A 57,671-nucleotide genomic window follows, 5' to 3' on the forward strand; every position below is an offset into this window, starting at 1 on the left:
TGGGCTGGAAAAACGGGAACCACAGGTGAATTTCGAGACTCTTGGTTTGTCGGATATAATCCTGAAGTTACCTTAGGAACTTGGATTGGTTACCCTCAAAACACCCAGATTTCAAGAAATGTGAATGGAATGGATTATAGCCCAAGAACTCAACAAATTTGGGCCAATCTCTTGAATGCAGCAAATGATGCGAATGTAGAGGCGATTGCAGCTGAGAGTTCCTTTGAACAGCCTGAAACAGTGGTCACACAATCCATTTGCGGAATTTCTGGCTTGCTCCCATCCAGCCGTTGTCAAGAAGCTGGGTTTGTGGAAACTGATCTTATGAACCAGGCATTTATCCCAACAGAAGTAGACAACAGTTTAGATAACATTGAATATGTAACGATCAATGATCAGCCGTATAGAGCTTATTCTTCTACTCCAGGGGAATTCACCCAATCTGGGGTAGGTATTGATGAACAATACTTTGATATTGACGATGTCGACGAGTATTTACCAGGAAATCTAACCGATAATGTAGTTCCTGACCGAGAAGCTCCTACCAATGACTGGACACCTAGCGAAGTGTCCGGCGTCAGCATCAATGGCGGGAACGTCACGTGGAATCAACACCCGGATAATGACATTATTGGTTATCGTATTTACCGAGCAGTGAGCGAAGGCAGTTCTTTTGCTGCTGTAGATACAGTCATAGGGAACACTGAAACGTCATATAGCGGCTCACCCGGATATGCGTATTACGTGACAGCTGTCGATAGCCAGGGACGGGAATCTAATTCTTCAGGTACTGCAGAACCTGGGCAGTGGGCAGACCCTTCTGCCCCTGAAGAGGAGGACGAGGAGGACGAAACGATCGAAGAACCATCCGAACCCCCAGTAGATGATTCTCCTGAAAATGAGGACGGAGAAGAGGCACCGCCTGAAGGCAACGGTCCTGACAATGGTGATGGCACAGAACCTGAAGAACCTGAAGAACCTGAAACACCTAACAACGGCGATGATAACGGCAACGGTGATGATAACAGTAATGACGAAGAGCCCGAGCCCGAAGAAGATAACGGTAATGAAGAAGAGGATTCCGACGAAGACGAGGGCGATGAGGGATAAAGAGTTTACGTGATCTTTTCTCGTAAACGATAAAGAAGTAAGTGTTGTGCTAAAATTAAGGCCACCAGCAGAGTTAAAGTGCTCTGCCGGTGGCCGTTTTGTTTGGCTAACAAATCTTGTAGAGCCATTAAAAAGAGCCACTTACATTATTAGTGAATGCAAGCGGCTCTTTTTTCTGATTAGCGTTGATGCTTAGTCCTCCATCGTTGATAAATCACCGGTAGGAAGGTCAAGCTCCCAGGCTTTTAGGACGCGGCGCATAATTTTACCGCTTCGTGTTTTTGGAAGCTTGTCCCGGAATTCGATTTCACGTGGCGCAGCATGGGCGGCCAATCCTTTTTTAACGAACGTACGGATATCCTCTTTCATGTCTTCTGTAACATCATATCCATCTCGAAGAGCCACAAACGCCTTAATGATCTCTCCGCGTACAGGATCAGGCTTGCCAATCACACCTGCTTCAGCTACAGCTGGATGTTCGACCAATTTACTTTCAACCTCAAACGGGCCGACACGTTCACCTGCTGTCATAATGACATCATCAATGCGTCCCTGGAACCAGAAATAGCCGTCTTCGTCCATGTACGCAGAATCACCTGATACATACCAGTCACCAAGCTCAAAGTAACTGTTATACTTTTCAGGATTGTTCCATACGGCGCGCATCATGGATGGCCAGCCTTTTTCAAGAGCAAGGTTCCCCATACGGTTCGGTGGCAGTTCATTACCTTGATCATCAATGATAGCTGCTTTCGTACCTGGAAGAGGTTTGCCCATTGAGCCTGGCTTGATTGTCATGCAAGGGTAATTACAGATCATCTGCGCGCCCGTTTCCGTCATCCACCATGTGTCATGGATGCGTAAATCAAAGACTTTCTCTCCCCACCGAACCACTTCAGGATTCAATGGCTCCCCAACACTTAAAATATGGCGAAGCGAAGATAAATCATATTCTTTTATAATTTCATCTCCTGCACTCATCAGCATTCTGAAGGCTGTAGGTGCACTATACCAAACGCTTACATTATACCGGTCAAGCGTTTCATACCAATCCTGGGGACTGAAACGCCCACCGCGCACAACGTTTGTTACGCCGGCTAACCACGGGCCAAAGATGCCATACGAAGTTCCTGTTACCCAGCCTGGGTCAGCAGTACACCAATAGACATCTCCTTCTTTAAGGTCGAGTACCCATTTGGCAGTTTGGTAATGCTGCAACATCGCATAATGGACGTGATAAACTCCTTTTGGCTTTCCAGTAGAACCTGAAGTATAGTGTAAAATTAATCCATCTTCTTTATCTACCCATTCTACCTCAAAGTCAGAGGAAGCTTTCTCCATATGGGCAGTAAAATCATAGTATGGCCCTTCTTCTTTAACCTTGTCCCCATATACAAATACCGTATCTAATGCTGGCAGATCATCCACAGGCACACGTTCAAGCAGCGCTGGCGTAGTAACCAAACCTTTGGCTTCACTGTCTTCAAGACGATCACGCACAGCACCTTCCATAAACGCCTCAAACAATGGCCCTACGATCGCCCCAACTTTAAGGGCGCCAAGCAGTGCAAAATAGAGTTCCGGAGATCTTGGCATAAAGATGAACACGCGATCACCTTTAGAAATGCCTGCTTCTTTCATCATATTGGCAGCTTTATTTGTTTGTTCTTTCATCTCTAGGAACGTATATGATTCATCTCGTGTTCCATCGCTATAATAAAGTGCTACCTGGTCTTTCTTATTAGGATTATCAGCGTGACGGTCGATGGCTTCATGCGCCATATTGATTTTGCCGGTTTGACTCCATGAAAATTCTTTTTCCACTTCAGCCCAGTCAAAATCCTTGGCCGCATCTTCATAACTTTTTAGGTTGAAATCTCCCGTTTTTGGCGGAAGCGCTTGCAACTTCATATATCCATCTCCCTCTCTGTTATGTAGTAGCTTACAATTGTATTATAATATATTATGAATTTTTGTTCAATTTATAATATTGTTTTTGTTTCATAACCGAGCCAATTTCATAATGACGTTTTATGAGCAATAAAACGAATGATATCTATTGATTTTTATTTATTATACAGAATTTAAAAAGTGGCTGACACGTAAGACGGCGACTCCGAGAGGATAAAGCGCAGTCTGAAGATACACTTTTCCGATGAGTTAGCTGAAGACAAGCCCTCGGGAAAGCGTCCGACTGAAGTGAGGGGCACCTTCGTTATTCGGAAGTTAACATCTTATTTTAATGATGAAATCCATTCAACCGGAAAACTTAGATGAGTTTGTCCATTTTAAAAGTGATCATGTATAATGAAGACATGCTTATATTTTCAGAAAATTAAAGGTGGTTCCCTATGATCCATAAAAAAACATATTTTTCGAGGGAAATTCCCTACAAGGATCGTTCATTACTTATTGAAGGACCTATTTCTGGCCAAAAAATTCATGAGTATGATTTCCATGAGGGGCTTGTTGCCTTCAGGCCGCCAAAAGAACAGAAAAAGGCTCTGATTGGAATTGCCGATCTTCCTGAAGGCCGCATCAATGCAGCGGTCGACGGTGATATGATTGTTGGGTACGTTACTTTTGTCTATCCTGACCCACTCGAAAGATGGTCAGAAGCAAACCTTGATAATTTACTTGAACTAGGGGCAATTGAAATTGCTCCAGAATACCGGGGGGCAAAGCTAGGGTCAAATTTGCTTGAACTCTCGATGTTAGATGATGCGATGGAAGACTACATTATTATTACTACTGAATATTACTGGCATTGGGATTTAAAAGGAAGCGGTTTATCAATCTGGGATTACCGAAAAGTAATGGAAAAGATGATGAATGCAGGTGGACTGGAATGGATGGCCACCGATGACCCTGAGATCTCTTCTCATCCTGCTAACTGCCTCATGGTTAGAATCGGAGAACGAGTGAGCCACAACAACGTCTTTGAATTTGATGCTGTCCGCTTTACGAACCGCTTTATGTTTTAACTGCTTTAGCCATCATTTTACAGGAGGAGAGGTTTTATGCTCGTAGAAGAAATTATGAACCAAAATGTCCAGTACTTAACAAAAACAGATACTATTGAAGATGCCATTCATACCATGAACCAATATCGTATACGCCATATTCCCATTGTAGATAAGGAAAAAAAGTTGATAGGAATTGTATCGGACCGAGACGTGCGTGATGCAAGTCCTTCTATTTTTCATGCTGAAGAACACCTTGAGGATTTTAAGAAACCTCTCAAAGAAATTATGGTTTATCCTGTAGTGACCGCTCATCCCCTTGATTTTGTAGAAGAAGTGGCTTCTGTCTTATATGAACATGATATTAGTGCTCTCCCTATTGCTGCAGATGACGACACCTTAGTTGGCATGATTACTGAAACCGATATCTTACATACGCTTGTAAAACTTACGGGTGCCCACCAGCCAAGTTCACAGATTGAAATCCAGGTGCATAATGTAGCTGGTCAATTAGCTGATGTAGCTGGCATCTTTAAAGAACGAGGTGTAAATGTAACAAGTGTCTTAGTTTATCCACATACAAATCCTGAGTACAAAATTCTCGTCTTCCGTCTCCAATTAATGGACCCGAGAGAAGTTATTAACGTACTTAAAGAAGAAGGTTATCACATTAAATGGCCGACAGGTCCGGAGGTTCATCCATGATTAACAATTCTGTCTTTATTTATTCTGAAGAGCAGCTAACGTATAAATTTAATGACGATCATCCATTTAATCATATTCGTCTTCAATTAACCAAGGACCTTCTTCAAGACATGAACGCGTTATCTTCTACTCAATTACTTGCACCACGAATTGCTACAGATGAGGAAATTGGCCTCATCCATGATCCTGGCTATATTGATGCGGTCAAAAAATGTGGCCATGGCGGTCTATCAATTGGAATTGCAAACAATTATGGTTTAGGGACTGAGGACGTCCCAATGTTTGCAAATATGCATGAAGCTTCAGCTTTGCTGGTAGGAGGAACTCTGCAAGCTGTTGAAGAAGTAATGGAAGGCCGTGCAGCACACGCCTTGAATTTAGGAGGAGGCTTGCATCACGGTTTTAGAGGCAAAGCTTCTGGATTTTGCATCTATAATGATAGCTCGATTGCTATTGAATATTTACGCAAAGTATATGGAATGCGCGTTCTTTACATTGATACAGATGCTCATCATGGGGATGGGGTACAATGGGCGTTTTATGAAGACCCGGACGTCTGCACCCTTTCAATCCATGAAACAGGGCGCTATCTCTTTCCGGGGACCGGTACTGTTAATGAAAAAGGACAAGGGAAAGGATTTGGTTTATCGATCAACGTACCTGTGGATGCCTTTTCAGAAGATGAATCTTTACTTGAGATGTATGAAACTGCTGTATGGGAAGTGGCTGACTTCTTTAAACCAGACATTATTGTAACTCAAAACGGGGCTGATGCTCACTATTACGACCCATTAACCCATTTATCTGCCTCTGTTCGTTTTTTCAAAGAAATTCCCCGCATTGCTCATGAAATTGCTCATGACTACTGTGATGGTAAATGGGTAGCAGTAGGAGGGGGAGGATATGATATTTGGCGAGTTGTCCCCAGAGCATGGTCTTTCATATGGTTAGAGATGGAAGAGAAACTTGAAGAAGCTACGGGCCCTTTGCCTACAAGCTGGCATAAGAAATGGCAGCCTCATGCTCCTGTTAAGCTTCCTGAAGCGTGGGAAGACCCTTCCTCCCTCTATCCGCCTATCCCAAGACGTGATGAAATTAATGAAAAGAACCATAAAACACTTGAAAAAGCTTTATTTCATATCCGCAACGAACGTAAGTAACTACCTTGCACCACTAAAAAGCTACCGCAGTAGAAGTTCCTGTTCACTGCGGCAGCTTTGTTTAAGTTATTCTTCTTCTACTTCTTCAGCCCGTAATTCTTCTTCATAAGAAGGGTCAGAAACGATGAGAACCACTCGTCTGTTTTGCCGAAGATTTTCCTCCGAATCATTCGGTGCCACCGGACGAGTATCTCCATAACCTGTGGCAACAAAACGGTCCCCAGGTAAACCTTCCTCTTCTGTTAAGTACCGAATCACACTGCTGGCACGAGCACCTGACAGTTCCCAATTAGACGGATATCGTTCAGTAGAGATCGGTCGGTCATCTGTATGACCTTCTACTTCTACCATATTGGAAACATTATTTAATAAAGTCGAGACTTTACTCAAGAAGGGTTCTGCTTCTGGTAATAGTTCTGCTTCTGCTGAATCAAACAGTAGCCTTTCTTGAAGTACAAGGACAATGCCACGGTCGTCCCTTGTGGCAGTTATAACTTCTTGAAGTTCTTCTTCTACTAAATATTCTTCGATTTCATCTTGTAAATCATCCAGCTCTTCACCTTCAGCAAGTTCATCTGTAGCTTCATCCTCGTCACTATCTTCATCTTCTAGTTCATTGAGGTCGTCCCTAGCCTCTTCAAATTCATCACTGTCCCGTTCAGGATTATCAAATTCAATAGCTGAAGGCATAAATTCCATGATTTGTCTGTCTTCAAAGGAGTCAGCTATCGCTCGAAACCGTTCCGCATCAATCTCTGACATGGAAAAAAGCATAACGAAAAAGACCAGGATGAGAAGAACCATATCAGAGAACGTCGTCATCCACTTTGGGGCTCCCTTATCTGGTTCTTGACGTCTACGCTTCATTCGCTAAGCCCTCCGAATCTTCAAGTTCTTCCTTATCCTTTTGCTCTCGGCGAACAAAGGCACTTAGCTTTTCTTCCAGAATCTTTGGATTTTGGCCAGATTGAACACCAATCACACCTTCTACAATCACTTGTTTAACAAAAACTTCTTGTTCTGTTTTGCTTTCCAATTTACTAGCTAATGGCAGAAAGAACAAATTAGCAAGAATTGTTCCGTACAGCGTCGTGAGCAGAGCGACTGCCATATTCGGTCCAAGTGTCGTCGGATCATCGAGTGATTGCAGCATAAGGACAAGCCCGATTAATGTCCCGATCATCCCCCAGGCAGGAGCATATTCGCCTGCTTTTTGGATAAGCATTCGTCCTCTTTTATGGCGTTCTTCCATAGCTACTACTTCCGCCATCATAATATCTTTGATGATATCCGGCTCGATACCATCTACTGACAGCAAAACTCCTTTGCGAATAAACGGGTCTTCTACATCTTCAATACCTGCTTCCAAAGCAAGCAATCCTTCTCGCCTGGCTTTAGTAGACAAATCTACGAACGTATCAATTAGTTCCCTTAAATCATGCTGATCATTTTGAAAACCTTCTTTGAGTACGCGAGGCAATAGTTTTAAATCTTCGGTCGAAAAGTTAACTAAGATAGCTGCCATAAGACCCCCGAATACAATCAAAAAGGCCGTAATCTGCACAAAAAAGACAACCATATTCAGCCCTTCATTTGTAAAAACAGCAAACAGAAGGGCTATTATTCCGACTAGAACGCCTATTGGCGTAAGAATATCAAATTTTTTCATAATCCTCTCCCTAACCTATCCCATGTTCCTCGCGCATCAGATCCTTTCGAGCTTCAAGCTGTTCATTTAAGAACGAGTAGAACCACGATATTCAATCCGGTGAGGCAATTCAACAATGTGTTCACCTACGTCTTCTTTACTCATATATTTTGTTAATAGACGCATAGAGACAGCTCCAATATCATACATTGGCTGCACCACTGTTGTTAATGTAGGACGCACCATAGTAGCGAGTCTTGTGTTGTCAAACCCAACGACTTCAATATCTTCTGGAACATTGAATCCTTTGTCCTGCAAACCATGAATAACACCTAAAGCCATCTCATCTGTAGAAGCAAAGAACGCAGTTGGCGGTTGTTCACTTTCCATCATCTGCTGAGCTGATTCAAGTCCTGTATCATACGTATATGTCTCAATTGAAACGTGCTCCTCACGAACGCTAAGTCCCGCTGACGAGAAGGCCTCTTTATATCCATTAAATTTCTTTAGGCCGCTCATTGGGTCTTCTAACGGTCCAGAAATGAATCCAATTTGTTGATGACCTTCTTTAATGAGTTCATGAATGGCGTCAAATGCAGCCTGCTGATAGTCAATATTAACTGAAGGTATATCGTGCCCTTCTCCTAACGTTGCAGCCAGTACAACTGGGACAGAAGCTTGTTTAAATTGTTCAGCATGCTCTTCAGTAATCTCTCCGCCCATAAACAAAATGCCGTCTACTTGTTTCTCAAGTAGAGTATTTATGAGATGAATTTCTTTTTCTTTATTTTGATCAGAGTTACAAAGAATCATGTTGTACTTATACATGGTGGCGATATCTTCGATTCCTCTTGCCAGCTCCGCAAAAAAGATGCTTGAGATATCTGGAATAATGACCCCAACTGTAGTGGTTTTTTTGCTTGCCAGCCCTCTGGCTACTGCATTTGGTCGATAACCTAAACGTTCGATTGCGTTCAATACTTTTTTCCTGGTAGCAGGTTTTACGTTTGGGTTTCCGTTAACTACTCTCGAAACCGTTGCCATTGATACTGATGCTTCACGAGCTACATCGTAAATTGTTGTATTCACTGTAAGGGCCTCCTTATATTTCCTTTCAACGTTACTTTCATAATATATCGTAATCATACGACATTTGCAGGAGGTTCCGCAATTCCTTACCTTAATTATATCGACAAAATCCGTTTTTCTTATAGTCATTCCAACAAGAGAAGTAAGATCGTTCCTGGTTCTTTAGAACTAACCTTGTCCGTTAAGAATGTACTCTCCATCACAAGTCGTCTACGTAATATTGTTCCCTTGAAACTTTTTAAAAAAACTAAAGATAATCTTTGAATACTATACTGGAGAGATTGAATAAACATATATAAAGTGCCCTATCACCTGTTTATCCATTTCACTTGTAAGTATACCCAACTTATAAGAAAATGCTCATAAAGAAAGCTGACTTCATTAATATGAAGTCAGCCGCTTCGCGCTATTTTATCCTTTAAATAATCCTGCTTCACGCAGAGAGCCAAGAAAATCATCAAATGTTGGGATATCCATTTGCTGGGCAGAATCAGAAAGAGCTACAGCAGGGTCAGGATGAACCTCTGTCATAACTGCATCAGCCCCAATGGCAAATGCTGCTTTAGCTGTTGGCAAGAGTAGATCACGGCGCCCTGTTGAATGGGTTACATCTACCATTACTGGTAAGTGAGTTTCTTGTTTTAGAACAGGGACAGCTGAGATATCAAGGGTATTGCGGGTGGCATTTTCATACGTGCGAATGCCTCGCTCACAAAGCATAATTTCACTATTTCCATTGGCATGGATGTACTCAGCAGCTTTTACGAATTCATCCATTGTTGCAGACATGCCACGTTTTAAAAGTACGGGCTTATTTACAGCTCCAACTTCTTTCAATAATTCGAAGTTCTGCATATTACGAGCCCCAACTTGAATGACATCAATGTATTCTAGTGCATTTTCAACATCTTTTGGACTTACGATCTCTGAAATAGTGACCATATCAAGTTCGTCGCCAACTCGCTTCAGAATTTCCAGGCCTTCTTGTCCTAACCCTTGGAAATCGTATGGAGATGTACGCGGTTTGTAAGCACCGCCTCGTAGTAAGCGCAATCCTTGATCTTTCATTGCTTTAGCTACTTCGTATACTTGTTCGTAGCTCTCAACGGAGCAAGGTCCTGCTACTAGCTTTTGTTCAGAGTTACCGACTTTTTCACCTTTGAGGTCCACCACTGTATCTTCAGGATGCTTTTTTCGTGATACTAGGAGGGACTTACTGTTATCATCTTCTTGAAGTTCTAAACTGGCTTTAAAGATTTGTTTAAATAAATGCTGAAGAGTAGAAGTTTCAAAAGGCCCTTTATTATTTTCAGCAATTAAATCTAGCATTTTTCGTTCACGTACAGGATCAAATCGATTCTGGCCTGCCTTACGTTTAACTTGCCCAATCTCTTGGGCCAATCTAGCTCGTTCGTTAATAAGGTCCAAAAGTTTTAGATTTACCTCATCTAGCTGATCTCGTAATTGATCTAGTTGCTCGTTACTCATGCTCAACTCCACTCCTTCTGTGTATTTTCATTTCTTTAAAAATTATGATACATTTCTGTATGATTAGAGCCTATTATAAATGATTGCTGTATAGATGTCACCCTATTTTTCTTTATTAATTAAACGCTTTTAAGCGTTAAAGTATTTTTTGCTTTTATATAAGGATTTTCACCGATAATTAATTCATTTTTTTGAGGAGGATCTTCAAATGACCAGTTCTTCCACTTTTTTTGCGTTGGACATTGGAACACGTTCTGTGATTGGTTTGATTTTACAACAAACAGCTGAGGGCTATCATATTATTGATGTTGAGACTAAGGAACATGAAGAACGCTCTATGCTAGATGGGCACATACATAACATTCCAGCCGTAGCTAAGGTTATTACTGCAGTTAAAGAACGGCTCGAAGAAAATCATGGCCCTCTTACCATTGCTTCTGTTGCTGCAGCAGGACGTGCCCTGAAAACAAAACGCAGGGAAAAATCAATAGATATTTCTACACTACCCCGTCTAAGCAAAGAAGACATTCTCCATCTTGAATTAAGCGCTGTTCAGGAAGCTCAGCATGACCTCGCTCAAGCTTTTGAAGAACACCAAGAAAATTATCATTGTGTGGGCTATTCCGTCATGAAGCGGAAACTCGATGATGAGGAACTGCTTAACTTAGAAGATCATACAGGCAGCACGGCAACGGTTGAAATTATTGCTACCTTCTTGCCCAAGATGGTAGTGGATTCCTTATTAACAGCCTTAAAACAGGCAGACCTTGAATTAGAAGCGTTAACACTTGAACCAATTGCGGCGATCAATGTTCTTATTCCGCCCTCTATGCGCAGATTAAATGTGGCTCTCGTTGACATAGGAGCAGGAACTTCAGATATAGCTATTACAAATGGGGGAACAGTAATCGGTTATGGCATGGTTCCACTCGCCGGAGATGAAATCACTGAAGCGTTAAGTGATTCATTTTTACTTGATTTTCCTGATGCTGAACGATTAAAACGAGAATTATCCGAGCATGAACATGTACAATTTGAAGATATATTAGGCATGCCAAATGAACGATCAAAGGAAGAAGTGCTTGAACCCATTCGAAATACGATTTCCCAATTAGCCTCTGAAATCGCTTCAGAAATTATGACGTTAAATCAACAAGCGCCCCGTGCTGTCATGTTGGTCGGCGGAGGGAGCATGACCCCCGAGCTCACAGTTGCTCTAGCTGAAGCTCTTGATTTACCAAAAGAACGGGTAGCAATCCGGGGATTAGACGCTATTAAATCATTATCTACTGTGGCTGATTCCAGCCAAGGCCCAGAAATGGTGACACCAGCCGGCATCGCTATTGCAGCCAGAGAGTATCCAATTGAGTATTTATCTGTCGTGGTAAATCAACTTACGGTTCGTTTATTTGATGTTAAAGAATTGAACGTTGGGGATGCCCTTATGGCTACTGGTCTCCAACTCTCAAAACTTTACGGGCGCCCCGGCATGGCCTATGTTATTCAAGTAAACGGACAGCGAATTACAGTTCCAGGTACTCATGGTGCACCGCCGAGTCTTTTATTAAATGGCTCAGAAACTACACTGTCTGCCCCCATTCAATCAGGAGACGTAATTCAAACCACTCCGGGCGACGATGGGAGTTCTCCCTCGGTTACGGTTCAAGATGTCTGTGACCCTGCTAGCGGGATGACCATATTCATTAACGGAAAACCTGTCACCCTGGAACCGTCCATATGGAAAAATGGAGAGATGGTCTCCATAGATACACCAGTCTTTGATCGTGACACCATTAAAACGATACTTCCTAAAACGGTGGAAGATGCTCTTCAGCTTTACGAGCCTAACTGGTTAGACCTTGCCACCTCCCAATACTATGTCATAAATGATCAGCCTGTGTTTCAAGAGCAACTTACGATTACAGTCAATCAAAAAATGGCCTCTATTCAAACTGCTATAAAAAGTGGGGACACACTCGAGATTACTCCTAATAACACGTTTCCGCTCACGGTTGGAGAAATCCTCAACCTAAACGGTTGGGAAACAGAAGACACCATTCAACTCTTCGTAAATGAAGAGAAAGTGACTTTAAAAAAGCCAGCAGTTGCAGTGAAAGTAAATCATTCTCCGGTTTCGCTAGAAGAAGAAGTAACAGACGGAGCCCGCCTTACCGTTGAGCCAATAGGGGAAGAAGCCTTTACATTTCAAGAATTATTCCGAACTGTAGACCTTCATATAAATCCTGAAAGAGGACAAAAACTAATTTTACGTAAGAATGGTAAAGATACCGAATTATCCACTACGTTAGAAGAAAACGACACTATCGAAATACGTACTGAATAACAAGAGGAGAGAAATGAGGGCCATTAGCTCTCACCCTCTCATATCTCCATGCATAGACTGCTTCCCATAAGTAAAAAGCTGGCTTTCTCTTTATCACAAGAGAAAGCCAGCTTTTCTTTATGAATGGGGCCAGGCATCTTCTAAGGCTTCCACGGTTATTGCACGGTGTGAGTCATGCCATAATACTCTGTCTCTTTCTAATAATAATGCCTGAGGCGATTCATGCTTAATCGCCCACCGCTTCGCCACAATATCTGAAAGGGAGCGGTCCTCAATAACATGTAGAAAGTAAAAGTCATGCGTATCGTACTTCTTACTAAAGCTTTGAAATTCTTCAAAAGCCTTCGCGCTTATTGGACATCCAGTGCTATGTTTGAACAAAAGCACCGGTGTTGTGCCCATTAATGCTTGATTCAATTCTTCTTCAGTTTTCAATTGTATGATAGCCAAGGTGTCAGCCCCCTGTGCTTCGCCTTCAATTAGGATTGGTTTTTTTCTTCTTCCTGAATAGAAGTTTGCAGATCTTCTACTTCCTGTCTTACCGATTCTTTAATCTCTTCTCCTGAATGCTGTAACTCATCAGCTAAGTCATCGGCTAATTCTTCAGCAGATTTTTTCGTTTCATCTACATCACTTTTTACACTGGATGTAGCTTCCTTTACCTTTTCTACTACTTGATTGGACTGATCAGTTACAGTTTGCGCAATGTTAGAAGACTTTTCCTTAGCCACATTAGCCCAATCTGATCCTCTCTCATATGCTGAGTTTGTCCAAGTGGCAGTGCGATCATACGCTGATTGTGCACCTTCTGAAATGTCACTCCTTAGCTCTTTTCCTTTTTTGGGCGCAAGAAGTAAAGCAGAAGCTGCACCTACAATCCCCCCGATTAATGTTCCAATCATAAAATCTTTTGTGTTCATATCACTCATTTTAAAACCTCCTTAAAGTAGTTAGAGTTACAACTAATGGTTTTTTGGTTCCACTTCTTCTTTTTTTCTTTTCCATTTTCCGTATAGATCGATTGCTGCACTTCCCCATTGAACCGCTTGAGCCACTTGCCCTGATTGCTGTTCAGTTTGCGTGGATACTTTTTCAGACATCTGTTGGAATGATTCATTGATGGTATGGACCGATTCCCCAAATTCATGAATGGTTTCAACTACAGAATCCAAGCGTTCAGACTTACTCTGAATGTCTTCAGCAAGTTCATTACTTGTATGTATCAAACTTTCTGCTTCTGTGGTAACCCCTTGAATCTGTTTTTCAAATCGTCCGAGTGTCTCTGTTGCTTCTTGCATGGTACTCGTAACTGCTTTTAACGTTTTAATAATATAAATAATCAAGATAACAAGAGCAATAGCAACAACCCCTACACTTATATATACGAGCTCCATCCTCTATGCACCTCCTTTTTTCTACTTTCCCAAGAAATCTAAAAATAAAACTGCGTATGAAAAGAATTTCGACAAGAGGTTGGAAAACCCTTTGTCTCTTAGGAAATGGATTCTTTCAATATTAATATAAATGAATTCCCTATCCAAATCCCGGCTGTCACACTCACTAACTCTATAAGGTTACCCTATTGAAATTATACCAATATAAAGAGGCTGTCAGCATTATTAAATTACTTCTTTCCATTGTTGAGACAAGAATGGAGTTATAAAATGTTGAAGTGGACATTAATACAGTGACAACCCTACAGCTCAGCACCTCGTTTCTTGGTAGCTCTCTACACCAGAGCTAAAGAAAGAAGCTGTCTCAAAAAGGTGAGTTTAAGGTATGAAAGTTAGCAAGCAACCGGAATAAGCGAAGCTCCAACAGGTGTAGCGCCAGTAGTGAATGATAATATATGTAATTATCGATGAATGGACTTTTTCAGAAGCCTCCGTGGGACAGAATGAAGACCCAGCGGCGAAGATTGCAACTCTAATTTAAAAAGCGGACCATTCCTGTGGTAAAAGCGAACCCATTCCAGTTGTTGCCGACTACTGACTTTAGGGGCTGAGTCTGTCACTAAAGAAAAAAGCGGTCACCAGGACCGCTTGCAACTGTATACGTGACTTATTTGCTTTCATAAGCTGTTTGGATTTTTTGAATATCCCCAGCTCCCATAAAAAGAAGAATACTTTCTTTATGATTTTTTAATTGAGTAATTGTTTCTTCCGAGATTACAGTTGATTGAGGGATGCGTTCTTTTAAATCATTAATCGTAAGTGTTTCATTTTGTTCACGAGCCGAACCAAAGATATCACAAAGATAAACAGCATCTGCTACTTGCAAACAATTAGCAAACTCAACCAAAAAAGTCTTTGTGCGAGTAAACGTATGGGGCTGAAACACAGCCACTATCTCTCGGTCAGGATATTTTTGACTAGCTGCTTCTAACGTGGCTTTTATCTCTGTTGGATGATGAGCATAATCATCAATTAAAATTTGACTTCCAAATGGTTTTTCAGAAAATCGGCGCTTCACTCCTGGAAACGAAGAGAGACGATCTTGAATGATTTTTGCAGGTACTTCTTCATAGTGGCAAATAGCAATTACTGCTAAGGCATTAAGGACGTTATGCGTGCCATGGGCAGGAATAGTAAAGGAACCAAAAAAGTCACCACGAACTGTAACATCAAACGTAGTACCTGCAGGCGTAGTTTCAATTTTATTCGCATTAAAATCGTGGTCGCCGTCAATACCATAATAAATGATGGGCACAGCTGCATTTAACGTCTGTAAATGTTCATCATCGCCACAAGCTATAATCGCTTTTTTCACTTGACTGGCCATTTCTTCAAACGCATCTACTACGTCATTGATGTCTTCAAAGTAATCAGGATGATCAAAATCAATGTTAGTCATGACCGCATAATCCGGATGATAATGTAAGAAATGTCTGCGGTATTCACAAGCTTCAAATACAAAAAAACGACTGTTTTCTTCACCTTTACCGGTACCATCGCCAATCAAAAATGAAGTTGGGCGATATTCTTCCAGCACATGTGCCAAGAGGCCAGTGGTGCTCGTTTTTCCATGGGACCCTGTCACCGCCACTGAAGTATAGTTTTGAATAAATTCCCCGAGAAACGATGGGTAGGGTTTAACTTCTACCCCCAGCTCTTTTGCTTTAGCTACTTCTGGGTTGTCATCTCCATAAGCTGGGGAAGCTATAATGGTTTGTCCATATTCAACATTACTTTCATTGAAATCAAGAAGTGGGATATTTCTTTCCTCTAATGGCTTTTGAGTAAAGAAATATTTGTCTACATCTGACCCTTGAACGTTTTCATTCATATCCATCAAAACTTGAGCAAGTGCACTCATCCCTGAGCCCTTAACTCCGATAAAGTGATACATTGTCATGGTGGACCTCCATCTTTCTTAACCGATCCTAACTAAGACCGGAAAGCTAATCGTCTATCCGAAATGTGTGCTAACTTACATCCAATTTACACTTCATTCATTATAGCAGATCGTTCGTGTTTAACAAATCGAGATCTTTTTCCTATTCATTCATATGATAAACAAGTCAAACTATGTTCCTGCTGGCGCCAAAAAAGAAAAATGCTCTATTCGCCTAGAGCATTTTCACTTCACATATGACATAAACTGTATTCCTTTTTCTTTACGATAAGATAAACTGTGACCTTCGCCTGCTTTTTCACGGTCTGATTGAAACACATGCTCTACCACTTGCTTCACTTCCGGTGCCAAAGCCACAGCCGGACCAAGGTTTACCGTTTTAAAGCCACAACGCAGAGGCCGAAGGAGATACCATTCTCCCTGGTTAAGGGATTGCAAGGGACCAAGGGGCTGATAAGCCAAAAGTTTTTCTTCATTGGAATAAGGAAAAAATGCCTGCTGTTCATCACCTGTTCGCTCACTTATAATTTGAACCGGCTCTAAGGCTGAAGTCATAATTAACCCGCCCACTGCTAACTCTGAAGCTGACAGATTACCGCTTTCCTTGCGGATATAAAGGTCAAACAGGCGTGAACCAATGATCGTAACATAGTCAAAAGCAAACCAATGTTCAAACAACTCTTGCCATTCTTTCGTTTCCGTTTCGTCAGGATGGAGGAATGCCAGCTGTCGAAACAAATGTTTGGCTCGCACTTTATCTCGAAGGTTTGCATTTACTTGCACCCAGTTAAAATACTTTTCATAGATGGAAACTAATGCTTGATTTGCTTCCTCTTGTTTCTTTTCTTTCAGACTTTCAAAATTGATTATCGACTTCGCCACGTCTTTCCACCCCTTTCAAAAAGGTGAGCGTCTCTCTGATCTAGTAGCCTTAATCAATTCGTTCTAGACGTGGATTGTTCCGATATTCCCGTCCTGCTTTGGCTTGATGCTCTTTATCTAATAAGACGTTATCTCCTGTGAAACCGATATGAATGTCTAAAAGGCTGCTTCCCACACCATACATATCAATTGGGACATTAGCTTTCTCATACGCAGCAATTTTCTCAGCTGTAAAACCTCCGCTCGCTACGATCTTCACATGATGAAAGCCTTCATGATTCAGAGCTTCCCTAAGCGCAAAAACGAGGGCTTGATTTACACCACGTGGGTCAAAATCCCCCATGACTTCAGGTTGTCTGCAAAAGTATTGATCAACCATATGATTAGAAGTATCTACTCTAACACCTTTTAATTTATCTCCAAATTCACGTGCAACCAATAAAGAATCAGTGATGACATCATTATTATAATCCACTAGCGCCATTAATTCATCCTCGGGGTACATTTCCTGGTAGGCTTTTGTAGCCTCTACCACATCCCCTTCAAATAATTGGATTAAAGCATGCGGCATCGTGCCAATTCCTTTTTTGCCCCACCATTCATGCATGGCATGTGTAGCCTGGGCTTTAGACCCACCTATAAAGGCAGCATAACCATCCCCAGCCTGTTGGGTAAAGTGGTCATCACGGTCGCCCATAAAAATAACCGGCTTTTGGACACCGGAGCTCCGTGCTGATTTAACAACTTCATATACGTTTGTAGCTACTGATGTTCTTCTAGCAAAAATCCCATCAATAACACCTTCGAGAAAACCAAAACTTTGATAAGGACCAGTAATCGTCAAAACCGTTTCAAACGGTTCAATCTTATCTCCGTCTTCTAATGAATGAATAATAAGATTCTCAGGCTCCTCTGCGAAGGTTTGAATTAAAGCAATTACTTCATCAGTCCCACATAACACAGCATGCTTTTTTTGAAAAAATTGCATCGTTACTTCTTTGTCTGCTTTGTATTTTTTCGCAATTTCTCTTGTTTTCAAGAAGTATACAGCTGAGAACCAGCCATCCCCCACGCGATTGTCAAATTTAAAAGTTTCATTTGTCAAACGCTTAATCTCTCCGTTTAGTTTCTTCTCAATTTCTTTCATTATTTATCTCCTTGCTCACCATTACATGCTACTTTTTTTGCAGTGTAAAAGCCCGTACTAGTGAATGCATAAAACAAGCACGGGTCTTATTTTAGTGATATTCTTTCTGGGTATGCTGTTCCATAATAACAGCTTCGACAATCTCCTGGATGTCATGTTGCTTTAAATCGGCAAACCCATGTTTCAGTACAATCGGCATGCTAAGCTCTTGTTCGGTTAAAAGTGTTAACCAGTCTGGCGCTTTTGTTTCAAGAAGTTCATCAAGTTGAATTTGTTGCACAACGGACCCCTCCTTTAGATTGTTGAGGCTACGTGCGCGTTCTTTTTGTCTTGCTTCTTGTTCTTTTTTCACTAGGGCCAAGAAAAGTACATAACTTACCAACGAGTGCTCGCATGTTCATTTGTTTCTACATACTATAATAAATAAGGTTGCGTGTGAAAACAAGTTATTCATCGGAACTCAATATTTCTTCCGTTCGCTCTAATGATTCTTTTGTAACCAAAACTTGTCTAGGTTTCGTACCATTGGCTTCAGAAATGATACCTCTTGAGGCCATCATATCAATTAATCGAGCCGCGCGGTTAAAACCAATATGGAAATGGCGTTGCAGCAACGACGAAGAAGCACCGTCCTGCTCGATGACAAACTGGCAAGCCTCGTCAAACAAATCATCCTCATCTTCTTTTTTTCCACTTGCATCAACCTGTTGAGTTAACGTACTTCGCTGCAATAAAAACTCAGGCTTCCGCTGGCTTTTAACATCCCGGGCAACCGCTTCTATCTCATCATCATTGACGAAGGTACCTTGAACACGGATCGATTGGGAAGAACCATTAGGATGGTAAAGCATATCCCCCTTACCAATTAAACGCTCCGCTCCCCCGGAGTCAAGAATTGTGCGTGAATCTGCCTGGGAAGATACAGCAAACGCTACTCGCGTTGGAATGTTGGCTTTAATTAAACCAGTAATTACATCTACAGATGGACGCTGCGTAGCTACGAGTAAGTGAATACCACATGCTCTCGCTTTTTGAGCGATGCGACAAATCGAATCCTCAACTTCTTGGGCAGATACCATCATAAGATCAGCCAATTCATCAATAACAATTAGCAAGTACGGCATTTTATCAGCACACTCACCATTCTCGGTTTTCAGCTGGTTAAACCGGTGAATGTCACGAACACCGGCATGAGCCAGACGTTCATAGCGATCTTCCATTTCAGAAACCGCCCATTTCAAAGCAGCAGTGGCTTCTTTAGCATCGGTAATGACAGGAGAAGCCAAGTGCGGAACATCGTGATATGCCGCCAGCTCAACCATTTTAGGGTCGATTAATAACATCTTTACATCAGTCGGGTCAGCCTTGTAAAGCAGGCTAAGTAAAATTGAATTAATACATACACTTTTTCCTGAACCTGTAGCACCAGCGATAAGACCGTGCGGCATTTTCTGTAAGTCGCATACCACAGGGTCACCCGCAATATCGAGCCCCATAGCTACAGCAAGAGGCGAATCATGTTTCCTAAATACATCTTTTGCTAGAATTTCCCTTAAAAAAACTGGCGTACTCGAAGGATTTGGAACTTCTACCCCAATTAGGTTCTTACCTGGGATAGGAGCTTCCATGCGCAAATCTTTTGCCGCCAGTGCCAATTTCAAGTCATCTGTCAAATTTGTTATTTTACTAACCTTCACACCGGGAGCAGGTTGTATTTCAAATCGAGTTACGGCCGGCCCTCTCGTAACATGCTGCACTTCTGCTTTTACATTAAAGTGAGCTAACGTCGTTTCTAGCAGTTCACGTTGTTGTTCTAGTTCATTTTCATCATGTTCTGCTTTTGGTGCTGGTTTATTTAATCTCGCAAGTGATGGTTTTTGGTAAGGAGCTGGCTCTTGGCTTGAGTGTTTCAAGGCTTCCATACGTTTTTGCTTTTGGTACTTAGCTTGATCTTTAGGTTCCATCATAACGTTAAAGGGCACATTTTGCTGAGCCGTCCCCTCTGTGTCTTGCTTTTGAGCTGCACGTTGTTTTTTTCGTTCTTGGTGGCTTAAACGCTTTTTGCCGGAAGCTTTTTCAGTTGTCTCGTTCTCACGTTCCGAGGCTGGCTGACCTCCTGCAGGATAAGAGGACAATTCCTCTGACTTTGAGTCCATCACACTGTCAGAACTATTTATCTTCTTCCTCACCGGGGTTAGAGGTTCAGGTTCAGGTTCAGGTTCAGAATCTAATTCTGGCTCTTGAGAGCTTACGGGTTCAAACTCATGTACTGGCTTCACGGTGGCTGCCATACGCTCAGGTTGAGCATCATCCATGTTCATGTCCGTCTCTGTTTGTTTAAAATAAGTCTCCGTCCCCGCTGATGAACTCTCATCATATACGGGTTCGGAATATGGCAAACCATTATCCGGGTCTTCTTTCTCTCTCGCCTGATTCAAAACCTCCTCTTCAACCGGGGTTGGGTGCTCTGCTTTTTCGGCTGGTTCAGTAAGCCTTTCTTCTAGCTCTTCAGCTACTTCCTCTTCCGGTTCTTCTTCCATGAATGTAACTTGTTCTTTCTCAGTGTCTTTTGCAGGTGTACGAAAGCCGTGAATAGGGCTTGGTATTTCCTGCGGTACAAATGGAGTCGACCGCGATGGTGAATGTTGGTCTACAGTAGCTAACAGTTCCTTGGAAGTAGAAGCATTCTTTTTTTGTTTTGATTCAGAGGGTTCTCTGGCAGCAGAATATGTTGAAGACTCATTCGTTGCAGGAGAAGAGGCGGGTGAATGGGCCTGGTACTGTCTCGATTCAGCCGACTTCTTTTTATAAGTGGGATCATCCACGTCTAATGGAAAACGAAAAGCCCCCTTTTTCGGGTATTGATACGTCATTTTCACGCCCTGGCTTTCTGAATGCGGCACGCGCCCTCTAGAAGAAGACTTGGCAGGCGCCTCCTCCTTGGAGCGTTTTTCTTCATTAACTGAAGCAGATTCATCTCCAAAAAAATAAGCTTGTAACCGGTTCATCCAACGTCCCAAGCGATTTCTCATAATCTATCACACCTAACTTACGGTTTAAATTCTACTTTATCATACTTGTTATGTATTCTAATTCTAACGAAGACAATGAAAAACCACCAGCCCTGCTGGTGGTTTTAGTACTTATGCTTTACTAGAATGGTATTGAGTGAGAAAGTCTTGGCCGGTGTCATAGTTCTCATCCAGAACGAGGATACCTTTTCCTTCTTCATGTTCAGGAAGAGCCAATTCTTTCGCCGAACAGATCATACCGGTAGAATCAACCCCGCGTAATTTTGCAGCTTTTATTTTCATTCCAGTCGGCATAAATGCACCTGGGAGTGCCACAACCACCTTCTGCCCAGCCTTAACATTAGGGGCCCCGCACACGATTTGATATGCAGTTTCTCCTATATCTACCTGGCAAACGCTCAACTTATCAGCGTCTGGATGTTTCTTTTTTTCTTCAACATAACCTACTACAAAAGAAGAAACTTCAGGACGACTATATACTGCTTCCCATCCAGATTCCTTCAATGCTTCGTTTAAAATGCTCACATACTCATCCTTCACTGGGAGCATGCCTTTTTCATGAATTGAACCAAAGGTACTAACATTAAATACGTGCCACCCGACTGTTTCACCTGAATTTATATTGAACAAACGAGCTACATCGCCTTTTTGTTCAACGTCTCGCTTCTCCTTTGAAATTTCTTTAAGAGAAACAAGCAAAGTGTCACCTATTCCTTCTGGATTGTAGAACATATTCATGGTTTATTGTCTCCTTTATGTTTAATCGTTGTAACATTACGGGTTATGAGAAAATTCCCCTTTTGCAGTCTGAGTGGCCTCAACTGCTAAGGAGAGAATTGTCAGTACGTCTGTCCCTGCACCGGCATATTATCAATTATCACGAGTACCGTTTAACAAGGCCATCATTTTTAACCGCTTTTATTGTTTTGGCTTTTTTCTTGCCATTATAAATATAGGACGTAACTGCTTGGCTTCATACACCATAGGCATAGCTGTAATTGGAACTTGACCATTACTGAAAAAACGAAAAGCCAATTGCCCTAACACATCATACCCTTGTTCATTGCGTATATCTGCAAACACTAAAACGTCCTGATGGGGGATAGCGAGTGCAAGTTCTCCCTCTGCTTTAGCGGCCATTTCTTCTAACAGCGTGTCATTCAAAATTCTGCTTGCATCATATCCGTCGTTTGTATTAACAAAATAAAATAGGTTACCAGCCACTTCATCTTGAGTCATTGTTGTAGTAAGAGCCCTTACATTAAATTTGGCAGTTTCTTTTATATTCTCTACCTCTACATTTTCAGCTCGCAGCATTCCTTCATCCAGAAGCGTGTAAGACTCGCCCAAGTCAAATGCATAATATATGCGGGTTTCTGCTGTGTGCTCTTCTGTAATCAACGGTTCTTTACTCTCTGCTTCAGTCGGAAAAGAAGCAGCTCTCACCACTGGATAAATCAAGTGTTCATTGCCTTTAATAGGTGTTCTTTTGTCCATGGCGGCAAATGTCCCATCTATATGCTTCACATATTCTTGCAGGGCTTTTTCACCTTCACGTTCATATTTTGCTTTTAGCTGTGATAAATCAATCGTTACCCCTTGGTGGTCATGCGTACGCTCTACCCGCAGCGAGGAATTATCTTTATCAAATTGAAAGGTACGCTCAGGTGAACGCAGCCTTTTCTCCATTTCATTTCGCAACTGATTCACTTCCATCAGGATGTCCCTCCTTCACGCTAGTTATTTTAACATGTAATCAGGGACGAGAGCGAGAATCCAAGCGCCTACCCCTGTTCAATTTTCATATCACCGGGCTTGATCCAGCCTTTCTTTTTAAACCAGGAACTACAAGCTAAACTTATCAAAGCTGGGCCGAGAAATTGTAGTATGATAACGAGTAAAAGGACGCTGGTGGAAAAGCCCATGACAGAAAAGGTCATAATTTGCCCGACTAACCCGCTGCTTCCCATCCCAGCACCGGCTGCATTATTTTCCATTTGAAACCAGGCAGTGGCAAAAGGGCCGACCAGTGCACCTGCAATCGTAGGAGGCAGAATGATGATTGGTTTGTTGATCACATTTCCAATCTGAAGCATCGACGTTCCTACTCCTAGTGCAGCGAGACCTGAAATACCGTTATCTCTATAACTACTCACGGCAAACCCTACCATTTGCGCGGTACATCCAATCGTTGCTGCGCCTGCAGCTAACCCTTCCAAGTTAAGCATAATAGCAATAGCTGCACTAGAAATGGGAGCTGTTAGAGCAACTCCCATTAATATTGCGACGAGTGCTCCCATAATTATAGGCTGTTGTTCTGTGGCAAAGATTACTACTTGCCCAAATCCTTGTAAAAATTGATCAAGAGCAGGTCCTACAAAAACAGCTACCGTAAATCCGCTCACAATCGTAACAAAAGGCGTTACTAAAATATCGACCTTGGTCTCTTTGGATACCAGCTTCCCTAGTTCTACGGCCACTAAAGCAGACACAAAGGCACCTGCAGGACCACCGCCTTCACCGTCAGCTAACGCACCTTCTGCTCCGGCAGCTCCGCAGACAATAGCAGCAAATATAACAAGCGGCGGTGCTTTTAAACCATACGCCACAGCCGCACCTATAGCAGGGCCCATCAGACTCATGGCCAAAGCTCCCATATCCTCAAGATAAGCAGAGCCGAGCTGAGTACCAATCGTTTCAATAATTAGACCAATAATTAAAGAAGAAAACAAACCTAATGCCATATAACTAAGGGCAGTGATAAAATATGTATGAAAGGACAACTCAATCTCTTTTTTAGCAAGAAATGCTCTCATTTTTGCTTTCTCCCCCCCTTTAATCCCCCTATTCGTTAGAGGAATCAGGTAATTCTTGTCGAAAATAAGGGTATCAGCCGGTTGTTAAACACTCCTAGACAGATGGTGTACATTTAGTATAAACAAGGAGGTCTTTAAATGAAACTACATGTTTATTTAGCAGGTCAAATTCATGATGATTGGAGAAAAAGCTTGCGTGCTAAAGCTGAAGAAATGAAGCTTCCACTTACTTTTTCAGGACCAATGGAAAACCATGACCGTTCTGACAACATAGGAGAAGAAATCCTTGGTCAACAACCAACTTCCATTGCCAAAGACGAAGCTGCTTCGAGCATTAATAATTTACGCACCCATATTTTAATGCAGAAAGCGGATGTTGTAATTGCTTTATTCGGAGAATCATACAAGCAGTGGAATACGGCTATGGATGCGGCAAGTGCCGTAGCATTAGGCAAACCATTAATCTTAATTCGACCTGAATCTCTTCATCATCCGGCAAAAGAATTAGCAAATAAAGCTCAAGTCGTAGTGGAAACAGAAGAACAAGCTTTACAGGCTTTAGCTTATGTATTTGATACAGAATAAAAAGCCTTCTTCATCAATTATGCTTTTCTCGCTCAAGTGAACTTACTTTTCTTTCCCGGAGAAACACATAAAAGCCCCGATCCGAAAAAAAGTTGGAGCGGGGCTTTTATAATGTACCTTTTTTAAATTGGCTCTATTAAAGGCGAATGTTTATTGTTAAGAATGATGTTGATTGTAGATAAAAGAGCGAGTCGCCTTTGGGAAAGCATTAGCTGAACCTCGCAGGGTGTTTTCCCGAGGAAGCTAAAGCAATGTACGGGGCAAGCGAGCGTCTAACAGCAACATTTAACAAAGCCTTAAATTAGACATTGCTGTGGATGGACTGCAAGGTCGACTGGTCCACGCCTTTTACCAATTTGGTAATCAGTTCTTTTGCAGCTGCATAGTCATCGACATGGACAATGGAAGCTGAAGTGTGAATGTAACGCGAGCAGATTCCAACAACAGCAGAAGGAATGCCATCGTTCGAAGTATGTACACGCCCGGCATCGGTTCCTCCTTGAGAAATAAAGAACTGATAGTCAATGTCATTGGATTGTGCAGTATCAAGTACATAATCACGCATGCCTCGGTGTGTAATCATCGTCCGGTCATAAATCCTTAGCAGAGCTCCTTTGCCTAACTTTCCAAATGCATCTTTCCCACCTGTTGCATCATTAGCTGGCGAGGCATCTAAAGCAAAGAAAATATCCGGTTTAATCATTTGAGCTGCCACTGCTGCTCCCCGAAGGCCTACTTCTTCTTGGACAGTAGCGCCTGAATAAAGGGTATTTGGAAGTTTCTCCTTACTCACTTCTTTTAAAAGTTCTGCTGCTAGCCCGACCCCATAACGATTGTCCCAAGACTTTGCCAGGATTTTTTTGTTATTTGCCATTGGCGTAAACGGACAAACCGGCACAATTTGCTGACCAGGTTTAATGCCAATGTTTTTCTCAGCATCTTCTTTGTTGTCCGCTCCTACATCAATGTACATATTTTTAATTTCCATTGGCTTTTTACGCTTCTGTTCATCCAATAAATGAGGAGGCGTCGAGCCAATAACGCCAATGACAGGACCATTGTCAGTCATGACCTCAACCCGCTGAGCAAGTAGCACTTGACTCCACCAGCCACCCAACGTTTGAAAACGAATTAAGCCTTTATCGTTTACTGATTTCACCATAAAACCGACTTCATCCATATGACCAGCAACCATAACTTTTGGACTGCCTTCATCTCCATGCCTAACGCCAAATAGGCCACCTAAACGATCCTGAAGAATCTCATCAGAGTAAGGTTCGATTAAGGAGCGAAAGTAACTGCGTACTTCATGTTCAAAGCCAGGAGCGCCCTGGATTTCTGTCAATGTTTGAAACATTTGCTTCGTAACTTCGTTCATTGTCTAACTCCTTTCGTGTTCCAAAAGAATGACTCTTTATAATTGTAGCGAACCTTACCTTTATTTTCTATGCTTTATTCTGAAAAGTCCATCCGTTTTCTTGCATGGATTCTAAATACCCCGCATAATAGAAGAGAATAACCTACTCTGAAACTTTTAGAAAGGATGGACATGGATGAAGATTAGAGATCTACTGATCGGTGTTGGACTAGGATTTGCAGCGGGTTATGCAGTAAAAGAAGCATGTGCTCACAAAACAGTTTCTCCTGAAAAAGCTTTAAAATACGTAAAAGAAAATGTTAAAGATTCAATTCCAGTTAATGGTTCCTGGATTCATATGACGCCAGAGAACTATGAAAAAGACGAATTAGAGTACACTGTCTATAAAGGCGGAATCTCAAGCACACAAGCAGGGGAAACAAAGCAGCTGGATTTTGTGGTCGATGCCAAAACAGGCACCATCCTTGAACTTTCCTCATAAATAGAAAAGCGGAGGGCGCCTGATCATTGGCGAAGGGCCCTTCTTCACCGCCGAGGAGGCTGTCGCCGCCGCAGGGCGGGGAAAAGGGATCACAAGCCAATGGCGCCCGAAGCTGGACAACGAAAAGCGGAGGGCGGCAGATTTGCTACGGTAATGAACTCATGACCGATAGCAGCTAGAATAGCCTAATACTTCTGCGCACCTGGTTGAAATATCCGTCAATAAGTTTAAGCTTTCCAAACTTCACTAAAAAAACGGGCCTCCCCCCTGGAGTGCCCGTTTTTTGTAGCTTTGCTAAAGTCCCTTTACAATTTTCAATCTCATTTTATTTAGCTAATGGCTTCTTCCATAAGCCAAGCATGAGAGCTGTAACAATAGCACCAGTAATAATTGCTATCATATATAAGCCCCATTCCATCCAGCCGCCTTCAACAGCAAAGGAAACAAATAAACCACCGTGTGCAGCTTCAAGGCCGATGTTAAAGAACATCGACATTCCACCTGCTATCGTTGAGCCAATGACAAGCGATGGAATGACCCGGCCTGGGTCTGCTGCTGCAAATGGAATCGCACCTTCAGTAATAAAGGAAGCGCCTAATATATAGTTAGTTTTTCCGGCATCTCGTTCTTCTTCGTTAAACTTATTTCTAAAGAAAGTTGTGGCTAACGCAATACCTAACGGTGGTACCATTCCACCAGCCATAACCGCAGCGTGCGGCCCAAAGTTTCCGGCGTCAATCATAGCTAAACCGAAAGCAAAAGCCGTTTTGTTAATTGGACCGCCCATATCGATCGCCATCATGCCGCCCAGAATAAGTCCAAGAATTGCTGCATTCACGCCTGTCATATTACCAAGCCATGTTTCTAGAAACGCCATAAATTCTGCCACAGGTGTAATAATGACAAATTCCATTAAAAGACCGACAATTGCTATACTAAGCACAGGATAAATCAAGATCGTTTTGATACCGTCAAATGTTTTCGGCAAGCCACTGAACACGCGTTTAAAGCCAAGGACGACATAACCCGCTAAGAAACCAACAATCAATCCACCAAGAAAGCCAGCATCACCCGTATGGGCCATGAAACCGCCGATCATTCCCGGCGCGAAACCTGGACGATCCGCAATGCTCATTGCGATGAAACCAGCAAGGACGGCTACCATCAATCCAAAGGCATGATCTCCGCCAATTGAATCAAGTGCTGCCGCAAGTGGGTTATCTAGATCAATATCAATCATAAAAGAAATTGCGAGTAAGATTCCGCCACCTACAACGAAAGGCAGCATGTTGGATACACCATTCATAAGGTGTTTATAAAATCCACCTACTCCCCCGCCAGAGCCTGAGGCTGAACTGGTGTCAGCATTCTCGCCTCCGCCTTCATAGATTGGCGCCTCACCGTCTAAGGCTGCCTGAATCAATTCCTCAGGGCGTTTCATCCCATCGGTTACACCTTTTTGTAAAACTGGCTTTCCGTGGAAAGGACCCATATCCACTTTTGTGTCGGATGCTACGATGATGGCTTCTGCTTCTTCAATGTCAGTTGCAGTTAAGCGGTTTTTTACGCCATCAGAACCGTTTGTCTGGACTTTAATATCGACATTCATTTCAGCCGCTTTTTGTTTAAGGGCGTCTGCTGCCATATACGTATGGGCAATCCCCGTTGGACAGCCAGTTACTGCCAGTACCTTGCGGCCAGTTGTTTCTTTTTCTTCAGGGGCAGCATCTGCTTTTGTTTCCTCTTGATCTAGTTTTTCTTTTTCTTTTCGATCAACTAATTCTAAAATCGTACGCTTGTCTTCAGCTTGCAACAGTTGCTCGCGAAAATCTTGGTCCATTAATAAAGTAGACAAGCGGGACAACGTTTGCAAATGGTCTTGGTTTGCCCCTTCCGTCGCTGCAATCATAAAAAATAAATGAGCTGGTTCACCGTCCAGAGAGTCGTATTCTACCCCCTGTTCTGACCGGCCAAAAGCAATAGCCGGTGTATCCACAGCAGCCGTTTTAGCATGAGGAATTGCAATGCCTTCTCCCATCCCCGTTGTGCTTTGGTCCTCTCTTGCTTGAATCGCTTCCTGAAATTTAGCTGCGTCCTTTAAATGACCTGCTTGCTCTAATTGCCCGGTAAGCTCAGCAATTACTTCTGGCTTATCCTTACTCTTTAAATCAAGAATCATGGTGTTTTCTGTTAATAACTCTGTAATCCTCACAACTTACACTCCCCTCTAATTTACTAGGTGTTGTTACCCTATAATCATTGAATCGGTTTTTACGTTTTGTTTTAATGATTCAATTTCTTCATGTGTGCCCAGGCGCTCACTAAATGCAGTAGCACTGCCGGCTGCGATTGCAAGCTTCAAGGCTTCTGCCGGATCATTATCACTTTGTTTTGCAGCTAAAAAGCCGGCCACCATCGAATCTCCAGCACCAACTGAGTTTTTCACTGTACCTGCCGGCGGGTAGGCCCGGTATGCTTGCTCGTGATCAATTAAAAGTGCTCCTGCTCCGGCCATTGATACCAAAACGGTTGGAATACTGTAATCTTGCTGAAGTTTTTGGGCGTAATGATAGATGTCCTTTTCGTGGTTTAATTGAATGTTATAGAGTTCCCCCAACTCGTGGTGGTTTGGTTTTATGAAATGAGGCGACGCTTCAAGCGCTTTCTCAAAAGGTTCTCCACTTGTATCTAAAATCGTATGAACCTGTTTCCTATGCACTTTCGTAAGGATACTTTTGTATATATCCGTTGATAAACTTCCTGGTACGCTGCCTGAAAGTACGACAGTGTCAGCTGGGCCCAGTCCTTCTAATTTAGAAAGGAGAGCTTCTTCCTCTGCTGGTTTGATATGGGGGGCGGGCCCATTAATTTCAGTTTCTTCATCTGCTTTTATTTTCATATTGATACGGGTGTCTGCTTCAATTTCTGTAAAATCGGTATCAATTGAACGCTTCTGCAGTTCTTCTTGTAGATAACGACCTGTAAAACCACCTGCAAAACCGAAAGCTTTGTTTTGTAGGCCCAGCTGGTTTAAAACAGTAGAAACATTGATTCCCTTGCCTCCTGGTGTCTTTAAATCTTCTTGGGCGCGATTAACGTGACCAGCCTGCAGTTCACTCATTTTAACCATGTAATCTATGGCAGGGTTTAATGTTACGGTGTAAATCATGACTTCACTACCTTTATCTCGGTGTATTCACTGTATCGCTGTTGATGGTCTTCAGAAATATCTTCGGTTGTTACTAATGTAGCTGCGTGCAGTGGAGCAATATGGGCAAACGCTGTCTCTCCCATTTTTGAATGATCAGCCAAGACATAATTCTTATTGCCAACTTGTAAAGCTGTTTGTTTAACAACACTTTCCTCTGGGTCAGGGGTTGTGTAGCCCGCCTCGTCATCCACAGCGTTAACCCCAAGGAAACACGCATCAAACCTATAATTTTTTAATGTTTCTGCAGCTGCATGCCCTACTAAGGCAGAGGTTTTTTCTTTTGCTTTCCCTCCAGTTACGTACGTAGTAATACTGTGTTCTAAGAGAAGTGGAACATGAGTAATCCCATTTGTAACCACTGTAATTTCTCTATCTTTCAAATGTGGGATCATATAGAGGATCGTCGTGCCTGCATCTAAAAAAATACAATCCTGCTGTTTAATAAGACTAGCCGCATAATGAGCAAGCTGCTGTTTTTCTTCAACGAACTGTACTTGTTTTTCAATTAAAGCTGGTTCTTCTTGACGGCGCTTTAATAAAGCTGCTCCTCCTCGCACCCGCTTAAGCTCCCGTCTTTCTTCCATTTCTGTTAAATCACGTCTAATCGTAGACTCCGAAGAACCAGTCGTTTCAACAAGTTCATGAATCGTAGCCATTTCTTTTTCTTTTAACATTTCTCGTATTTTAGTCTGTCGTTCAACAGTTAACATGATGTCCACCTCATTTATGAACCGCTTACACTGTATTTTAAACGATACAACCATCAATTTCAATCATTTTCGATCATAAACAATCAATATTTTTTAACATCAATCAAAAACAATCATTTTCAACCATCTTCTTTTCTACAAAAACGATTATGTATGATGTGATCACACGTTAGCCAAACAAAAAAACTCGCTCTAAAAGCGAGTTTTTAACGAAGCTACAGAGGTTGGAATTTATGATCTTGTACGTTCTAAAGCGTCTATCACCGTACGCTCAGAATCCATTTTAAGCGCTCGGTATTTATAATCATGATAGAAAGTAAACCAAGCAGAGCGCTCATAACCATAAGCCATCCATTTTTGTTTCGCAAAGATGGAATCCATAGGGTAATCATCGTAAGCCATCACCCACAATGCGTTTTCATGAGCATGTGTAGGCATTAGATCAGCCATATGGATGAGCGTCTCCCCTTCTTGTTCCATCAAAATAATGGAATGACCTGCACTATGGCCACCGGTATGAATCATCTTAAGACCCGGAAGAAGCTCCAACTCATTGGAAAAAGGAATTACTTGGTCTTCGATCGACTGCCAATTTTGCGGCCAATACGTATTTTTCGAACGGACATTAGGATTTTTCATTTCTTCCCATTCAACATCAGAAGTATAAATAGTTGCTTTTGGAAAAGCAGGCACTGCTTCATCACCCATTCCCTCGACAAGGCCAGTAGCATGGTCAAAATGCAGGTGAGTCATTAAAACTCCATCAATATCTTTTCGGGATAATCCCAATGAGTCAAGACTTTCATCTATTTGTGCTTCTTCATTAACCCCATAGTTCCGTAATTGTTTCTCATTAAGCCTGCCATTTCCAATGCCTGCTTCAATTAAAAAATTATAGTCTTCCGTCTGCACAAGAATTGGGTCGGTCCTTAGTTGGATCTGATTCTTATCATTAGCAGGATATATTTTGCTCCATAGCGGTTTAGGTACAACCCCAAACATTGCCCCTCCATCCAAGTGGTTAACACCGCCTTGAAGCCATGTTAATGTCCAATTTCCAAATTGTAATTGCTCCAAAAAGCCTCCTCCTCTCCTCAACCTCTGAACATGTGTACAGTGTATCACAGATGTTTTGAAAACGCTTCAATCGTTTGGAGGGAGTTGTTTCATAGCTTCTACGCGGTAAATAGGCTGACCTTTTTCAGCGAATTTTTCCTCATATTCAGTTCGGACATTTTCAGTGTCATGGTGACTTGCATGCAAGTCGAGACTAATATTTTTTAGTATAAAGCCGTAATGGGAAAGGCTCGCAAGAGAATATTCAAAGTAGCCTTGATTATCGGTTTTTACATGGATTTCACCATTTGGAGTAAGGACGTGATCATAAAGTGCCAAAAATGATTGATACGTTAACCGCCTTTTTTCATGCCGTTTTTTCGGCCACGGGTCGGTGAAATTATTATACACACGCTGGACTTCCTCACTGGCAAACATCGCATCGAGCTCTCCAACATCTCCATGAATAAAAAGCAGATTATCAGGCTCTGCGTCTACAGCTCTCTGCACCGCTGTAACAAGCACACTTTCAAACTTTTCAATACCAATAAAATAGACATCTGGATACTTTAACGCCATTTCCGTTACGAATTGGCCTTTACCTGTTCCAACTTCAATATAAATCGGCTTTCCCTTTGAAAGAGTGCTCCATTTACCTTTATAGTCTTCTGGCTGCTGGACCACATACTCCGAATGTTCTTGTAAATACTCAGCTGCCCAAGGCTTGTGCCGCATTCTCATTTACATCTCTCCTACTTATTCCTGGGGTGGAATGATTTCTTCTTGAAACGATACCAAATCAAATGGAGAGGAGACAGCCTCTTTTAAAGAAAACCATTCTGCCTTTAATTCCCCTCCTGCCGGAAGTTCAACGGTAAGATCAAATTCCTGCACAGACGATGGAAACCTGCGGCTGCTAAGTACTACTTCTCCATCATTAAAGAAAAGTTCCAACGATGAGGCATCAGCAAAAAGCTGAAGACTGTGTACATAATCCAATGGAGCCCGGCGCGTTTCCCACCTTTGTGTCTCCCAATTAACTCTTTTTAATATCGCTTGTTTCGATTCTTTATTCCACGTAAGTACCATTGTATCGTCAATCTGGATCGTTACTTCGCCAGTGGGAATCTTTACTTCAGAAAGAACTAACTCATACGCATTTGCCGGAAGATCTAATGAAAACGATCGAGCATCTCCGGCTTGCAAATGTTTCTCATTAGAAACATCAGCTCTTAATTGTTTAAGTTCACGGGCCGGCGTTTGATAAAGCAAGCCTTCCCGTAAGTTCAGTTCCCGCGGAATTGTTAAACAATGAATCCACTCATTTTGTACCGATGGCTGACTCTCTTCACATTGTTCGGGTACTCCCATCCACCCGATTAATAGCCGGCGCCCGTCCTCGGCAACAAACGTTTGCGGTGCATAAAATTCAAACCCGTAATCAAGCTCTGTGAAATCTCCGTGCTCCATCCGCCCTGTCGACTTATCCCATTCCCCAATAACATAGCCGGATTGATAGATATTTTGGTATTTATTTTCTTCAGCTTCAAGACCTTGCGGAGAAAACACTAACACGTCTTTCCCATTTAGCATAAAGAGATCTGGACACTCCCACATGAAGCCAAAGTTTTCTAATGGACCATAATTGCTGCCAGCTACAATACCAACGTAACTCCAGTCCCTTGCATTTTCAGAGCGGTATAATACTGTACTCCCCTCTTTGTCTTCGGTTTGAGCTCCAAGGATCATCCAGTAGGTGTCATCTTCTCTCCACACTTTTGGATCTCGAAAATGGGCAGTAAACCCTGGCGGCACTTCAACTAAAGGCCCTTCTTTTTCAAATGTGAGCCCGTCTTCAGACGTGGCTAAACACTGATAGCTTTCACGCTCGCCTTGTTCATCCTTAACATTCCCGGTGTAAAACAAATGAAGTTGGCTGTCAACTTCAATCGCACTGCCTGAATAGCAGCCATTTTTATCATAGCGGTCAGAAGGAGCTAGAGCTATGGGAGCCCACCGCCAATTGATCAAATCAGAAGAAACCATATGAGCCCAGAACTTTGAACTGTGGTCCGGGGCAAAAGGGTTCCATTGAAAAAATACATGGTATTCACCTTTCCAATGAATTAAACCGTTGGGGTCATTCAACAGACCAACAGGCGGCTGAATATGATATGTTTGCCGATAAGGATCTTTTTCTACCTGTGGTGCTTTAGCTGCTACACTTTTGTAAGCTTCTTGATGTAACCGTAAGGAAGATTGATTATGGCTCACACTTTACACTCCTTCTAGATGTTCGCGAATTTATGAATGGATAGGAAGGACGGTGCTAGTCTAGTTATTGACCCTTTTGCAACAGTCGCTCTCCCATCGGACACACTTGCCATCCACTTTGCCTATCTTCTACTTTTCACCTTATAGGACGGTCGTCTGCTTGAGTTGCAATAACTTAGGTTAAGCTATACACATATGTAGTCTCTGTCAGTATGGTATCGATTGCACACACTTAGATAAACACCGATAGTGAGAATTTCATCGTTTTATAAATTGTGCGTTCTTCTTTCCTTTTATCAGTCAACCTGAACCCTTTAGCGATGCCCACATCTTCTATACAAGTGGCGCAATCAGTTCAATCTTAAAACTGTTGCTGCGTTTGTTGGCTCACTTCTAACCTTTAGAAGAGGGAGATTCACTGCAGACTACAGTCACATAACGTATTACCTAAAGCTTGAGACGATTCTCAGTGTACCCATTTCTCCATGATATCTTTACATCATACATGAAAAATAACAGTTTGTATAAGAGGTTTTTTATTTGCTAATGACAATAAAAACACCAAAAAACCGACCCTAAAAAAGAGCCGGTGGATTGTAAGCGGAAGCACCTTCCTGCAAAGACGAGAGCTTTTTCTATAACGACGCAGTACAGCGAATACTCCAACGTAAATCAGGACTAGAAAAAGACTCAATCATTACAGCGCAAAAGTTGGACATTGAAAAACACCAGCTTTATATTCCGCCTTGACTTTATAATATGAAGAAATTATTCCCCAGGAAATTCTGAAGTGGATGCGTTTACTTTATCTATTAACTGCTGAAGGTCATTCAACCAAGCATCCGCTTCCTCAGCTTCATTGCGGTTTAAATGCCAAATAATACTATGCAAGGTCTGGGAGATGACATACCAGTGCATACGGAAAAATAAATTTTCTTCCATCGGCAAACCATAATCATGCAGCCACTCGTCCCATTCCGCTTCTGGAATATACCAATATAATAACAGTCCTAAATCCAAGGCTGGGTCTGCAACGGTGGCACTATCCCAATCAATCAAATATAAATTATGCGCTTGGCTTACCATCCAATTATTATGGTTGATGTCACAATGACACACTACCATTCGAGGGGGTTGTACAAGCTCCCGGTACTTCGACAAATACGCGAGAGCCCTTTGCAACAACGGGTGGCTAGAACTCAAATGAAAAAGTTGGTTTTGTAAATCTTCTATAATCCACTCAGGAGTTAATGGTGTGTTGCCAATACGTTTAAACATATCCAATAGTTCGCTCGAACGATGGATTTTACTTAATAATTGAGCAACATCCGTTCTATTCATCTCCGAAGATTTTAGCTCTCGACCATACACCCATTGCTGGGCGGTGATGACATCCCCATTTTCAAGACGCTTGGTCCATAACAATTTAGGTACAATACCTTCAGCTGATAAAACTGCCAAAAAAGGGGAGGAGTTTCGTTTTAAAAATATTCTTCGATCTCCAGCTCGAGCAATATAAGCTTCACCCGTAGCACCACCAGCAGGTTCTACGTTCCACCCTTCGCCTAATAATAATTCCAATAGCTTCACCCTCATTTTCATTTGATCATTCAAATATTTCATGCCGTTATTCCTTTATGTAAAATAATGAACGTTTTTCAATTGTGGGATCCGCTTTTTAACGAATACGAAGCAGAGTCACAACAGTAGACGGACTCTGCTTTTATATGTATATCTTGTTTCAACGTTCGCCTGCTGTACAGGTCCGGGTTTTAGTGAATCGATCTTAATAGTACCAAATAGGTATGGGAACCGTCAATAAACGATTAAATTTGACTTCCTCCTCGTTCGAAAGCATCTCAGCTTTTTTATCAAATTTGTTATTTTTCGCTGAACCTCCCCCTCACCCAGTTTTCATTCACGCTTTAGAATGGTATAGTTTTTAACTATGTGACAAGCTTTCAATTTATCGATCCCACTGTACAAATCACATGAAGAATCTATGCACACAGGATAAATAATTTTACTCATACAGGAGGGCTAGGCAAGCTCCTCCTAGGTTCATCCTATAACCAGCTGTTTATTATTAAGAAGGAGAGGATTAAAAGTGTCACCTGAGAGTCATTCGTTACACCGGGCCAGATTATTAATTTCTTGTGCTGATCGGCCAGGCATTGTTTCTACCGTTTCTAATTTTTTATACGAAGCTGGAGCTAACATCGTCCAATCAGACCAATACAGTACAGACCCGACAGGTGGAATGTTTTTTATGCGGATTGAATTTGATTTCGATATTACTCAACATACCATCGATGAATTGCGTTATTCCTTTCAGACCGTTGCTTCTCAATTTGATATGAGCTGGCGTATTGAAAGTGATAAAAGAAACAAACAAATGGCTATCTTTGTCTCCAAAGAAGACCATTGCTTACTTGAACTGCTCTGGCGCTATAAAAGCGGAGAGATAAAAGCAAACATCCCACTAGTTATCAGCAATCATGATGAGTTGCGTGAGACGGTAGAAAGTTACGGGATTACCTTTTATCACATTCCGGTAACAGCGGAGACCAAAACAGAAGCTGAACAAAAAGCAATTGATCTACTGGAGTCCTTTGAAATTGATGTAGTCGTTTTAGCTCGCTATATGCAGATTTTATCTCCAACGTTTGTGTCTGCATTTTCACAGCGCATTATAAATATTCATCATTCATTCCTACCCGCCTTTATCGGGGCCAACCCTTATAAAAAAGCATTTGACCGCGGTGTGAAATTAATAGGTGCCACTGCGCATTACGTTACAAATGATTTGGATGAAGGGCCGATTATTGAACAAGACGTTTTGCGTGTGAACCATCGGGATACCACTGAAGATTTGCGGGTAGCCGGCCGCAATGTTGAAAAAATAACACTCGCCCGCGCCGTTAACTGGCACTTATTAGACAAAGTCCTAGTTTACAAAAACAAAACCATTGTATTTTAAATAGAAAAGCGGAGGCGTTTGGTTTAGATGCGACAAGTTTTTCTAGAACTGTGCAGCGTTGTCCGCAACGCGGAGTCAGGACTATAAAAAACCTCGAGCATCTAAACGCCGCAGCTAGACAGAAAAGCGGAGCGGGCTTGCTTAACGACGAAGAGCCCTTCTTCACCACTGAGGAGGACGCGTCCGCCGCAGTGTGGGGAAAAGGGATCTCAAATCGGTAGCCCGCGAAGCTGGACAGACATGCGGAAAGTGGCAGTCAGGGGCGGCAGGCAAAAAGAGCGGATAAGAAGTTTACCTCTTTTCCGCTCTTTTTTATAGTTCAGCATCTCTTTCTACTGTATCGCGTAAGAAGGAGGTAGTTACTGCATGGTCTAATAACACTTGTGCCGCCTTTAACTGGCCGGTTTTAAGAGGAGAGGGCTGACGCTTCAATTTATCCATCCATGCCTCGCAGTTACGCTTATCAACCATTTTTACATTCATGCCCCTGCCCCGGTTGTCTATAAGTACATCTGGAGCAAAGACAATTCGCTCAAAAGAAAGGTCTAACTGGTAAGGAGTTAATAAATCATGTGTAACTGTCTCCAGCCGGTTTAAAGCAAGCAAAGGGCTCAGTATCTTTTTCTGTCCGCCACTAACATATTCTTTCCAAAATCGGTCTGAGCTTGCTTCAATTACGCTAGTTTCCTGTCCGTCTACAGGTACAATACATAAAATTTCATTCGGACCAATTAATAAAATATCCAAATCAACCGTAGCTCGGCGAGTTTCTAGTGAAGGATTGTACATAATCATATAATTATCCGGTAACTGGTTTAAGAAATAAAACAAATGATTGTCATAATAATAAGCAGGATGAACCTTTGATTCTTCGGACAGAGACGAACTCGCCCATTTTATTTGGGAACGAACCAGTTCTTTTTTGAAACGAGCTTTGACTTCATCAAACGACATTCCGGCCAAACGCTCATAAATATCCTCTTCCTCTTGGAGCTCAACCGTTTGCCGGCGTTTTCCATAAAATTGTTTAATCCGGTCAATTGTTTGATAAATAAATCCCTGCTCAGCTTCTTCAAACCATTCGTTAGACTCTCCCTCATGTTGATAAGAATAGCTATTAGCCTGTCGCCATGCTCGTTCTAGTTGACGCCACCGCTCTTTTTTCAGCCGCGTGAATTGACTGGGGTAACGCTTCATATCTATTTCATAGCGCGAAACATAATCTTGTAATTTAATTAAATGAGCCATGTGCCTCGCCCTTTCTAACGCTCAGTTCCAAGTTCTCCCCATTGTACCACAATTCGTTCATTAACTGATTAGCTTACACTTAATGAAACAAAGCAATAATCAAAGGTGCGAAAAACGCCACAATAACTGCGCTAACAGTCATAGCTATTGAACTCACTGCCCCTTCAATTTCATTGTTTTCTAGAGCTTTTGCTGTGCCGATTGCATGAGAAGCCGTCCCTGTACCGATGCCTCTTCCTATGAAACTTTGAATATTAAACAAGCGAAAAGTGTATTGAGCTATCATAACCCCGCCAAGACCTGCAATCATAACAAAAATAGCAGCAAGGGATTCATTACCTCCGAGAGTGGCAGCTACATCCATGGCTACCGGTGTAGTAACGGATTTCGGCACAATTGAAAAAAGGACAGTCTCATCTACCCCAGCGAGCCTTGCCAAAAAATAACCGGAGAATATTCCTACCAAGGCCCCTGTAACCATACCCATTGAAAGCGGATAGAAGTATTGTTTTAATAGATGCCATTGGTTAAACAACGGGTAGGCTAGAGCTACCACCGCTGGCCCCAAAAGAATCTCAATCCACTGACCGCCAAGCATATACGTTTCATACGGAATATCAAATAATAGCAATAGAGACAACAGCAAAAAGGTACTTGTAACTAAAGGCAACGTAAGCGGATGGGGAATGCGCTGGTAAATGAAACGTCCAGTCACATATAAACCAATGGTTCCTGTAATCATTAGGACAGCAATCCATATACTCAAGACGTCTCCCTCCTTTGAATCAACACATCCGTAATCTTTCCGCTTACTACCATAACAAGCACCGTGCTAACCAAAACAATGATAAAAAGCCATGCTCCACTCCCCTGAAATACATGGCCAAGCGTAACCGCTCCAGCCATAACAGGTAAAAACAAAAGAGGCATATGCCGCAACAGAAGCGAAACTCCTTGAGCAACCCAGGCTGTTTTAACAATATTGGTGGCAAAAAGCCCTAATAAAATCAGCATGCCGATAATACTTCCAGGAATCAGTAATGAAAATGTAGTTTGAATCCACACACCGGTTAAATAAAGGCCATATAAACCAGCGATTTGTAAGCATATTCGTAATCCATCTGCAACAGTAATCATACTGCACCTGTTTCCAGAGGAAATTGTTCAATGATTTCATATTTGGGCCGTTTGCCTGGATGAATTTGGTAAAGGTTAATATACTGACATTCCCATGCCAGCCCCTCTCCCATTGTCAGCACCTCTTCTTCCATTTTCTTTAACGGGCACCCTTCTTTTCCCTCCCAGTTCTTAGCAATCGTAATGTGGGGAGTAAACGGCCGTTTCTCTACTGAAAACCCGGCATCAGCAAGACTTTCGGTCACCTTTTTATGTACTTCTTTTAACGCAGGCGATGTACCAGGGTCTGCCCATAAAATACGTGGAGAGTCCGGCTTCCCAAAATAATGAAGCCCTTTCACCTGCTGGGTTATAGAGCGCTCATTAAATGATAGTGACTCTACCGACTGCTGAACAAAGTCCAGGTCACTTTTTTCTAACCCTCCAAAAAAGTGAAGCGTAATATGATAATCTTCTTGCTGCGTCCATTGTTTAAAAGCAAGCCCTTGCTTTTTCCAACTAGAAGCACACTGACTTATCATATCTCGAACTTCTTCTGCCACACCCAATCCTAGAAAATAGTGAGCTTTCATTAACTATTGCTCCCTTCCATTATTGTTTAACTTCTCGCAAATACTGATACAGGTCATGTAAAGATTCAGTCTCTAACACAGGAATGATCTCATTTTCAGTTAGGTTTGCGGCATGATATGAAATAAAATCAACTCCAGCCAAATTAGCTGCCTTACCATCAATCCAGGAGTCTCCGATCATGACCCAATCCTTCGCAGAAATCATTGGATAATCATGCAGCACCTTTTTCACTGAGTCAGGGGAAGGTTTTAACGCTTGCAAGCGGTCTCTTCCATATACCGCTTGAAAATAAGAGAGCAGCCCGTTATTTCTTAAAGCGGTAATAGCTGATTCGGTAGCGTTATTTGTCACCACTACAAGCTCGGCCTCCTTGCTAAGATAAGAAACGAGTTCCTTTGCTCCTGCTTCTGCCTCTGCTTCTTTCATCCCTTCCATCTCGCAAGCTGCTACACAGGCATACATCCTCTCTACTAAACCATTGTTCCCGTATTGTTTTTCATACTTGCGACCAGCTTCAATCAGCTGAGCAGGCGGAGGTTTTTCTCCCACCTCTTCTGGGAGCACTACATTTGCCAGGTGCAGTTCTTGTATACAAGCTTGCCTCATATCATCAAAATTTATTGCAGAGGCAATTAACGTCTGGTCCATATCAAACATCCAGCCAGCATAGTGTTTCATTGTGGCCTCCTTTTTTGTATTATTATCATTCAATTCCTTGCAAACTGAGTTCAGCAATAGGTTTTAGAGACTTTTTTATGTTATTATAGTTGCACTACGCAATGCATATAATTTTGTTGAAGGAAGGGATTTGTCATGCGTGTAGCAAACAATATGTCTGAACTTGTTGGTGATACACCGCTTGTTAAACTTCAGCGCTTGCCACATGAAGATGGGGCTGAGGTTTACTTAAAATTAGAGTTTCAAAACCCGAGCGGCAGTGTTAAAGACCGAGCTGCTAAAAACATGCTTGAACAAGCAGAAGCAGACGGGGTTATTGATAAACATACAGTCATCATTGAGCCCACTTCTGGCAATACCGGAATCGGCCTTGCCATGACTGCTGCATCTAAAGGGTACCGTGCGATCTTAACCATGCCTGATACGATGTCTAATGAACGGATTAACCTATTAAAAGCCTATGGTGCAGAAGTGGTGCTGACACCTGGCGATAAAAAAATGCCGGGAGCCATTGACAAAGCCCATGAACTTGTAAAAGAAATTCCAAATAGTTTTATGCCCATGCAGTTTGAAAATGAAGCTAACCCTGATGCCCACCGCCATACCACTGCTCATGAAATCAAAGAAGCTATGGACAGTATCGGTAAAGACTTAGGTGCATTTGTCGCTGCTTCAGGTACCGGCGGCACAGTAACTGGTACTGGGGAAGAGTTGAAAAAGTTTTACCCCGGTCTTGCGGTGCATGTGGTAGAACCGTTTGGCTCTCCTGTATTATCAGGTGGAAAACCTGGACCCCATAAATTGGTTGGTACTTCCCCAGGGTTTGTTCCTCCTATTTTAAACCAGGATGTATATAACCATATTTACAAAATAAAAGATGAAGATGCTTATCAAACAACTCATGACTTAGCTCGCAAAGAAGGTATTTTAGTTGGCCCCTCTTCCGGAGCTGCCTGCTACGCTGCCTTGGAAACAGCAAAGACCTTACCTTCTAATCAAGCTGTTGTTGCCATCGCTTGTGATACAGGTGAACGTTACCTTTCGACTGACCTCTTCGATTTTGAATAAATATAAGTATAGTATAAGAAATTCACCATTCATTGAACAAGGAACTATGGCCGCTTGTATAATCTGTCACCTTTACTTTCTGGCGGCCACAGTTCTTATAATCCCTTTTACTCAAGTGTTTGTTGGACGGCTAAGCGATAAATGGCTTCCGCATAAATAGCCGTGCACTTAACTAAATCCGCTATTTCCATATATTCATCAGATTGATGAGCTCGACTTTCTCTCCCCGGCAACAACGGCCCAAAAGCCACCCCCTTTTCCAATGCTCTGGCATAAGTTCCTCCGCCTGTGGATAGAGCCTCCCCCTTCTCTCCTGTCTGCCTTTCATATACTTCGGATAACGTTTGAACCCATTTTGTTTCTGCCTTTACATAATGCGGAGCTAAATGGTCATATTCCTTCCAGGTTCCATTAAAATCAGCTACGGCTTTTAATAGCTGCCTCATGATTTCTTGCTTCGAAAAAGAAACTGGATAGCGGATATTTATACCGATGTCGCCTCCTTCAGCCTCAGAATAAGAAATTCTCCCTAAGTTTACGGTAAGCCCCCCACTGAATTCATCTGTTAGCTGCAATCCCAATCCACTTCCATCGCCTGGGCCAAACCCTTCCTCGACCGTTTCACAAAATCTTTGTTCAGCTAAACTTAATGGTAATTCACGAAGAAACGAGCATAGAAGCACAGCTGCATTTTTCCCTTTACTTGGAATAGACCCATGGGCCGATACACCTTCTACGTGAAAAGTTACTACCTCGCCATTCATATCTATATGGCCCTTTTCTTGCGCAAACCTCTGCTCAAATAACAATAGCGCTTTTTCTTTTGTTTTCTTAGATGAAAACGTGCAGGCAGCTTTTGCCTCAGCTGCTACCATATTTAACGCTTCTCCACTCTGAATGTGGTGAAGTGTAAGTTCAGCTGTCGGTACTGGGGGAAGGGGTGAAAAAGAAATGAAACCATCTATAATGCCTTTCTCAGATGTAATAAGAGGAAAATTGGCATCCGGAGTGAATGCCGCTAGTGGTTCTCTTTCATTGGCAAAATAATGCGCCATACATCCCCAATTTCGCTCCTCATCAGTACCTAGAATTAAGCGAATACTACGTTTTAAAGGGAGCTTCAATTCTTTAATAATTGAAAGGGCTAGAAAGGATGCAATAGCAGGCCCCTTATCATCAAGTGCCCCCCTGCCATAAATTTTCCCATCCTCAGCTGATTTTCCAAAAGGAGAGTAGGTCCAGCCAGTACCCGCAGGAACAACATCCAAATGACAAAGGATACCTACACAGTCACTGCTTATTCCTTCCAATTCAAGGTGCCCTGCATAGCCATCTACATTTCTAACAGTAAAACCACGTTCTTCTCCCCACGTCAACACCTGCTCCAATGCATCCTTTATCTCATTCCCGAAAGGCGCGTTTTCACCAGGGGCTTCCCTGTACACACTTGGTATCGCAATCAAATGCGTTGTTTTTTCTATAAGTTCTTGCGTTTTAGCTTCTGCTTCGGCCTGCCAATCTATATTCATTCTATATTCATCCTTTCAATTTCAATTCGAAAGCATTTTTGCGAATTGCGCGACATTATAGTATAATAATCAGCAATCACAATGTAACTTGGAATTCAAGTATCCTAAAAGTGCTATAGTTGCTGCTCTTAACAAACCAATCAAATGTCTCACTATGTAAGTAGAGTTTATGATCGCAGGCAAGGTGGATATCTTCTATGGTTTTGTCGAAAACTTAACTAGAATCTTGGTTAGGGGAGTGGTTTTAGTGAAAGGATCAACCGATCGAATGCTCACCCGCATTAAGTCCATGTACCTTTATATTAAAGAGAAAGGATCGGTGACTACGGAAGAATTGGTTGATGAATTTGGCACCACCCAGCGCACTGTCCAGAGAGACTTGAATGTTTTAGAGCATAACAAACTTGTGCACAGCCCTTGCCGGGGCAAGTGGGAGACAACAAAACGAAAAATTAAAGTATCCTGATTGTGGCTGCTTTTCGATAAATACTCACTAAATGCTTGTGCTTACTTTTTACTACCGAAAGACGCCACTTATAAAACGGGAGATCAGCCATTCTGATCTCCCGTTCCTTTCTTTACTCTTGATAATAAAGAGCATGTTCAAGCTGTTCGAGCTCTTCCTCGGAAAGATCCCGATATTCTCCAGGGTCTAAATCTTCATCCAACCAGAGGGGGCCAATTCGTACGCGGCGCAGTTCAATCACTTTATTACCTACAGCTGCAACCATTCGTTTTACTTGATGATATTTCCCCTCGGTCAATACCACCTTAATTACTGGTTCAGATCCTTCCTCTTTCACTTCTAGCTTAGCTGGTTCAGATTGATGCCCATCCGCAAGTTCAATCCCGTCAGCAAAAGCTTGTACCGCTCCTTCCGCCAAAGGTTCTGCCAGCCTTGCTTCATACTCTTTTTCTATATGCTTTTTCGGACTCATTAGAGCGTGAGACAATTTTCCATCTGTCATTAATAGAAGCAGGCCTTCCGTGTCTTTATCCAATCTACCTACTGGAAAAGGTTCACGTACCGCATCTTCCCATTCAAGCAGATCAATAACAGTTTCCTGGTTTTCATCTTTTGTAGCGCTCACCACATCACCAGGTTTGTTCATCATTAAGTAGATATGTTGGCGATATTCTACGATCTCCCCCCATACAGATACTTCGTCTTCATCAGGGTCTATGTTTATAGAAGATTGGCGTACCCGTTCCCCATTAACGCTCACAGCCCCTTGCTTCACGAGACCTTTTATTTCTTTTCTTGTCCCATATCCCATGTTTCCAAGCAGCTTATCTATTCTCACCATTACTCGCCTCTCTCTTTTTTATTTCATCCACTAATTGTTTGCCAAAATGACCAAGTGAGCCGTTCATATAAGAATAAGCCACACCGCTCGGTATATGTGTTAAGGCACTTTCTCTAATCGGTTGATCGACCGAGGCCTCACATAGCATTTGTTCTAGCTCAACAATTGATTCAAGGGTATGTTTTGTAGCTAATCGATTAGCTGTGAGAACTTCTTCTTCAGCCCCTTTAATAAATGTGAGCTTCTTTTCAAAAGCTGCCTGCAATTTCTTAACCATTTTGTCCTCTTTTGTATCCAAAACAAAGGTGCCTAACTCCGTTTGGGCAATATGTTCAGCATGACCAGCAAGTTTTAACGGGATAACAGTTTGCTCTCCTAGCCTTTCTTCTGCTTCCTCTTTCATCAGGGAGGTAGCAGTATGAAAAAAGACAGTCCCTTCCTGAAAATAAGCACCATATGCTTCAAAAAACGGTTGATATGCTTCCGCCGGCAAGGCAACGATCACATAACTATAGTGCTTAAACTCTTCGGGTGGGACATAAGTGAACGTCCGTGTTGTATTACGATTTGCTGCCTCTATACTCGCTTTTGTTCGATTATAGATTGGCACCTTACTAGAGTCTGCATAACAATCAGCAAGCAATCGGCCTAACTTCCCAAAACCTATGATTAACATATAGTCTCTCCTTAGAGCTAAGCTTTTTTACGTTCCGTATCCTGAACAGAAAGCTCTTCTGATTCTGGTAGATCTTGTTCTTCTCTATTACGTTTTTCAATGGCATTTTTCCGTGAAATATTAGCTAAAATAGCTATACTTGCCAGCGAAACAAGCAAGGAAGAACCACCATAGCTCACAAATGGAATCGTAATCCCTGTAATGGGTAATAAACCAGTAGCTGCTCCAGCATTAAACACGAATTGGGTTAACAGTTGGAACACAATCCCCAACGCCAATAAGGTGCCAAACACGTTACGGCAGCGGGTGCCGATTAGCACCCCTCTTATTCCTATAACCACAAAACACAGGATCAAAAAGCCTATACCTAGCCAGCCCAATTCTTCCGAAATGACGGCTAGAATAAAATCCGTATGAGGCTCTGGTAGATAGGCCAGTTTTTGCACGCTTTGCCCGAGACCTGTGCCCGTTAATCCACCATGGGCTATAGAAATGTACGATTGAACTAACTGATAACCGCCTGAAGTAGACGCGTATTCAAACGGATCCCGAAAAGCAACCAGCCGCTGAGCCCGGTATTCCGCTATATTTGCCATGTACCATACAACGAGGCCCGAACTAAAGCCAAGCAAAATTAAATGACGCCAGCGAGCACCTGATAAAAAGACTACAATACCTGTCACTAATAAAATAGCACTGGCAGTACCTAAATCCGGTTGAAGCAGGATAAGGGTGAAAATCACGATCACTACAATTAAAGGGGGGGCTACACCAGTACCGAAACGATTAATGTAATCTTGCTTTTTAGAATAAACTTGGGCTAAGTATATGACAGTACCTAACTTAACTAACTCCGAGGGTTGAATGGTTAGTGGACCAATTTGCAGCCAACGCTGCGCCTCATTTGCTGCACTTCCTATCAATAAAACGAGCACAAGTAATATAATTGAAACGATAATAATATAGGGACTAAGTTTCAAATACACACGATAATTTATGTGCATCAACACAAAAAACAGCATAAGGCCTGCTATAAAGTAAATAAGCTGGCGGGTGATAAAATGGGTGTAGTTATCATATAAGTCTAGTGCCAAAACATAACTTGAACTATAAACCATTACCAATCCAAATAGACAGAGGATGCCGACAGTCGTTATCAAGACCAAATCATAATCTTTATACTTACTTAACAACTTTGCATCCCCCTTCATTTTCCAATTCTATGAGATTGAAAATATTATACCATTGTAGAACCAACCGCAAAAGAGAAGAAAGATTCACTCTCCCGCCCAAGAATACTTTATTCGTCTTTCTTTAAAAAGGAGAAGCGGTTCCCCAGCACTTTTCCTGCAAGGCCCGTTCTAAAAGTAAGCAACAAATATAACAAGGCACCGGTCAAAACGCCAAAGATTAAAACGAGCAAATAATCCGTCCAGGCCGTAAGCCCAAAGAATTCCACAGCTCCAGAGCTTACAATCCAAACCGCGATTGCCATCGCAAATGAAAAGCCGGTGATCAACAAGCCTCTTCTGACCAACAGGCCAAATTCAAAGCCGGTAAACTTCCGAATAGCCCAAATCGCAACGGCAATTGCCACTCCGTAGCCGATATAAGTGGCATAGACTCCGCCAAGGGGGCCAAAAACGTAAATCATTCCGTAATTAATAATAAGCTTTACCAATAACCCTGCAATAAGAGCGATAACCGCGTATTTTTGCCGCTGCAAGCCTTGCAGCATGGCAGCTGTTACCGAAAAGATCGCAAAAAAGATAGCGATTGGAGCATAATGACGTAAAATTTCTCCGCCTAAAGCTACATCTTCTAGGCCAAATAACGTACCAAATGCAGGATAGGAGAGCAAGGATAAACCAACGACTGCCGGCACGGTTAAAAACAGTATAATTTGAAAAGCCTGCCTCATTTGGGCATGTAGTTTATCTTCGTTTCCTTCTGTATAAGCGTTCGTTATCGAAGGAATTAAATTAATAGACATCGCAGTGGCGAGCGCCATCGGAATCAAAATTAATTTGTGAGCAGACTGCGCAAAGATTCCGTAAGCCGTTTCTGCTTCACCTTGAGTGGCTCCTGAAGCGATCATAGCATCATTAAAACTAAATAAATCTATAAACTGAAACAATGGAATAGCTAACCCAACAATAGAAAACGGGATAGCATATAAGACCAACTCTTTGTACATAGCGGGCAGTTTAAGTTCATGATCTACTGTACCATTCGCAATTTCAGCGTGGATATGACTCCTTCGTTTTCGCCAAAATGCCAGTAGTACAAAAAGTGAAGCTATTCCACCGATAAAAGCTCCGAATACAGCGAAGCCGACCGCTGTTCCAAGTGTACCTTCGAGAATGTGTAGAATAAAAAATGTCATAACTAAAATAAACATAATGCGAATGATTTGTTCGATCACTTGAGATACAGCTGTAGGTCCCATGGACTGGAACCCTTGAAAGTAGCCTCTAATAATTGACATCACTGGGATTACCAATAAAGCAGTGCTTACCATCCTAATGGTGAAGACTACATCAGACATCTGGTTACCTTCTAATTCGTCAGGGTTCGATATAATCCAGCCGGCAATTACAGGGGCAAACAAAAACAAGAGCAAAAATGCTATGAAGCCCGTAACCGACATAATAAGCAAACCAGAACGAAACAAGCGGTAGCCCGTCCGATAATCGCCCAGTGCTTGATACTTTGACACAAATTTAGAAACCGCCATCGGCACGCCCATGGTGGCCATACTTAATAATACGGTATAAGGCAAATAACCATATGTATACAACGCCAACCCTTGTTGACCAACCAGCGCAGTAAAAGGAAAAATGTAAACAAGTCCTAATGTTTTGGAGATAAAGGTCGCAAGCGTCAAAATCATTGTGCCGCGAATTAATTTATTATCTTCTGCCATGTCGTGTACCTTCTTTCATTTAATACCGTTACACGTACGAATTTTAACACACAAACTCTCCCCTGACGAAAAATAGCAGAAGTGCAAGGCCTTGCTTTGATAAAACATGCCAAACCGGTGTTAACACAAAAGGCGCGAAAGGCAACGGCTCCATTGAGAAAGCAAGTACCTGAAAATCACAGGGCGGTATCCCTGCGTGCAAGCGTTGCTGCACCAAAGAAGACACGGGCGAGGTCAACCGAAGTAAAGACCAAGCCAATGTCTAGCTTGTGCCTGTGGTGAAAGCGTCCACCTGAAGAGAAGAACTGAAACCACTATATTGAATATTTATCTAAAGGTTTAGAACCTGTGGACAGTTTTGCAAACCTAATGAATCAATGTCCGCCACCCCTCAGCGTCCCGCATAAATGCGTGAGAACCTCTTGCTGCTTTACCGCATGCGACTTAGTCGCTTATAGTTTTCACATAAATTGTGCGTCTACGTGGCCCATCAAACTCACAGAAATAAATGCCCTGCCACGTTCCTAAAAGAAGCTTGCCATTTTCTACAATAATCGTTTGCGATGGTCCAACTGTACTGGTTTTCATATGAGCTGCTGTGTTTCCTTCTCCATGCAGATCCTTAGAATGTGTCCACGGATAAATTTCATCAAAGCGTCGAATCATATCTGTTTTCACATCAGGGTCTGCATTTTCATTAACAGTCAATCCAGCTGTCGTATGCATGGATTGAACTGTGACTACGCCTGTTTTCATTCCTGCTTTATGAACAATCTTATTCACATCATTTGTGATGTCAACCATCTCATCTCGTTGTTTGGTTTCTACATGAATTTTTTCTAACACTACAATTCCTCCTTTAGTATACCTGCTTGCAATTTTTCAATCTTGCTCTAACTTTGCTATGATTAAAAAATGCAAGCGAGGTGTATTTATATAAGAGATGCTTCCATACTAGCCTTGCAAATGTATCCACAAGGAGTGCCGGTTATCATGTGCTTCTAGTTTTGTTTGTTTATCGGCTTCCTCCACCTTGCCTCCTTGAACCTTGCTTTGCGGGGTCTCTCCCGCCCGTTTTTCCGGAGGGAGTATCGTGGAGTGCGCTCGCTAAACATATCATCTCATCCTTTAGAAGCAGAGTGCCCTCCCTCTTTTGAAAACAGGTGAAAATAACAGGGGGGGGAACGGTTTTCATCATTCGTGTTATAGAAAACTTATAAGAAGCGAATGGCGGCGAGTTCACCGGGCAAAGCAACAGTTGAAGACCCCGCAATGAGCGGATTTTGCTCATGAGGAGGCTGAAGCGTTGCCCGTGGAAAGCATCCGCCTGAAGCAAAGGACGAACCCCCTATAGTTGGTTGCTTCTTAACGTTTGAAGTACCTGTGGACAGTTTTGCAACGCTAGTGACGCTTCCACCTATTTCTACAGCACACTTTTAAATCAACCCTGTGTGCTATCAATTTCCATGTTAAAGTACTATCCTCTGTTCATTGATATGGTGAACATGCCTCGTATAGAAAACCAACGAGCACCTAACAATCGTCACCTTTACAGCGCCTATATAAAAGAAAGGAGACTTACGAAGATGCAAACGGAAGTCATTGTAGTTGGTGGCGGCCCAGCCGGTCTTATGGCGGCTATATCAGCTGCTCAACACGGAGCAAACGTAACCTTATTAGATAAAGGTAAAAAGCTTGGACGAAAGCTAGCTATTTCAGGAGGTGGCCGTTGTAACGTTACAAATCGGATGGCCTTAGATGAATTAATTAAACACATTCCCGGGAACGGAAAATTTATGCACAGCCCCTTTTCTATCTTCAATAATGAAGATATTATTTCCTTCTTTGAAGATATGGGGATTCCCTTGAAAGAAGAAGATATGGGCCGCATGTTCCCAGTAAATGATAAAGCTGTAACCGTTGTAAGAACTCTCTTGGATAAACTTGAAGAGCTTGGCGTAACCATGCTTACCAAAACTGAAGTTCACGATTTATTGATGGATGAAGACCGTATTAAAGGTGTTCAATTAGCAGATGGTACCCAACGGGAAGCAGATGCTGTCATACTAGCTACAGGTGGCAAATCTGTACCTCATACAGGGAGCACGGGAGATGGTTATCCTTGGGCCGTTAAAGCAGGACATACAATTACAGATCTTTACCCAACTGAAGTACCAATCACTTCCCCGGACGACTTTATTCAGTCCAAAGAATTGCAGGGCTTGTCCCTCCAAGATGTTGCATTATCTGTAACTAACCATAAAGGGAAAACCGTAATCACTCATCGTGGCGATATGATATTTACCCATTTTGGGATTTCCGGGCCGATTGTGTTACGGTGCAGCCAATATGTTGTTAAAGAACGGAAGAAAAAACCTGACAATCTCGTTACTCTTTTGCTTTCTCTCTATCCTGAAGCAAAGGAAGAGTCATTATTTCAACAACTAGTCACTCTCAAAAAAGACCAAGGGCAAAAGTCTATTAAAAATGTGTTAAAAGCTTGGGCGCCTGAGCGTTTGTTGCTGCTTCTTTTAAAAAAAAGCAGTATTCCTTCTGATACCCGCACGGAGCAGGTAGCAAACGAAAGCCTGCGCCAACTAGCTCACTTCTTTACCCGTTTTCCTATTGCGGCCGATGGTACGCTTTCCATTGAAGAAGCGTTCGTTACTGGCGGAGGTGTTTCTATTAAAGAAGTACATCCCAAAACCCTCGGTTCAAAAAAGAAAGACGGTCTTTACTTTTGCGGAGAACTACTAGATATTCACGCTTATACTGGTGGCTACAATATTACTTGTGCTTTTTCTACTGGCTATGCTTCAGGAAAAGCCGCGGCCGAAACTCTTCAACCATTTATTCAATAACCATTCACAACCTGTGGATAAACACCTTTGCTTATACACAGGTTGTGAATTAATAAAACCTCTGTTATAAAGCGCTCTTTGCCACCCTGTGCATAACCTCTCTTTTTATCCACTTACTTATCCACTGTTATTCAGAAGTTATTAACAACTCAAACAAAAACAATTATCCTTAAGAATCAAATTAATAACCAGCCTATTATGGTTCCTACCCCGCCATACAAGAGAGCAAAAGGCATATTTTTCAGCGTAATTAGGTATGGATTTTGTTCGGTTGCCTGTGAGGTCATCGTCACCGTAATTCCATACGTCCCTACCGAAGCTGTGGATAACGAACTAGTTATAAAAACAATACCAATGCTCATAGGATTCATTGTTTCATAGAGCGGAACTACGACTTCTTGCAATATTCCAATGGTGGCAATTGGATGCATCCCAATCATAGCCATGGCTAAAAAGGTAAATTGAATAAACAGCAGCACCACCAAAGGCTGATTTGCAGCTAACATAAACGGTTCTTGAATCATGCCTAAAAAAGGTGTCTCATTCAAGCTGCCTGAAAAGAATCCGAGCGCTACAAATAACACGACGAAGTTTTGCATGTTGTTTAAACGGAACCACCACGTTTTTGCACCTATGGTCCAAAAGGAGCGTATCCGCTTTATTAATATGGCCCAGACCACCGCAAATGGAAAAATAACCAAGGTGACTGTGATAATAAATGACAGCCCGGTAAGATTTCCGATCCCCACCACTAAGAATAAAAATGCAGTCAAGGCGACCGAAAGCTGAAAAATACGTTTAGTCATTTCTAGTGGATTAATTGTTTTTGTCAGCGCTGCGCCATTCGGCTCGTAGGCCACCCGGCGAAAGCGCTGGCCAATAATTCCGTCTAAAATGAGCACTATCCCAGAGATAAGCAACAGCCACGGCAGGTATTCTAAAAAGCTTACTCCGGTGGTATCCACTGTAATAGCCACCATAATTTCCATCGGGCTCCAAGCTAAAACCAAAGCAAAACCCCGTAATGTTGTACGAGAAATGAAATCATCCCGTACTGCCTTTGAAAAATGAGCTAAATTTTGTTTGAGCACATCCTGGATAAGTGGAATTGCAGATAGATTAATGAAAGCTACTAATAAATACGTAGTGCCTAAACTACGTGTATACAACCTACCTAAATCTTTAACCCGTGCTTGCAGGAGTTGATTAATGCGGCGGTCAAACCGCCCTGCTCTAACGACACTCTGCATCCAAGGAAGCATGGCTAAAAAAGCTAAGAGTGAAAGATTATTCGTCATCAGTTGAGGTAGTTCTAGCACGCTGACATTTCCCCACAAGAAAAAGATAACCCCCGCACTTACAAACAGAGTGCCCAACAACCGAAACAACTTGGTGGCTCCGACAAAAGAAATCAGAAGCGCTGGGATTGCTAGCACTCCTGCCATATAGGTTAATACTTCCGAGCCAAGAAACATATCAATTAGATAAAGGCCGAGCACTGTTAAGTATAAGTAACCAATTGAAAATTTGTTCATGCTATTACTCCTCTATTGCCAAATCCCTAACTCCTACAAACTGCCTATCATCTGACCCTACGAAAAGAAAGCCACTCTCTCCTGGGGAGAGAATGGCTTCCTGCGAACTTCGATTTAATTCGCTACGATGTTCACAAGCTTGCCTGGTACAGCAATTACTTTTCGAATGGTTTTCCCTTCGATCTGTTCTTTAATCTTCTCATCTTCAAATGCTGCTTCTTCAAGTTCTTCTTTGCTTGCTTCAGCTGATACTACAAGCTTGCTGCGCACTTTTCCGTTAATTTGCACGACGACTTCCACTTCGTCAGTTACAAGATAAGCTTCATCATACGTCGGCCATGCTTCGTAACCGATTGTTTCGTTATGACCAAGTACGGACCAAAGCTCTTCAGTGAGATGAGGAGCGACGGGTGCAAGCATTTTAACAAAGCCTTCTATTTGCTCTTTTGATAGTGTGTCTTCTTTATAAGCATCGTTTACAAATACCATCAGTTGACTGATGCCTGTATTAAAACGAAGATTGGTAAAGTGTTCCGTTACTTTCTGGACAGTTTCATGATAGGTACGTGTCATATCCTCACTAGCTTCATTTTCCGCTTGAATAGTAGAACGTAATGCCTTCCCGTCCTCGGCTACGACTAAGCGCCATACCCGGTCCAAAAAGCGGCGGGCTCCATCCAGTCCATTGGTTGACCAAGCAATGGAAGCATCCAAAGGTCCCATAAACATTTCATACAAACGAAGCGTATCTGCTCCGTGCGTTTCTAAAATGTCATCTGGATTGACAACGTTCCCTTTAGATTTACTCATCTTCTCATTGTTTTCCCCAAGAATCATGCCCTGGTTGTAAAGGCGTTGGAACGGCTCTTTCGTAGGGACTACGCCGATGTCATACAACACCTTGTGCCAAAAACGTGCATAAAGCAGGTGAAGCACGGCATGCTCTGCACCACCGATATAAATGTCCACCGGAAGCCAGTGAGCAAGCTTTTCCGGCGCAGCCAGTTCTTCAGTATTGGTTGGGTCAATAAAGCGTAAGTAATACCAGCAGCTTCCTGCCCACTGCGGCATCGTATTGGTCTCGCGCCGGCCTTTCATGCCTGTTTCCGGGTCAGTTACTTCAACCCAGTCTGTTGCATTAGCAAGCGGCGATTCACCCGTACCTGACGGTTTGAATTCATCCATATTTGGCAGTTCAAGTGGAAGCTCTTCTTCAGGCACCGTCGACATGGACCCATCTTCCCAATGAATCACTGGGATGGGCTCGCCCCAATAACGCTGGCGGCTAAACAACCAATCTCTTAAGCGATACGTGACTTCTTTATTACCGATATTTTGTTCTTCCAGCCATTGAATCATTGTTTCAATGGCTTCATCAGTATGAAGTCCATTTAAAAAATCAGAGTTTACGTGCGGTCCGTCTTCCACGTAGGCTTCTTTTTCAATGTCGCCACCTTCGACAACTTCGCGGATCGGCAGGCCAAATTTTTGTGCGAATTCGTAGTCTCTTTCATCATGCCCAGGCACTGCCATGATCGCTCCGCTTCCGTAGCTTGCAAGCACGTAGTCTGCAATCCAGATCGGCATTTTTTCGCCATTAGCCGGGTTAATCGCGTGAGCTCCCGTAAATACGCCTGTTTTTTCTTTGGCAAGCTCTGTCCGCTCTAGTTCACTTTTTGAACCAACCTCATCCTGATAAGCTGCCACTGCTTCTTTTTGTTCTTCACTTACAATTTTATTTACAAGTTCGTGCTCTGGCGCAAATACACAGTAAGTAGCTCCAAAAAGTGTATCCGGACGAGTCGTAAACGCTGTAAATGTTTCTTCGCTTCCATCAATAGCGAACGTGATTGTAGCTCCTTCAGAGCGACCAATCCAATTACGTTGCATGTCTTTAATACTCTCCGGCCAATCCAGTTCTTCTAAATCCTCAAGCAAACGATCAGCATACTCTGTAATTTTCAACATCCACTGCCGCATCGGGCGTCGTTCTACCGGATGGCCCCCGCGTTCACTGACCCCATCTACGACCTCTTCGTTGGCAAGTACAGTGCCAAGCGCCGGGCACCAATTTACCGGCACTTCATCAATATAAGCAAGCCCTTGCTTATATAATTGAATAAAAATCCACTGTGTCCATTTATAATACGCAGGATCGGTCGTATCGATCTCCCGGTCCCAATCGTAAGAAAAGCCAAGGGATTTGATCTGACGGCGGAAGTTATCAATATTCGCTTGGGTAAACTCGCGAGGATGCTTATTTGTATCGAGCGCGTACTGTTCAGCCGGAAGACCAAACGCATCCCACCCCATCGGATGCAAAACATGATAACCTTGCATGCGCTTCATTCGCGATAAAATATCTGTTGCTGTATAACCTTCAGGGTGCCCGACATGCAGTCCGGAGCCCGAAGGATATGGAAACATATCTAGAGCATAATATTTCGGTTTATGTTCATTGCCTTTCGGGTCTTCTGTTTTGAAAATACGTTCTTTTTCCCAAAAGGATTGCCATTTTTGTTCAATCTCCTGATGAGGGTATGCCATGAAATTGTCCTCCTTTTTCTTTGCCACAGTGAGTCTTAAACTGCTTTTCATGATAACGCAGGGTGTTGTCATTTACATTCAGTATAAAAGCCTCCCATCCCTGCCACTATTCTGACGAGGGACGAGAGGCTATGAATTATTCGTTAGTCTTCCCGCGGTACCACCCAATTTGGCGTCTACCTGAAAAAGATAGACGACCCGCTTCAATCCTTAACGCGGATCACGGCAAAAAGTACTACTATTCCCTTTTGCAACTCCGAGGCGAGTTCAACTCCCGCTTTCGCCTGGCTTACAGCTACCGCCAGTTCTCTGGACCCCAAGCGTTGAGCCTACTACTCCTCATCCAAGTTATTATGCGATGATCTATAACCTACATTTTAGAAATATCCAGCACGAATGTCAAGGTAAACACGCCTAACATTCATTTTTTCCAATTAACCAACTGCTTCTGACTGGGTGGGCTCAGGCTCTTCTATCGATTGCCCTCTCCGTTTTAGAGGAAGGTCAAAAATCCATACCGCCAGAAAAGCCAGACTAAATAACGCAAGCAACGTCCCAAAAAGGATTGTCATATTAAACAAATCAACGACCAATCCTCCAAAGAGAGGCCCTATCATTCGGCCGCCAGTGGCCACACTATTCACAATCCCTTGATAAAAACCTGCTTTCCCCGTTGGCGCCAATTTATGAGCGACTGTAGGTACTGCAGGCCACACAAATAGTTCACCAATCGTAAGAATCATCATAGCTGCAAGAAAGGCTGTAAAAACTTCAGCTTGTGAAAGAACACTAAACGAGATCACAAAGATAATGAGACCGGTATACAATTGGGCTTTTAAACTAGTTACCCAATGCCTTACTACATAAGCCATCACTGGCTGCATCGCCACAATCATAATTCCATTTACTGTCCAGAGTATACTGTAGCTAGATAACGGAATGCCGAGCTCTTGAATGTGTACCGAAACATTGGACTGCCACTGCACATAAGCAATCCAGCAAATCAAGAAGCCACCACATAACAGCAGCAATGGTAAAAGTGTCACCTTTAAGCTTGGAGCTTGCTTCTCTTTTTCAGTGGTTGAAGAAGCAGAAACCTGATTCACCCGTATTGAGCGAAAGCTTATTAACACAAACAGGAATAATAAAATATACGAAAGACCATTCGCCATGAAGATGTTCTGAATGTTAAAGGTAGCAACAACACCTGCTAACGCTGTGCCGGCAGCCACGCCGATGTTTTGTGCAACATACATGGCATTAAAGGGGCGGCGGCCGCCTTCAGGCCAGACAGAACCTGCTAAAGCATAAAAAGCGGGGAACGTCATGCCTCCTCCAAATCCAATGCCTGCTAAAAACAACATATATTGATAATAATCATGATACATCGCCAACAGAAAAGCAGCGATCAGCGCTATGCCAAGGCCGAGCAGAATTGTTCGATACCCGCCGATTTGGTCAAATAATCTCCCGCCAATCAAACTACCTATTACGCCGGCACCGGCATTAACCATTAACACGAAGCCGGCAAGAGATAAAGGCTGCCCTAACTCCTGGTGAATAAAGATTGTATTTAAAGGCCATAAAAACGACACAGCGGTAACGTTTGAAGCCATTCCTATAATAAGCAGCCATAAAACTTTGGGCATTCTCTCTTCCCCCTATTTCGATTCCCGAACCAATTGTAGAAGAATCCTTTTAAAAGCACAAGATAATACAGGCAAACCTCCGAAACTTTACTCCTCCTTTGTATATAAAGAGACCCGTGCTAAAATGAAAGAACTTGGGCAAAGGTGCTTATTAATATTAATGCTGTTGAAGAACGTTGATGATATTGCTCGTTTATAGGCCGGACATAGCCGGTCCTCCTGGGAGATAAAAGCTAGCCTGGTGAGACCCCGCAGGGCATCAGCCTGAGGACACTCGAGAGTCACCCGCGAAAAGGGGCCATAGACGAAATATCAACGCTACTCTAGAACGGCACCTTAATTAAGGCCATAACTTTTAAAAACATCCTTAATTTTTTATATCTTGATAAACAACCAGCCTTTTCAAGCAAGGCTTAACGTTAGAAAGCGAGGATTTCTAGATGCAGTCGAACGAAGCTTCTCCACTTATGTGGGGAGATAAAAGATACCATACCTTAAATCACCATTTCAGGGCACATTTCGGTGAAAAGGTCATGAAAATCCCATTAGATGGTGGTTTTGATTGTCCAAACAGAGACGGAAATGTGGCCACCGGCGGATGTACGTTTTGCAGCGCCAGAGGCTCAGGAGACTTTGCCGGAGACCGTAAAGACGACTTGGTTACGCAATTTCAACAAATCAAAGCACGTTCACATAAAAAGTGGAAATCAGGAAAATACATTGGGTACTTCCAGGCCTTTTCTAATACGTATGCTCCTGTAGAAACATTAAGAGAAATGTATGAAGTGATTTTGGAACAAGAGGGTGTCGTAGGTTTATCCATTGCCACTCGGCCTGATTGTCTGCCTGATGATGTAATCGATTATCTAGCCGAGTTAAATGAACGAACTTACTTGTGGGTCGAATTAGGACTCCAGACCGTCCATGAACGAACAGCTAACCTTATTAACCGAGCCCATGATTATGAATGTTATGTAGAAGGCGTTAACAAATTAAGAGCCCACGGCATTCGGGTCTGTTCTCACATCATTAACGGGCTGCCGCTAGAAACGAACGAAATGATGATTGAAACCGTAGACGAATTAATGAAGTTAGATATTCAAGGCATAAAAATCCATTTGCTCCATCTCATGAAACAAACGCCTATGGTAAAACAGTACGAACAAGGTCTTGTTGAATTCCTTAGTTTCGAAGATTATGTTTCGCTCGTAGTAGACCAAATTGAGCGAATCCCTCCTCATGTGGTTATTCACCGCTTAACTGGTGACGCTCCGAATGAAATGCTGATTGGTCCGATGTGGAGCATGAACAAATTTGAAGTGTTAACAGCCATTGATCGTGAATTAGAACGCAGAGAAAGCTGGCAAGGCAAACGCTATGTTGCTAATGAGGTGCCGATGACGTGAAGTACTACGACATCCTTCCCTTCGTCCATCATTTATTAAGTCAACTTATTCAACCTGGGGACACGGCTATCGATGCGACAGCCGGAAATGGGCATGACACTCTTTATTTGGCTTCTTT

At 42.5% G+C, this 57,671-nt stretch carries 51 protein-coding genes and 1 other annotated feature (2 of these 52 running past the window's edge); of the genes, 13 read left to right on the top strand and 38 right to left on the bottom strand.

From position 1 onward, the window contains the following. Positions 1-1,110: the 3' end of a transglycosylase domain-containing protein gene (locus tag D469_RS19430; protein WP_018921742.1), read on the top strand. It extends 1,887 nt beyond the left edge of the window; only the last 1,110 of its 2,997 coding nucleotides appear in the window; its start codon lies off the left edge, out of view; the stop codon is at positions 1,108-1,110. 192 nt (positions 1,111-1,302) lie between these two features. Here the strand turns inward: D469_RS19430 and acsA are convergent, their stop codons facing one another. Then, positions 1,303-3,021: an acetate--CoA ligase gene (gene acsA, locus D469_RS0102295; RefSeq protein ID WP_018921743.1), complete on the bottom strand. Its 1,719-nt coding sequence runs from the start codon at positions 3,019-3,021 to the stop codon at positions 1,303-1,305. A gap of 440 nt (positions 3,022-3,461) precedes the next feature. Between acsA and D469_RS0102300 the strand changes: the two genes are divergently transcribed. The 3 genes from D469_RS0102300 to D469_RS0102310 are packed head-to-tail and all read left to right on the top strand — an operon-like array spanning position 3,462 to position 5,938. Next, entirely contained in the window at positions 3,462-4,094 is a 633-nt protein-coding gene (locus D469_RS0102300) for a GNAT family N-acetyltransferase (protein ID WP_018921744.1), read from the top strand. 36 nt (positions 4,095-4,130) lie between these two features. After that, positions 4,131-4,778 (top strand): acetoin utilization AcuB family protein, encoded by a 648-nt coding sequence (locus D469_RS0102305; protein WP_018921745.1) that lies wholly within the window; start codon positions 4,131-4,133, stop codon positions 4,776-4,778. Then, positions 4,775-5,938 (top strand): acetoin utilization protein AcuC, encoded by a 1,164-nt coding sequence (locus tag D469_RS0102310; RefSeq protein WP_018921746.1) that lies wholly within the window; start codon positions 4,775-4,777, stop codon positions 5,936-5,938. The genes D469_RS0102305 and D469_RS0102310 overlap by 4 nt, the downstream gene beginning before the upstream one ends. A gap of 66 nt (positions 5,939-6,004) precedes the next feature. Here the strand turns inward: D469_RS0102310 and motS are convergent, their stop codons facing one another. From motS to D469_RS0102330, 4 genes are all read right to left on the bottom strand, one after another. Then, on the bottom strand, positions 6,005-6,805 hold the full coding sequence (motS, locus tag D469_RS0102315; protein WP_018921747.1) for a flagellar motor protein MotS: 801 nt from the start codon (positions 6,803-6,805) through the stop codon (positions 6,005-6,007). Beyond that, complete coding sequence (gene motP / locus D469_RS0102320) at positions 6,795-7,607, bottom strand: flagellar motor protein MotP (protein ID WP_018921748.1); 813 nt, start codon at positions 7,605-7,607, stop codon at positions 6,795-6,797. The genes motS and motP overlap by 11 nt, the downstream gene beginning before the upstream one ends. 66 nt (positions 7,608-7,673) lie before the next feature. Further along, positions 7,674-8,675, bottom strand: coding sequence for a catabolite control protein A (gene ccpA, locus D469_RS0102325; RefSeq protein WP_018921749.1), 1,002 nt, complete (start codon positions 8,673-8,675; stop codon positions 7,674-7,676). A 411-nt stretch (positions 8,676-9,086) separates the two neighbouring features. Next, positions 9,087-10,163 (bottom strand): bifunctional 3-deoxy-7-phosphoheptulonate synthase/chorismate mutase, encoded by a 1,077-nt coding sequence (locus tag D469_RS0102330; RefSeq protein ID WP_018921750.1) that lies wholly within the window; start codon positions 10,161-10,163, stop codon positions 9,087-9,089. Positions 10,164-10,371: 208 nt separating this feature from the next. Between D469_RS0102330 and D469_RS0102335 the strand changes: the two genes are divergently transcribed. After that, on the top strand, positions 10,372-12,507 hold the full coding sequence (locus D469_RS0102335; RefSeq protein ID WP_018921751.1) for a cell division FtsA domain-containing protein: 2,136 nt from the start codon (positions 10,372-10,374) through the stop codon (positions 12,505-12,507). A gap of 117 nt (positions 12,508-12,624) precedes the next feature. Here D469_RS0102335 and ytxJ read toward each other — a convergent pair whose 3' ends face one another. The 11 genes from ytxJ to D469_RS0102390 form a co-directional block, all read right to left on the bottom strand. After that, positions 12,625-12,957 carry a bacillithiol system redox-active protein YtxJ gene (ytxJ, locus tag D469_RS0102340; RefSeq protein WP_018921752.1) on the bottom strand — a complete coding sequence of 111 codons (333 nt, stop codon included), beginning with the start codon at positions 12,955-12,957 and terminating at the stop codon, positions 12,625-12,627. Positions 12,958-12,986: 29 nt separating this feature from the next. Next, positions 12,987-13,436, bottom strand: coding sequence for a YtxH domain-containing protein (locus D469_RS0102345; protein ID WP_018921753.1), 450 nt, complete (start codon positions 13,434-13,436; stop codon positions 12,987-12,989). A gap of 33 nt (positions 13,437-13,469) precedes the next feature. Beyond that, complete coding sequence (locus tag D469_RS0102350; RefSeq protein ID WP_018921754.1) at positions 13,470-13,901, bottom strand: DUF948 domain-containing protein; 432 nt, start codon at positions 13,899-13,901, stop codon at positions 13,470-13,472. A gap of 667 nt (positions 13,902-14,568) precedes the next feature. Continuing rightward, the gene (gene murC, locus D469_RS0102355; RefSeq protein WP_018921755.1) at positions 14,569-15,861 is read right to left on the bottom strand and encodes a UDP-N-acetylmuramate--L-alanine ligase; all 1,293 of its coding nucleotides are present in this window, start codon (positions 15,859-15,861) and stop codon (positions 14,569-14,571) included. Positions 15,862-16,086: 225 nt separating this feature from the next. Beyond that, positions 16,087-16,743, bottom strand: coding sequence for a hypothetical protein (locus D469_RS0102360; RefSeq protein ID WP_018921756.1), 657 nt, complete (start codon positions 16,741-16,743; stop codon positions 16,087-16,089). A 49-nt stretch (positions 16,744-16,792) separates the two neighbouring features. Then, the gene (locus D469_RS0102365; RefSeq protein ID WP_018921757.1) at positions 16,793-17,890 is read right to left on the bottom strand and encodes a nicotinate phosphoribosyltransferase; all 1,098 of its coding nucleotides are present in this window, start codon (positions 17,888-17,890) and stop codon (positions 16,793-16,795) included. Positions 17,891-17,981: 91 nt separating this feature from the next. Continuing rightward, complete coding sequence (locus D469_RS0102370; protein ID WP_018921758.1) at positions 17,982-18,170, bottom strand: hypothetical protein; 189 nt, start codon at positions 18,168-18,170, stop codon at positions 17,982-17,984. A gap of 166 nt (positions 18,171-18,336) precedes the next feature. Beyond that, on the bottom strand, positions 18,337-20,922 hold the full coding sequence (locus D469_RS0102375; protein ID WP_018921759.1) for a DNA translocase FtsK: 2,586 nt from the start codon (positions 20,920-20,922) through the stop codon (positions 18,337-18,339). Positions 20,923-21,033: 111 nt separating this feature from the next. Further along, entirely contained in the window at positions 21,034-21,660 is a 627-nt protein-coding gene (ytpR, locus tag D469_RS0102380) for a YtpR family tRNA-binding protein (RefSeq protein WP_018921760.1), read from the bottom strand. A gap of 180 nt (positions 21,661-21,840) precedes the next feature. Continuing rightward, positions 21,841-22,638, bottom strand: a complete 798-nt coding sequence (locus D469_RS0102385; protein ID WP_018921761.1) for a DUF1444 family protein — start codon at positions 22,636-22,638, stop codon at positions 21,841-21,843. A 68-nt stretch (positions 22,639-22,706) separates the two neighbouring features. Further along, positions 22,707-23,738 (bottom strand): PTS sugar transporter subunit IIC, encoded by a 1,032-nt coding sequence (locus D469_RS0102390; protein ID WP_018921762.1) that lies wholly within the window; start codon positions 23,736-23,738, stop codon positions 22,707-22,709. Positions 23,739-23,876: 138 nt separating this feature from the next. Between D469_RS0102390 and D469_RS0102395 the strand changes: the two genes are divergently transcribed. Further along, a complete protein-coding gene (locus D469_RS0102395; RefSeq protein WP_018921763.1) occupies positions 23,877-24,323 on the top strand; it encodes a YtoQ family protein in 447 nt (148 codons plus the stop codon). Between the two features lie 301 nt (positions 24,324-24,624). Here the strand turns inward: D469_RS0102395 and D469_RS0102400 are convergent, their stop codons facing one another. Next, positions 24,625-25,701, bottom strand: coding sequence for a M42 family metallopeptidase (locus tag D469_RS0102400; protein ID WP_018921764.1), 1,077 nt, complete (start codon positions 25,699-25,701; stop codon positions 24,625-24,627). Positions 25,702-25,876: 175 nt separating this feature from the next. On the opposite strand from D469_RS0102400, the gene D469_RS0102405 reads away from it, so the two are divergent. Continuing rightward, on the top strand, positions 25,877-26,182 hold the full coding sequence (locus D469_RS0102405; protein ID WP_018921765.1) for a PepSY domain-containing protein: 306 nt from the start codon (positions 25,877-25,879) through the stop codon (positions 26,180-26,182). 325 nt (positions 26,183-26,507) lie between these two features. Here the strand turns inward: D469_RS0102405 and D469_RS0102410 are convergent, their stop codons facing one another. From D469_RS0102410 to D469_RS0102440, 7 genes are all read right to left on the bottom strand, one after another. After that, positions 26,508-28,394, bottom strand: coding sequence for a PTS fructose transporter subunit IIABC (locus D469_RS0102410; RefSeq protein WP_018921766.1), 1,887 nt, complete (start codon positions 28,392-28,394; stop codon positions 26,508-26,510). 33 nt (positions 28,395-28,427) lie between these two features. Continuing rightward, on the bottom strand, positions 28,428-29,351 hold the full coding sequence (gene pfkB / locus D469_RS0102415; RefSeq protein ID WP_018921767.1) for a 1-phosphofructokinase: 924 nt from the start codon (positions 29,349-29,351) through the stop codon (positions 28,428-28,430). Beyond that, positions 29,348-30,103 (bottom strand): DeoR/GlpR family DNA-binding transcription regulator, encoded by a 756-nt coding sequence (locus tag D469_RS0102420; protein ID WP_018921768.1) that lies wholly within the window; start codon positions 30,101-30,103, stop codon positions 29,348-29,350. The genes pfkB and D469_RS0102420 overlap by 4 nt, the downstream gene beginning before the upstream one ends. Before the next feature lie 231 nt (positions 30,104-30,334). Further along, complete coding sequence (locus tag D469_RS0102425; protein ID WP_018921769.1) at positions 30,335-31,180, bottom strand: YtnP family quorum-quenching lactonase; 846 nt, start codon at positions 31,178-31,180, stop codon at positions 30,335-30,337. A gap of 66 nt (positions 31,181-31,246) precedes the next feature. Continuing rightward, positions 31,247-31,900: a tRNA (guanosine(46)-N7)-methyltransferase TrmB gene (gene trmB, locus D469_RS0102430; RefSeq protein WP_018921770.1), complete on the bottom strand. Its 654-nt coding sequence runs from the start codon at positions 31,898-31,900 to the stop codon at positions 31,247-31,249. Positions 31,901-31,915: 15 nt separating this feature from the next. Then, positions 31,916-33,433 (bottom strand): sucrose-6-phosphate hydrolase, encoded by a 1,518-nt coding sequence (locus tag D469_RS0102435; RefSeq protein ID WP_018921771.1) that lies wholly within the window; start codon positions 33,431-33,433, stop codon positions 31,916-31,918. A 768-nt stretch (positions 33,434-34,201) separates the two neighbouring features. After that, entirely contained in the window at positions 34,202-35,056 is an 855-nt protein-coding gene (locus D469_RS0102440) for a phosphotransferase family protein (protein WP_018921772.1), read from the bottom strand. Positions 35,057-35,540: 484 nt separating this feature from the next. On the opposite strand from D469_RS0102440, the gene purU reads away from it, so the two are divergent. Then, positions 35,541-36,413, top strand: a complete 873-nt coding sequence (purU, locus tag D469_RS0102445) for a formyltetrahydrofolate deformylase (protein WP_018921773.1) — start codon at positions 35,541-35,543, stop codon at positions 36,411-36,413. A gap of 312 nt (positions 36,414-36,725) precedes the next feature. Here purU and D469_RS0102450 read toward each other — a convergent pair whose 3' ends face one another. The 5 genes from D469_RS0102450 to D469_RS0102470 all read right to left on the bottom strand — a co-directional run bounded on the left by D469_RS0102450 (position 36,726) and on the right by D469_RS0102470 (position 40,049). Beyond that, positions 36,726-37,661 (bottom strand): nuclease-related domain-containing protein, encoded by a 936-nt coding sequence (locus D469_RS0102450; RefSeq protein ID WP_018921775.1) that lies wholly within the window; start codon positions 37,659-37,661, stop codon positions 36,726-36,728. 79 nt (positions 37,662-37,740) lie between these two features. Further along, on the bottom strand, positions 37,741-38,427 hold the full coding sequence (locus tag D469_RS0102455) for an LrgB family protein (protein WP_018921776.1): 687 nt from the start codon (positions 38,425-38,427) through the stop codon (positions 37,741-37,743). Beyond that, on the bottom strand, positions 38,424-38,798 hold the full coding sequence (locus D469_RS0102460) for a CidA/LrgA family protein (protein WP_018921777.1): 375 nt from the start codon (positions 38,796-38,798) through the stop codon (positions 38,424-38,426). Before D469_RS0102460 ends, D469_RS0102455 begins: the two co-directional genes overlap by 4 nt. Continuing rightward, positions 38,795-39,370 (bottom strand): RNA 2',3'-cyclic phosphodiesterase, encoded by a 576-nt coding sequence (thpR, locus tag D469_RS0102465; RefSeq protein ID WP_018921778.1) that lies wholly within the window; start codon positions 39,368-39,370, stop codon positions 38,795-38,797. Before thpR ends, D469_RS0102460 begins: the two co-directional genes overlap by 4 nt. A 19-nt stretch (positions 39,371-39,389) precedes the next feature. Continuing rightward, positions 39,390-40,049 carry an HAD family hydrolase gene (locus D469_RS0102470; protein ID WP_018921779.1) on the bottom strand — a complete coding sequence of 220 codons (660 nt, stop codon included), beginning with the start codon at positions 40,047-40,049 and terminating at the stop codon, positions 39,390-39,392. A gap of 135 nt (positions 40,050-40,184) precedes the next feature. On the opposite strand from D469_RS0102470, the gene cysK reads away from it, so the two are divergent. Further along, positions 40,185-41,117, top strand: coding sequence for a cysteine synthase A (gene cysK / locus D469_RS0102475; protein WP_018921780.1), 933 nt, complete (start codon positions 40,185-40,187; stop codon positions 41,115-41,117). Positions 41,118-41,224: 107 nt separating this feature from the next. On the opposite strand, the gene pepV is transcribed toward cysK, so the two are convergent. Further along, complete coding sequence (gene pepV / locus D469_RS0102480; protein WP_018921781.1) at positions 41,225-42,646, bottom strand: dipeptidase PepV; 1,422 nt, start codon at positions 42,644-42,646, stop codon at positions 41,225-41,227. A 247-nt stretch (positions 42,647-42,893) separates the two neighbouring features. Between pepV and D469_RS0102485 the strand changes: the two genes are divergently transcribed. Continuing rightward, positions 42,894-43,112 carry a DeoR family transcriptional regulator gene (locus D469_RS0102485; protein WP_018921782.1) on the top strand — a complete coding sequence of 73 codons (219 nt, stop codon included), beginning with the start codon at positions 42,894-42,896 and terminating at the stop codon, positions 43,110-43,112. 112 nt (positions 43,113-43,224) lie between these two features. Here D469_RS0102485 and D469_RS0102490 read toward each other — a convergent pair whose 3' ends face one another. The 5 genes from D469_RS0102490 to D469_RS0102510 form a co-directional block, all read right to left on the bottom strand. Further along, a complete protein-coding gene (locus D469_RS0102490; protein ID WP_026286066.1) occupies positions 43,225-43,950 on the bottom strand; it encodes a pseudouridine synthase in 726 nt (241 codons plus the stop codon). Continuing rightward, positions 43,937-44,629: a hypothetical protein gene (locus D469_RS0102495; RefSeq protein WP_018921784.1), complete on the bottom strand. Its 693-nt coding sequence runs from the start codon at positions 44,627-44,629 to the stop codon at positions 43,937-43,939. Before D469_RS0102495 ends, D469_RS0102490 begins: the two co-directional genes overlap by 14 nt. Before the next feature lie 17 nt (positions 44,630-44,646). Then, positions 44,647-45,822, bottom strand: a complete 1,176-nt coding sequence (gene ftsW, locus D469_RS0102500) for a putative lipid II flippase FtsW (protein WP_018921785.1) — start codon at positions 45,820-45,822, stop codon at positions 44,647-44,649. A 107-nt stretch (positions 45,823-45,929) separates the two neighbouring features. After that, positions 45,930-47,555, bottom strand: a complete 1,626-nt coding sequence (locus D469_RS0102505; protein ID WP_018921786.1) for a putative polysaccharide biosynthesis protein — start codon at positions 47,553-47,555, stop codon at positions 45,930-45,932. 444 nt (positions 47,556-47,999) lie between these two features. Continuing rightward, the gene (locus D469_RS0102510; protein WP_018921787.1) at positions 48,000-48,401 is read right to left on the bottom strand and encodes a secondary thiamine-phosphate synthase enzyme YjbQ; all 402 of its coding nucleotides are present in this window, start codon (positions 48,399-48,401) and stop codon (positions 48,000-48,002) included. A 740-nt stretch (positions 48,402-49,141) separates the two neighbouring features. Here D469_RS0102510 and D469_RS0102520 point away from each other — a divergent pair. Beyond that, positions 49,142-50,416 carry a BaiN/RdsA family NAD(P)/FAD-dependent oxidoreductase gene (locus D469_RS0102520; protein ID WP_018921789.1) on the top strand — a complete coding sequence of 425 codons (1,275 nt, stop codon included), beginning with the start codon at positions 49,142-49,144 and terminating at the stop codon, positions 50,414-50,416. A gap of 176 nt (positions 50,417-50,592) precedes the next feature. On the opposite strand, the gene D469_RS0102525 is transcribed toward D469_RS0102520, so the two are convergent. The 3 genes from D469_RS0102525 to D469_RS0102540 form a co-directional block, all read right to left on the bottom strand. Further along, positions 50,593-51,951, bottom strand: a complete 1,359-nt coding sequence (locus tag D469_RS0102525) for a hypothetical protein (protein WP_018921790.1) — start codon at positions 51,949-51,951, stop codon at positions 50,593-50,595. Positions 51,952-52,065: 114 nt separating this feature from the next. Continuing rightward, complete coding sequence (gene leuS, locus D469_RS0102530; RefSeq protein WP_018921791.1) at positions 52,066-54,498, bottom strand: leucine--tRNA ligase; 2,433 nt, start codon at positions 54,496-54,498, stop codon at positions 52,066-52,068. A 114-nt stretch (positions 54,499-54,612) separates the two neighbouring features. Continuing rightward, positions 54,613-54,853 (bottom strand) — a binding site (T-box leader). Positions 54,854-54,932: 79 nt separating this feature from the next. Beyond that, positions 54,933-56,147 carry an MDR family MFS transporter gene (locus D469_RS0102540; protein ID WP_018921793.1) on the bottom strand — a complete coding sequence of 405 codons (1,215 nt, stop codon included), beginning with the start codon at positions 56,145-56,147 and terminating at the stop codon, positions 54,933-54,935. A gap of 440 nt (positions 56,148-56,587) precedes the next feature. Here D469_RS0102540 and mnmL point away from each other — a divergent pair, with 440 nt between their 5' ends. Both mnmL and mnmM read left to right on the top strand, forming a co-directional pair. Further along, positions 56,588-57,553, top strand: coding sequence for a tRNA modification radical SAM protein MnmL/YtqA (mnmL, locus tag D469_RS0102545; protein WP_018921794.1), 966 nt, complete (start codon positions 56,588-56,590; stop codon positions 57,551-57,553). Beyond that, positions 57,550-57,671, top strand: partial view of a tRNA 5-(aminomethyl)-2-thiouridylate-methyltransferase MnmM gene (mnmM, locus tag D469_RS0102550; RefSeq protein WP_018921795.1) — the 5' portion only. The gene runs 454 nt beyond the window's last position; 122 of the gene's 576 nt are visible here — the first part of the coding sequence; the start codon lies at positions 57,550-57,552; its stop codon lies off the right edge, out of view. Before mnmL ends, mnmM begins: the two co-directional genes overlap by 4 nt.

The organism is Salsuginibacillus kocurii DSM 18087, from assembly GCF_000377705.1.
Classification (GTDB): domain Bacteria; phylum Bacillota; class Bacilli; order Bacillales; family Marinococcaceae; genus Salsuginibacillus; species Salsuginibacillus kocurii.

Coding starts and splice junctions, on each gene's coding strand:
- cysK (WP_018921780.1), top strand. CDS start 40,185: ATGCGTGTAGCAAACAATATGTCTGAACTTGTTGGTGATACACCGCTT.
- D469_RS0102505 (WP_018921786.1), bottom strand. CDS start 47,555: ATGGCAGAAGATAATAAATTAATTCGCGGCACAATGATTTTGACGCTT.
- D469_RS0102385 (WP_018921761.1), bottom strand. CDS start 22,638: ATGGAAGTGAATCAGTTGCGAAATGAAATGGAGAAAAGGCTGCGTTCA.
- D469_RS0102450 (WP_018921775.1), bottom strand. CDS start 37,661: ATGGCTCATTTAATTAAATTACAAGATTATGTTTCGCGCTATGAAATA.
- D469_RS0102495 (WP_018921784.1), bottom strand. CDS start 44,629: ATGTTAATCATAGGTTTTGGGAAGTTAGGCCGATTGCTTGCTGATTGT.
- pfkB (WP_018921767.1), bottom strand. CDS start 29,351: ATGATTTACACCGTAACATTAAACCCTGCCATAGATTACATGGTTAAA.
- leuS (WP_018921791.1), bottom strand. CDS start 54,498: ATGGCATACCCTCATCAGGAGATTGAACAAAAATGGCAATCCTTTTGG.
- thpR (WP_018921778.1), bottom strand. CDS start 39,370: ATGAAAGCTCACTATTTTCTAGGATTGGGTGTGGCAGAAGAAGTTCGA.
- D469_RS0102405 (WP_018921765.1), top strand. CDS start 25,877: ATGAAGATTAGAGATCTACTGATCGGTGTTGGACTAGGATTTGCAGCG.
- D469_RS0102365 (WP_018921757.1), bottom strand. CDS start 17,890: ATGAAAGAAATTGAGAAGAAACTAAACGGAGAGATTAAGCGTTTGACA.
- motP (WP_018921748.1), bottom strand. CDS start 7,607: ATGAAAAAATTTGATATTCTTACGCCAATAGGCGTTCTAGTCGGAATA.
- D469_RS0102440 (WP_018921772.1), bottom strand. CDS start 35,056: ATGAAATATTTGAATGATCAAATGAAAATGAGGGTGAAGCTATTGGAA.
- D469_RS0102470 (WP_018921779.1), bottom strand. CDS start 40,049: ATGAAACACTATGCTGGCTGGATGTTTGATATGGACCAGACGTTAATT.
- D469_RS0102390 (WP_018921762.1), bottom strand. CDS start 23,738: ATGAGAGCATTTCTTGCTAAAAAAGAGATTGAGTTGTCCTTTCATACA.
- D469_RS0102375 (WP_018921759.1), bottom strand. CDS start 20,922: ATGAGAAATCGCTTGGGACGTTGGATGAACCGGTTACAAGCTTATTTT.
- acsA (WP_018921743.1), bottom strand. CDS start 3,021: ATGAAGTTGCAAGCGCTTCCGCCAAAAACGGGAGATTTCAACCTAAAA.
- murC (WP_018921755.1), bottom strand. CDS start 15,861: ATGACAATGTATCACTTTATCGGAGTTAAGGGCTCAGGGATGAGTGCA.
- D469_RS0102520 (WP_018921789.1), top strand. CDS start 49,142: ATGCAAACGGAAGTCATTGTAGTTGGTGGCGGCCCAGCCGGTCTTATG.
- trmB (WP_018921770.1), bottom strand. CDS start 31,900: ATGAGAATGCGGCACAAGCCTTGGGCAGCTGAGTATTTACAAGAACAT.
- D469_RS0102345 (WP_018921753.1), bottom strand. CDS start 13,436: ATGAGTGATATGAACACAAAAGATTTTATGATTGGAACATTAATCGGG.
- D469_RS0102540 (WP_018921793.1), bottom strand. CDS start 56,147: ATGCCCAAAGTTTTATGGCTGCTTATTATAGGAATGGCTTCAAACGTT.
- motS (WP_018921747.1), bottom strand. CDS start 6,805: ATGAAGCGTAGACGTCAAGAACCAGATAAGGGAGCCCCAAAGTGGATG.
- D469_RS0102330 (WP_018921750.1), bottom strand. CDS start 10,163: ATGAGTAACGAGCAACTAGATCAATTACGAGATCAGCTAGATGAGGTA.
- D469_RS0102310 (WP_018921746.1), top strand. CDS start 4,775: ATGATTAACAATTCTGTCTTTATTTATTCTGAAGAGCAGCTAACGTAT.
- mnmL (WP_018921794.1), top strand. CDS start 56,588: ATGCAGTCGAACGAAGCTTCTCCACTTATGTGGGGAGATAAAAGATAC.
- D469_RS0102300 (WP_018921744.1), top strand. CDS start 3,462: ATGATCCATAAAAAAACATATTTTTCGAGGGAAATTCCCTACAAGGAT.
- D469_RS0102335 (WP_018921751.1), top strand. CDS start 10,372: ATGACCAGTTCTTCCACTTTTTTTGCGTTGGACATTGGAACACGTTCT.
- D469_RS0102400 (WP_018921764.1), bottom strand. CDS start 25,701: ATGAACGAAGTTACGAAGCAAATGTTTCAAACATTGACAGAAATCCAG.
- D469_RS0102460 (WP_018921777.1), bottom strand. CDS start 38,798: ATGATTACTGTTGCAGATGGATTACGAATATGCTTACAAATCGCTGGT.
- D469_RS0102305 (WP_018921745.1), top strand. CDS start 4,131: ATGCTCGTAGAAGAAATTATGAACCAAAATGTCCAGTACTTAACAAAA.
- ytpR (WP_018921760.1), bottom strand. CDS start 21,660: ATGAATATGTTCTACAATCCAGAAGGAATAGGTGACACTTTGCTTGTT.
- pepV (WP_018921781.1), bottom strand. CDS start 42,646: ATGAATATAGATTGGCAGGCCGAAGCAGAAGCTAAAACGCAAGAACTT.
- D469_RS0102420 (WP_018921768.1), bottom strand. CDS start 30,103: ATGTTAACTGTTGAACGACAGACTAAAATACGAGAAATGTTAAAAGAA.
- D469_RS0102525 (WP_018921790.1), bottom strand. CDS start 51,951: ATGAACAAATTTTCAATTGGTTACTTATACTTAACAGTGCTCGGCCTT.
- D469_RS0102350 (WP_018921754.1), bottom strand. CDS start 13,901: ATGGAGCTCGTATATATAAGTGTAGGGGTTGTTGCTATTGCTCTTGTT.
- D469_RS0102395 (WP_018921763.1), top strand. CDS start 23,877: ATGAAACTACATGTTTATTTAGCAGGTCAAATTCATGATGATTGGAGA.